61 protein-coding genes (1 of these 61 only partly in view) are annotated in these 54,557 nt (G+C 62.2%); 26 read left to right on the top strand and 35 right to left on the bottom strand.

What is annotated here, in order from left to right; translation table 11 throughout:
• Positions 1-43 precede the first annotated feature (43 nt).
• The 12 genes from lipA to ACZYR5_RS26110 all read right to left on the bottom strand — a co-directional run bounded on the left by lipA (position 44) and on the right by ACZYR5_RS26110 (position 11,489).
• Positions 44-1,066, bottom strand: coding sequence for a lipoyl synthase (gene lipA, locus ACZYR5_RS26165; RefSeq protein ID WP_489092266.1), 1,023 nt, complete (start codon positions 1,064-1,066; stop codon positions 44-46).
• A gap of 1 nt (position 1,067) precedes the next feature.
• A complete protein-coding gene (lipB, locus tag ACZYR5_RS26160; protein ID WP_489092265.1) occupies positions 1,068-1,715 on the bottom strand; it encodes a lipoyl(octanoyl) transferase LipB in 648 nt (215 codons plus the stop codon).
• Positions 1,715-1,990, bottom strand: coding sequence for a DUF493 domain-containing protein (locus ACZYR5_RS26155; protein WP_489092264.1), 276 nt, complete (start codon positions 1,988-1,990; stop codon positions 1,715-1,717). The genes lipB and ACZYR5_RS26155 overlap by 1 nt, the downstream gene beginning before the upstream one ends.
• An 80-nt stretch (positions 1,991-2,070) precedes the next feature.
• Positions 2,071-3,228: a D-alanyl-D-alanine carboxypeptidase family protein gene (locus ACZYR5_RS26150; protein WP_489092263.1), complete on the bottom strand. Its 1,158-nt coding sequence runs from the start codon at positions 3,226-3,228 to the stop codon at positions 2,071-2,073.
• 184 nt (positions 3,229-3,412) lie between these two features.
• On the bottom strand, positions 3,413-4,423 hold the full coding sequence (locus ACZYR5_RS26145; protein ID WP_027617758.1) for a septal ring lytic transglycosylase RlpA family protein: 1,011 nt from the start codon (positions 4,421-4,423) through the stop codon (positions 3,413-3,415).
• A complete protein-coding gene (gene mltB, locus ACZYR5_RS26140) occupies positions 4,423-5,433 on the bottom strand; it encodes a lytic murein transglycosylase B (protein ID WP_489092262.1) in 1,011 nt (336 codons plus the stop codon). The genes ACZYR5_RS26145 and mltB overlap by 1 nt, the downstream gene beginning before the upstream one ends.
• 17 nt (positions 5,434-5,450) lie before the next feature.
• A complete protein-coding gene (gene rodA / locus ACZYR5_RS26135) occupies positions 5,451-6,554 on the bottom strand; it encodes a rod shape-determining protein RodA (protein ID WP_489092408.1) in 1,104 nt (367 codons plus the stop codon).
• A gap of 31 nt (positions 6,555-6,585) precedes the next feature.
• Positions 6,586-8,481, bottom strand: coding sequence for a penicillin-binding protein 2 (mrdA, locus tag ACZYR5_RS26130; protein ID WP_489092261.1), 1,896 nt, complete (start codon positions 8,479-8,481; stop codon positions 6,586-6,588).
• 10 nt (positions 8,482-8,491) lie between these two features.
• Positions 8,492-8,959, bottom strand: coding sequence for a 23S rRNA (pseudouridine(1915)-N(3))-methyltransferase RlmH (gene rlmH / locus ACZYR5_RS26125; protein ID WP_003185785.1), 468 nt, complete (start codon positions 8,957-8,959; stop codon positions 8,492-8,494).
• Between the two features lie 9 nt (positions 8,960-8,968).
• Positions 8,969-9,463 (bottom strand): ribosome silencing factor, encoded by a 495-nt coding sequence (gene rsfS / locus ACZYR5_RS26120; protein WP_489092260.1) that lies wholly within the window; start codon positions 9,461-9,463, stop codon positions 8,969-8,971.
• A gap of 72 nt (positions 9,464-9,535) precedes the next feature.
• Complete coding sequence (nadD, locus tag ACZYR5_RS26115) at positions 9,536-10,216, bottom strand: nicotinate-nucleotide adenylyltransferase (protein ID WP_489092259.1); 681 nt, start codon at positions 10,214-10,216, stop codon at positions 9,536-9,538.
• Between the two features lies 1 nt (position 10,217).
• Positions 10,218-11,489, bottom strand: a complete 1,272-nt coding sequence (locus ACZYR5_RS26110) for a glutamate-5-semialdehyde dehydrogenase (protein ID WP_489092258.1) — start codon at positions 11,487-11,489, stop codon at positions 10,218-10,220.
• 174 nt (positions 11,490-11,663) lie between these two features.
• Here ACZYR5_RS26110 and ACZYR5_RS26105 point away from each other — a divergent pair, with 174 nt between their 5' ends.
• Together ACZYR5_RS26105 and ACZYR5_RS26100 are read left to right on the top strand one after the other, a co-directional pair.
• Positions 11,664-12,347, top strand: coding sequence for a DNA-3-methyladenine glycosylase (locus tag ACZYR5_RS26105; RefSeq protein ID WP_489092257.1), 684 nt, complete (start codon positions 11,664-11,666; stop codon positions 12,345-12,347).
• A 44-nt stretch (positions 12,348-12,391) separates the two neighbouring features.
• The gene (locus tag ACZYR5_RS26100) at positions 12,392-13,708 is read left to right on the top strand and encodes a bifunctional DedA family/phosphatase PAP2 family protein (RefSeq protein ID WP_489092256.1); all 1,317 of its coding nucleotides are present in this window, start codon (positions 12,392-12,394) and stop codon (positions 13,706-13,708) included.
• 82 nt (positions 13,709-13,790) lie between these two features.
• Here the strand turns inward: ACZYR5_RS26100 and ACZYR5_RS26095 are convergent, their stop codons facing one another.
• From ACZYR5_RS26095 to ACZYR5_RS26080, 4 genes are all read right to left on the bottom strand, one after another.
• On the bottom strand, positions 13,791-13,952 hold the full coding sequence (locus ACZYR5_RS26095) for a hypothetical protein (RefSeq protein WP_489092255.1): 162 nt from the start codon (positions 13,950-13,952) through the stop codon (positions 13,791-13,793).
• A gap of 118 nt (positions 13,953-14,070) precedes the next feature.
• Positions 14,071-14,661: an LON peptidase substrate-binding domain-containing protein gene (locus ACZYR5_RS26090; protein ID WP_489092254.1), complete on the bottom strand. Its 591-nt coding sequence runs from the start codon at positions 14,659-14,661 to the stop codon at positions 14,071-14,073.
• A 10-nt stretch (positions 14,662-14,671) separates the two neighbouring features.
• Positions 14,672-15,388, bottom strand: coding sequence for an LrgB family protein (locus ACZYR5_RS26085; RefSeq protein WP_489092253.1), 717 nt, complete (start codon positions 15,386-15,388; stop codon positions 14,672-14,674).
• Positions 15,385-15,747, bottom strand: a complete 363-nt coding sequence (locus tag ACZYR5_RS26080) for a CidA/LrgA family protein (protein WP_489092252.1) — start codon at positions 15,745-15,747, stop codon at positions 15,385-15,387. The genes ACZYR5_RS26085 and ACZYR5_RS26080 overlap by 4 nt, the downstream gene beginning before the upstream one ends.
• Positions 15,748-15,927: 180 nt before the next feature.
• Between ACZYR5_RS26080 and ACZYR5_RS26075 the strand changes: the two genes are divergently transcribed.
• From ACZYR5_RS26075 to ACZYR5_RS26065, 3 genes are all read left to right on the top strand, one after another.
• The gene (locus ACZYR5_RS26075) at positions 15,928-16,383 is read left to right on the top strand and encodes a MaoC family dehydratase (RefSeq protein WP_489092251.1); all 456 of its coding nucleotides are present in this window, start codon (positions 15,928-15,930) and stop codon (positions 16,381-16,383) included.
• Positions 16,384-16,487: 104 nt separating this feature from the next.
• Positions 16,488-18,206: a C13 family peptidase gene (locus tag ACZYR5_RS26070; RefSeq protein ID WP_489092250.1), complete on the top strand. Its 1,719-nt coding sequence runs from the start codon at positions 16,488-16,490 to the stop codon at positions 18,204-18,206.
• Positions 18,207-18,233: 27 nt separating this feature from the next.
• Complete coding sequence (locus ACZYR5_RS26065) at positions 18,234-18,875, top strand: oxidoreductase (RefSeq protein ID WP_489092249.1); 642 nt, start codon at positions 18,234-18,236, stop codon at positions 18,873-18,875.
• Positions 18,876-18,879: 4 nt separating this feature from the next.
• Here the strand turns inward: ACZYR5_RS26065 and ACZYR5_RS26060 are convergent, their stop codons facing one another.
• The 4 genes from ACZYR5_RS26060 to ACZYR5_RS26045 form a co-directional block, all read right to left on the bottom strand.
• Positions 18,880-19,164: a YceK/YidQ family lipoprotein gene (locus tag ACZYR5_RS26060; protein WP_489092248.1), complete on the bottom strand. Its 285-nt coding sequence runs from the start codon at positions 19,162-19,164 to the stop codon at positions 18,880-18,882.
• The gene (ubiX, locus tag ACZYR5_RS26055; protein WP_027617742.1) at positions 19,157-19,789 is read right to left on the bottom strand and encodes a flavin prenyltransferase UbiX; all 633 of its coding nucleotides are present in this window, start codon (positions 19,787-19,789) and stop codon (positions 19,157-19,159) included. Before ubiX ends, ACZYR5_RS26060 begins: the two co-directional genes overlap by 8 nt.
• Entirely contained in the window at positions 19,786-21,135 is a 1,350-nt protein-coding gene (gene mpl / locus ACZYR5_RS26050) for a UDP-N-acetylmuramate:L-alanyl-gamma-D-glutamyl-meso-diaminopimelate ligase (protein WP_489092247.1), read from the bottom strand. Before mpl ends, ubiX begins: the two co-directional genes overlap by 4 nt.
• 88 nt (positions 21,136-21,223) lie before the next feature.
• Complete coding sequence (locus tag ACZYR5_RS26045) at positions 21,224-23,134, bottom strand: sigma-54-dependent Fis family transcriptional regulator (protein ID WP_489092246.1); 1,911 nt, start codon at positions 23,132-23,134, stop codon at positions 21,224-21,226.
• 301 nt (positions 23,135-23,435) lie between these two features.
• Between ACZYR5_RS26045 and exaC the strand changes: the two genes are divergently transcribed.
• From exaC to ACZYR5_RS25980, 13 genes are all read left to right on the top strand, one after another.
• Positions 23,436-24,956, top strand: a complete 1,521-nt coding sequence (gene exaC, locus ACZYR5_RS26040; RefSeq protein ID WP_027617739.1) for an acetaldehyde dehydrogenase ExaC — start codon at positions 23,436-23,438, stop codon at positions 24,954-24,956.
• A gap of 181 nt (positions 24,957-25,137) precedes the next feature.
• Entirely contained in the window at positions 25,138-26,418 is a 1,281-nt protein-coding gene (eutH, locus tag ACZYR5_RS26035; RefSeq protein ID WP_489092245.1) for an ethanolamine utilization protein EutH, read from the top strand.
• A 97-nt stretch (positions 26,419-26,515) separates the two neighbouring features.
• Positions 26,516-27,910, top strand: a complete 1,395-nt coding sequence (locus ACZYR5_RS26030; protein WP_489092244.1) for an ethanolamine ammonia-lyase subunit EutB — start codon at positions 26,516-26,518, stop codon at positions 27,908-27,910.
• A gap of 8 nt (positions 27,911-27,918) precedes the next feature.
• Positions 27,919-28,746, top strand: coding sequence for an ethanolamine ammonia-lyase subunit EutC (eutC, locus tag ACZYR5_RS26025; RefSeq protein ID WP_489092407.1), 828 nt, complete (start codon positions 27,919-27,921; stop codon positions 28,744-28,746).
• A 128-nt stretch (positions 28,747-28,874) separates the two neighbouring features.
• Positions 28,875-29,336: a GNAT family N-acetyltransferase gene (locus tag ACZYR5_RS26020; protein ID WP_489092243.1), complete on the top strand. Its 462-nt coding sequence runs from the start codon at positions 28,875-28,877 to the stop codon at positions 29,334-29,336.
• Between the two features lie 261 nt (positions 29,337-29,597).
• Entirely contained in the window at positions 29,598-30,254 is a 657-nt protein-coding gene (locus ACZYR5_RS26015; RefSeq protein WP_489092242.1) for a DedA family protein, read from the top strand.
• Positions 30,255-30,260: 6 nt separating this feature from the next.
• Positions 30,261-31,073, top strand: a complete 813-nt coding sequence (locus tag ACZYR5_RS26010; RefSeq protein WP_489092241.1) for a M90 family metallopeptidase — start codon at positions 30,261-30,263, stop codon at positions 31,071-31,073.
• A gap of 111 nt (positions 31,074-31,184) precedes the next feature.
• Positions 31,185-31,712 carry an inorganic diphosphatase gene (ppa, locus tag ACZYR5_RS26005; protein WP_489092240.1) on the top strand — a complete coding sequence of 176 codons (528 nt, stop codon included), beginning with the start codon at positions 31,185-31,187 and terminating at the stop codon, positions 31,710-31,712.
• A 226-nt stretch (positions 31,713-31,938) separates the two neighbouring features.
• Complete coding sequence (locus tag ACZYR5_RS26000; protein WP_489092239.1) at positions 31,939-32,679, top strand: XRE family transcriptional regulator; 741 nt, start codon at positions 31,939-31,941, stop codon at positions 32,677-32,679.
• 357 nt (positions 32,680-33,036) lie between these two features.
• Positions 33,037-33,279: an exodeoxyribonuclease VII small subunit gene (locus ACZYR5_RS25995; protein ID WP_027617730.1), complete on the top strand. Its 243-nt coding sequence runs from the start codon at positions 33,037-33,039 to the stop codon at positions 33,277-33,279.
• Entirely contained in the window at positions 33,276-34,163 is an 888-nt protein-coding gene (gene ispA, locus ACZYR5_RS25990; RefSeq protein ID WP_489092238.1) for a (2E,6E)-farnesyl diphosphate synthase, read from the top strand. The genes ACZYR5_RS25995 and ispA overlap by 4 nt, the downstream gene beginning before the upstream one ends.
• Before the next feature lie 99 nt (positions 34,164-34,262).
• Complete coding sequence (gene dxs / locus ACZYR5_RS25985; protein ID WP_489092237.1) at positions 34,263-36,161, top strand: 1-deoxy-D-xylulose-5-phosphate synthase; 1,899 nt, start codon at positions 34,263-34,265, stop codon at positions 36,159-36,161.
• A gap of 126 nt (positions 36,162-36,287) precedes the next feature.
• The gene (locus ACZYR5_RS25980) at positions 36,288-38,168 is read left to right on the top strand and encodes a TonB-dependent receptor domain-containing protein (protein WP_489092236.1); all 1,881 of its coding nucleotides are present in this window, start codon (positions 36,288-36,290) and stop codon (positions 38,166-38,168) included.
• A gap of 39 nt (positions 38,169-38,207) precedes the next feature.
• Here ACZYR5_RS25980 and ACZYR5_RS25975 read toward each other — a convergent pair whose 3' ends face one another.
• From ACZYR5_RS25975 to nrdR, 12 genes are all read right to left on the bottom strand, one after another.
• Positions 38,208-39,005: a cobalamin-binding protein gene (locus tag ACZYR5_RS25975; RefSeq protein ID WP_489092235.1), complete on the bottom strand. Its 798-nt coding sequence runs from the start codon at positions 39,003-39,005 to the stop codon at positions 38,208-38,210.
• Positions 39,005-39,424: an MFS transporter gene (locus tag ACZYR5_RS25970; RefSeq protein ID WP_489092234.1), complete on the bottom strand. Its 420-nt coding sequence runs from the start codon at positions 39,422-39,424 to the stop codon at positions 39,005-39,007. Before ACZYR5_RS25970 ends, ACZYR5_RS25975 begins: the two co-directional genes overlap by 1 nt.
• A complete protein-coding gene (gene ribA, locus ACZYR5_RS25965) occupies positions 39,421-40,038 on the bottom strand; it encodes a GTP cyclohydrolase II (RefSeq protein WP_027617724.1) in 618 nt (205 codons plus the stop codon). Before ribA ends, ACZYR5_RS25970 begins: the two co-directional genes overlap by 4 nt.
• Positions 40,039-40,147: 109 nt before the next feature.
• On the bottom strand, positions 40,148-40,903 hold the full coding sequence (locus ACZYR5_RS25960; RefSeq protein WP_489092233.1) for a substrate-binding periplasmic protein: 756 nt from the start codon (positions 40,901-40,903) through the stop codon (positions 40,148-40,150).
• A gap of 23 nt (positions 40,904-40,926) precedes the next feature.
• Positions 40,927-41,430: a phosphatidylglycerophosphatase A family protein gene (locus tag ACZYR5_RS25955; protein ID WP_489092232.1), complete on the bottom strand. Its 504-nt coding sequence runs from the start codon at positions 41,428-41,430 to the stop codon at positions 40,927-40,929.
• The gene (gene thiL, locus ACZYR5_RS25950) at positions 41,427-42,392 is read right to left on the bottom strand and encodes a thiamine-phosphate kinase (protein WP_489092231.1); all 966 of its coding nucleotides are present in this window, start codon (positions 42,390-42,392) and stop codon (positions 41,427-41,429) included. The genes ACZYR5_RS25955 and thiL overlap by 4 nt, the downstream gene beginning before the upstream one ends.
• Positions 42,393-42,413: 21 nt before the next feature.
• Entirely contained in the window at positions 42,414-42,914 is a 501-nt protein-coding gene (gene nusB, locus ACZYR5_RS25945; RefSeq protein ID WP_027617720.1) for a transcription antitermination factor NusB, read from the bottom strand.
• Positions 42,911-43,387, bottom strand: a complete 477-nt coding sequence (ribH, locus tag ACZYR5_RS25940; RefSeq protein ID WP_003228649.1) for a 6,7-dimethyl-8-ribityllumazine synthase — start codon at positions 43,385-43,387, stop codon at positions 42,911-42,913. The genes nusB and ribH overlap by 4 nt, the downstream gene beginning before the upstream one ends.
• 91 nt (positions 43,388-43,478) lie before the next feature.
• A complete protein-coding gene (gene ribBA, locus ACZYR5_RS25935) occupies positions 43,479-44,570 on the bottom strand; it encodes a bifunctional 3,4-dihydroxy-2-butanone-4-phosphate synthase/GTP cyclohydrolase II (protein WP_489092230.1) in 1,092 nt (363 codons plus the stop codon).
• A 30-nt stretch (positions 44,571-44,600) separates the two neighbouring features.
• Entirely contained in the window at positions 44,601-45,263 is a 663-nt protein-coding gene (locus ACZYR5_RS25930; RefSeq protein WP_489092229.1) for a riboflavin synthase, read from the bottom strand.
• 44 nt (positions 45,264-45,307) lie between these two features.
• On the bottom strand, positions 45,308-46,441 hold the full coding sequence (gene ribD, locus ACZYR5_RS25925; RefSeq protein WP_489092228.1) for a bifunctional diaminohydroxyphosphoribosylaminopyrimidine deaminase/5-amino-6-(5-phosphoribosylamino)uracil reductase RibD: 1,134 nt from the start codon (positions 46,439-46,441) through the stop codon (positions 45,308-45,310).
• Positions 46,438-46,902: a transcriptional regulator NrdR gene (gene nrdR, locus ACZYR5_RS25920; protein WP_027617716.1), complete on the bottom strand. Its 465-nt coding sequence runs from the start codon at positions 46,900-46,902 to the stop codon at positions 46,438-46,440. Before nrdR ends, ribD begins: the two co-directional genes overlap by 4 nt.
• A gap of 128 nt (positions 46,903-47,030) precedes the next feature.
• Between nrdR and ACZYR5_RS25915 the strand changes: the two genes are divergently transcribed.
• The 3 genes from ACZYR5_RS25915 to trxA all read left to right on the top strand — a co-directional run bounded on the left by ACZYR5_RS25915 (position 47,031) and on the right by trxA (position 49,084).
• Entirely contained in the window at positions 47,031-47,495 is a 465-nt protein-coding gene (locus ACZYR5_RS25915) for a hypothetical protein (RefSeq protein WP_489092227.1), read from the top strand.
• Positions 47,492-48,148, top strand: coding sequence for a class I SAM-dependent methyltransferase (locus ACZYR5_RS25910; protein ID WP_489092226.1), 657 nt, complete (start codon positions 47,492-47,494; stop codon positions 48,146-48,148). Before ACZYR5_RS25915 ends, ACZYR5_RS25910 begins: the two co-directional genes overlap by 4 nt.
• 63 nt (positions 48,149-48,211) lie before the next feature.
• Positions 48,212-49,084 (top strand): thioredoxin, encoded by an 873-nt coding sequence (gene trxA / locus ACZYR5_RS25905; protein WP_489092225.1) that lies wholly within the window; start codon positions 48,212-48,214, stop codon positions 49,082-49,084.
• Between the two features lie 5 nt (positions 49,085-49,089).
• On the opposite strand, the gene ACZYR5_RS25900 is transcribed toward trxA, so the two are convergent.
• Positions 49,090-49,449: a hypothetical protein gene (locus ACZYR5_RS25900; RefSeq protein WP_489092224.1), complete on the bottom strand. Its 360-nt coding sequence runs from the start codon at positions 49,447-49,449 to the stop codon at positions 49,090-49,092.
• A gap of 134 nt (positions 49,450-49,583) precedes the next feature.
• Between ACZYR5_RS25900 and ACZYR5_RS25895 the strand changes: the two genes are divergently transcribed.
• The 5 genes from ACZYR5_RS25895 (at position 49,584) to ACZYR5_RS25875 (ending at position 53,516) form a co-directional block, all read left to right on the top strand.
• On the top strand, positions 49,584-50,168 hold the full coding sequence (locus tag ACZYR5_RS25895) for a DUF2796 domain-containing protein (RefSeq protein WP_489092223.1): 585 nt from the start codon (positions 49,584-49,586) through the stop codon (positions 50,166-50,168).
• Positions 50,169-50,197: 29 nt separating this feature from the next.
• Complete coding sequence (locus tag ACZYR5_RS25890) at positions 50,198-50,908, top strand: ABC transporter ATP-binding protein (protein ID WP_489092222.1); 711 nt, start codon at positions 50,198-50,200, stop codon at positions 50,906-50,908.
• Between the two features lies 1 nt (position 50,909).
• Positions 50,910-52,175 carry an ABC transporter permease gene (locus ACZYR5_RS25885; protein WP_489092221.1) on the top strand — a complete coding sequence of 422 codons (1,266 nt, stop codon included), beginning with the start codon at positions 50,910-50,912 and terminating at the stop codon, positions 52,173-52,175.
• A gap of 11 nt (positions 52,176-52,186) precedes the next feature.
• Positions 52,187-52,705: a DUF3299 domain-containing protein gene (locus tag ACZYR5_RS25880; protein ID WP_489092220.1), complete on the top strand. Its 519-nt coding sequence runs from the start codon at positions 52,187-52,189 to the stop codon at positions 52,703-52,705.
• 112 nt (positions 52,706-52,817) lie between these two features.
• Positions 52,818-53,516: an OmpW/AlkL family protein gene (locus ACZYR5_RS25875; protein WP_489092219.1), complete on the top strand. Its 699-nt coding sequence runs from the start codon at positions 52,818-52,820 to the stop codon at positions 53,514-53,516.
• A gap of 60 nt (positions 53,517-53,576) precedes the next feature.
• Here the strand turns inward: ACZYR5_RS25875 and ACZYR5_RS25870 are convergent, their stop codons facing one another.
• On the bottom strand, positions 53,577-54,506 hold the full coding sequence (locus ACZYR5_RS25870; RefSeq protein ID WP_489092218.1) for an NAD-dependent epimerase/dehydratase family protein: 930 nt from the start codon (positions 54,504-54,506) through the stop codon (positions 53,577-53,579).
• Positions 54,499-54,557, bottom strand: the 3' end of a protein-coding gene (locus ACZYR5_RS25865; protein WP_489092217.1) for a sugar nucleotide-binding protein. Its footprint extends 826 nt past the window's final position; only the last 59 of its 885 coding nucleotides appear in the window; its start codon lies off the right edge, out of view; it ends in the stop codon at positions 54,499-54,501. The genes ACZYR5_RS25870 and ACZYR5_RS25865 overlap by 8 nt, the downstream gene beginning before the upstream one ends.

Raw genomic sequence — 54,557 nt, 5'->3', positions numbered from 1 at the left:
CCGGGCAACCAAGCCGCGGCGGGCACTGTTCAGCAAGCGAGAATCAGGAACCGATCAGCTCGGCCTTGACCAGCTTGGCTTGCTCGTCGGCATGGTACGACGAACGCACCAACGGGCCGGAGGCGACGTTCTTGAAGCCCATCTTGTAACCTTCCTCGGCGAACCAGGCGAAGGTGTCCGGGTGAACGAAGCGCTGCACCGGCAAGTGGTTGCGGGACGGCTGCAGGTACTGGCCCAGGGTCAGCATGTCGATGTCATGCTCGCGCATGCGCTTCATGACTTCGATGACTTCTTCGTCGGTTTCGCCCAGGCCCAGCATCAGGCCGGACTTGGTCGGAATGTGCGGCATCATCTGCTTGAACTTCTGCAGCAGGGTCAGCGACCACTGGTAGTCCGAGCCCGGACGCGCAGCTTTGTACAGGCGCGGTACGGTTTCCAGGTTGTGGTTGAACACATCTGGCGGCTCGGCGGCGGTGATGGCCAGGGCCACGTCCATCCGGCCACGATAGTCCGGTACCAGGGTTTCCAGTTGTACGTTCGGCGACAGCTTGCGAATTTCGCGGATGCAGTCGGCAAAGTGCTGGGCGCCGCCGTCACGCAGGTCGTCGCGGTCCACCGAGGTGATCACCACGTACTTCAGGCGCAGGTCGGCAATGGCGATGGCCAGGCTTTCCGGCTCGTTGACGTCCAGTGGTTTCGGACGGCCATGGCCGACGTCGCAGAACGGGCAGCGACGGGTGCAGATATCACCCATGATCATGAACGTCGCGGTGCCACCGGAGAAGCACTCACCGAGGTTCGGGCAGGACGCCTCTTCACAGACACTGTGCAGCTTGTGCTTGCGCAGCAGCGCCTTGATACGGTCGACTTCCGGCGACACCGGGATGCGCACGCGGATCCAGTCCGGTTTCTTCGGCAACTCGGTGGTCGGAATGATCTTTACCGGGATGCGTGCAACCTTCTCGGCACCGCGCAGCTTGACGCCGGCTTCTACCTTGGCACGCGGGGCCGGACGCTCGGTGACATCCTGCGTCGGGATCATGGTTTGCACTGCATCAGTAGTCATATCAGTCGATTCCGCCCGTTAGGGTCGTCTGCTCAGCATAGTCGAGGTGTTTGACGAGCTGCGCACGCAGCCGGGCACTTACCTCGGCAAATTCAATCGGTCCTGCATGGTCACGCAACTGGGTCATTGCCAACCCGGCGTAGCCACAGGGGTTAATCCGTCGGAACGGCTCGAGATCCATATCCACGTTCAGGGCCAGGCCGTGAAAGGAACAACCGTGGCGGATCCGCAGTCCCAGTGAAGCGATTTTCGCACCGTTGACGTACACCCCCGGTGCATCCGGCTTGGCCACGGCGGTCACGCCATAACTGGCCAGCAGTTCGATCAGGCATTGTTCCATGCGGCTGACCAGGTCGCGCACACCAAAACCGAGCTTGCGGACATCCAGCAGCAGGTAGGCCACCAGTTGGCCGGGGCCGTGGTAGGTCACCTGCCCGCCGCGATCGGCCTGCACCACCGGAATATCCCCCGGGAGCAGCAGATGCTCGGCCTTGCCGGCCTGGCCCTGGGTGAACACCGGCAGGTGCTCTACCAGCCAGATTTCATCGGCTCGTGTGTTGCCGCGCTCGTTGGTGAAGCGCTGCATGGCCTGCCAGACCGGCTCGTACGCCAGCTGGCCGAGCTCGCGAAAGCCCAGCGGTTCAGACATCACAGCACCATGTGCACGAAGCCGGTGGCTCGCAGTTCGCTGTTGATGTTGTACAGCTGGTCCTGATCGGTGGCGACGATGTGCAGCTGAATCGTGGTGTACTTGCCGTTGGTGCTTTGGCGCTCGTCGACCCGGCCATCATTGATGGTCGCGTGTTTCTTGACGATCGCGATGATCTTGTCCTTGTTGCCTGCGCCCGTATCGCTGATCACCTTAACCGGATAATCAACCTGGGGAAATTCGATCTTTGGCGCCTTTACTTCGGTATCGCTCATGGCGTAACGGCCTCGTAAGCCGTGCCAACGAGCATGGCCCCGCACCGGGTAGGAGCAGGGCCATGCAGGTCAACACTGAATCAGTTGAACAAACCGTAGAAGAATAGACGGATGCTATCCCACATGCGGCGGAAGATACCACCTTCCTCGACCGCGTCCAGCGCGATCAGGTCGGCGCTGTGCACCACCTTGTCGTCCAGCTTGACCTCAACCTTGCCGATCACGTCGCCCTTGGCGATGGGTGCCATCAGCTGCGGGTTCATGGTCATGCTGGCCGCGAGCTTTTTCAGCTGGCCTTTTGGCAGGGTCATGGTCAGGTCGTCAGCCAGGCCAGCCTTGACCTGGTTGGTGGTGCCTTTCCAGACAGGAGCCTGGGCCAGCTCGGTGCCTTTCTGATAGAACGTCTGGGTTTCGAAGAAGCGGAACCCGTAGGTCAGCAGCTTCTGGGTTTCAGCAGCGCGCGCGGTTTCGCTGTTGGTGCCGAACACCACGGCGATCAGGCGCATGCCATCACGTACCGCCGAAGACACCATGCAGTAGCCGGCTTCGTCGGTGTGACCGGTTTTCAGACCGTCGACGGTCTTGTCACGCCACAGCAGCAGGTTGCGGTTCGGCTGCTTGATGCCGTTCCAGAAGAACTCTTTCTGCGAGTAGATCGCATAGTGAGCCGGGTCTTCGTGGATGATCGCGCGCGCCAGTACCGCCATGTCGTGGGCCGACGAGTAGTGCTCGGGGTTCGGCAGACCGGTCGGGTTCATGAAGTGGCTGTTGGTCATGCCCAGGTCGCCGACGGTTTTGTTCATCATGTCGGCGAAAGCGTCTTCGCTGCCGGCAATGTGCTCGGACAGCGCAACACTGGCGTCGTTGCCGGACTGGATGATGATGCCGTGCAGCAAGTCGCTGACCGTCACCTGCGAACCGACCTTGATGAACATCCGCGAACCACCGGTACGCCAGGCGTTTTCGCTGACGGTCACCGGATCGTTTTCACCGATCTGGCCGCGACGGATTTCCAGGGTCGCGATGTACGCGGTCATCAGCTTGGTCAGGCTGGCGGGCGGCAGGCGCTGGTCACCGTTGTTCTCGACCAGCACGTTGCCGCTGCTGGCGTCCATGAGCACGTAGGCCTTGGCGGCCAGTTGTGGTGGCGACGGCATCATCTCGGCCGCGAACGCGGCGGGTGAGAGAAGCAGCGGGACTAGCAGGCACAGGCGTTTGGCAAAGGTGGTGATGTTCATCCGTCTCTCGAAATCGCTAATGGAAACTTGCCCTTGCGGGCAAAACTAATCAGACAACCTTCTGACGGGTTGTCGCGTGTTCAGTTGTTCACTCACTGACCCTTGCCGGGCTTTTGTTGTACATCGAGCCAACAACTCAGGTCCTCCCCCCAATACCGCGAGCGAACCTTGCTACAGGTACTGCTTACTCGGCCGTCACCAAGCTCGGCGAGCCGAGATTGGCCAGGCGCACGCTGTTTTGCACTTGTGCGATCTCACCCTGCGAGCCGATCGGCCCCAGGCGAACCCGGTGCAGGGTCTGCTGATTGCGCACGATAGAGCTGATGAACACCGGAGCGCTCACCATGCCGCTGAGTTTCGAGCGCAGCAGTTCGGCAGCGTCCGGGTTGGCGAACGCGCCCACCTGCAGATACTGGCCAGAGGCTGCTACAGAAGCGTTTTTTTTTGCATTGACCTGGATCGGCACCACAGCGGCGGCGTGTTGTTGCGGTGGCGGGGTCCACTGCTCGACCTTGCCGGTCGACGCGGTGATCACCGGGCCGCTGTTCTGCGCAACCTGCGGTTCATTGAGCATCAATGGCGCCGGACGCCCCTTGGCCGCCCACCATTCCTGCGGGTCGATGCCCTCGACCTTGACCCGCGCGGTGCCGGTCTCGGCATAACCGAGTTTTTTCGCGGCAGCGTAGGACAAGTCGATGATGCGGTCGGAATAGAACGGACCACGGTCGTTGACCCGCAGGATCACCGTGCGCTTGTTGTCCAGGTTGGTCACGCGGACATAAGCCGGCAGCGGCAGGGTCTTGTGCGCGGCGCTCATGCCGTACAGGTCATAGACCTCGCCATTGGCGGTGTTCTGGCCATGAAACTTGGTGCCGTACCAGGAAGCCGTGCCGGTTTCGACATAGCGCTTGGACTCGGGCATCGGGTAATAGGTCTTGCCCAGTACGGTGTACGGGTTGGCCTTGTAGTTGCCGGTGTGCAGGGTCGGGGTGGCGTCGGGAATCCGCGATACGTCGACATCCCACCACGGCGCGCCGTCCTTGTGGGCCCGGTTGATGTCCAGTCCCGGAGTGGCGCGGACCACGGTCGGTGCCTTGGGTTGCGGCGCGCGGCTGGTCGAGCAACTGACGATCAGCATCGACAACGCGGCAAATGCCACCAGCTTCAGGGGTTTGTGGATTGGCGATGCCAGCATTACTTGACGCCCCGTGCTTGGACCAGCTGTTCAGACAACTGATGTACGGCCATGGCGTACATCACGCTGCGGTTATAACGCGTGATTGCGTAAAAATTCTTCAGGCCCATCCAGTATTCCGGGCCATTGTCACCTTCCAGACGAAACGCGGTCACCGGCATGTCGTCGCGCAGCGCATCATGACTCGACCAGCCCAGCGCTCGCAACTCCCCGACGGTCTTGGTCGGTTCGATCCCGGTGGTCAAACCCTGGTCAACCTGCTCGCCACGCACCTCGGCGCGACTGACCACCGGTTGCCCGGCCTCCCAGCCGTGGCGCTTGAAATAGCTGGCGACGCTGCCAATGGCATCGTCGGCGTTGGTCCAGATATTGATATGGCCATCACCGTCGAAATCCACCGCATAGGCGCGAAAGCTGCTCGGCATGAATTGCGGCAAGCCCATGGCGCCGGCGTAGGAGCCCTTCAGCGTCAACGGATCGACCTGCTCCTCGCGGGCCAGCAACAGGAATTCACGCAGTTCCTTGCGGAAGAACTCGGCCCGTGGAGGGTAGTCGAAACCCAGGGTCGACAACGCATCGATCACCCGATAATTGCCGGTATTGCGGCCGAAAAAGGTTTCAACGCCGATGATCGCGACGATCACCTGGGCCGGCACCCCATATTCCTGCTCGGCACGCGCCAGAACGGCCTCGTGCTGGCGCCAGAAGTCCACACCGCGGGCGATGCGCGCATCGGTGAGGAACATCGGGCGATATTCCTTCCACTGTTTCACGCGTTCGGCGGGCCGCGAAATGGCGTCGAGAATCGACTGCTTGCGCTCGGCCTCACGGAACACGCCCATCAGCTGTTCACCGGCAAAGCCGTAGTCGCGGGTCATTTCGCCGACAAATTCGGCCACCTGCGGCGAACCTTCATACTCGCCGGCAAGCGCCTGCGGCGCACTGCCAAGGATGCTTACCAGGCCGAGCCACGGCGCGTATCGCGTTGCCCAGCCACGCATTGCTTGCATTGAAATCTTCACCTTATTCAAACCTGCGCGATCCACTTGCGGTGGGTATGGATCGACATCAAAACCCCAAACGCTGACAGCAGCGTCACCAGCGAAGTTCCGCCGTAGCTAATGAACGGCAACGGCACCCCCACCACCGGCAACAGGCCACTGACCATACCGATGTTGACGAAAACGTAAACAAAAAACACCATGGTCAGCGCGCCGGCCAGCAATTTGCCGAACAGCGTCTGCGCCTGGGCGGTAATCACCAGCCCGCGACCGATCAACAGCAGATAAATCAACAGCAAGGCGCAAATGCCCACCAGGCCGAACTCCTCGCCCATCACCGCGATGATGAAGTCGGTGTGGCTTTCCGGCAGGAAGTCCAGGTGCGACTGGGTACCCAGCAGCCAGCCCTTGCCGAACACGCCGCCGGAGCCGATGGCCGCCTTGGATTGAATGATGTTCCAGCCAGTGCCCAGCGGATCGCTTTCCGGGTCGAGGAAGGTCAGGATCCGCTGCTTCTGGTAGTCATGCATGATGAAGAACCACATGGCGATCGCCACCGGCACCGTGGCCGCCAGCACGCTGAGGATCCAGCGCCAGCGTAGCCCCCCCATGAACAGCACGAAAGCACCACCGGCGAGAATCAGCAGCGAGGTGCCGAGGTCCGGCTGGCGCACGATCAGGGCGAACGGGATGCCGATCAAAATCAGGCTGACCCCGACGTGCTTGAGCTGCGGCGGCAAGGTGCGCTTGGACAGGTACCAGGCGATGGTCGCCGGCATGATGATCTTCATGAACTCCGAGGGCTGGAAACGAATCACCCCGGGAATGTTGATCCAGCGCGTCGCGCCCATGGCGTTGTGGCCCATGATGTCCACCACCAGCAACAGCAGCACACCGACCACATAGCCCAGCGGCACCCAGCGCGCCATAAAGCGCGGCTCGAACTGGGCGATGATGATCATCGACACCAGGCCGATGCCGAACGACGTCGCCTGTTTGCCCAGCAGGTCCCAGCTCTTGCCGCTGGCCGAATACAGCACGAACAGGCTGCCGGCCGCGAGAATCAACAGCAGGATCAGCAATGGGCCGTCGATGTGCATGCGCTGCAACAACGTCGCCCGGCGACGCATCACATCCTCACTGGAGAGAATGCGATCGAAATTACTCTTCACGGGCCGTAGCCTCCGCGGAATTGGGGCTGGCGAATTCAGGCTTGAGTCGACCATCCTGGTCCAGCAACCAGGCATCCATCACCTGGCGCACCACCGGTGCAGCGACGCCGGAACCGGACTCACCGTTCTCGACCATCACCGAAACGACGATTTTCGGGTTGTCGGCCGGGGCAAAGCCGACGAACAAGGCGTGGTCACGATGCCGTTCCTGGACCTTGGAGCGGTCGTACTTCTCGCCCTGCTTGATCGCCACCACCTGGGCCGTACCCGACTTGCCGGCGATCCGGTACTGCGCGCCAATCGACGCCTTGCGCGCGGTCCCCCGGGCACCGTGCATCACCTGCTGCATGCCGTGGTTGACCCGGGTCCAGTCCGCCGGATCGCGCAGGACAATGTCCGGCATCGGATTTTCATCCACCGGTTTCTCGCCCTCGATCGACTTGGCCAGGTGCGGCCGATTCCACTTGCCCTTGCTGGCGACCAGCGCGGTGGCCTGGGCCAGTTGCAATGGAGTGGACTGCATATAGCCCTGGCCGATCCCGAGGATCAGGGTTTCGCCCGGGAACCAGGCCTGGCGGCGGGTGGCCCGCTTCCATTCGCGCGACGGCATGAGGCCCGGCGATTCTTCGAACATGTCCAGCGAGACCTTCTGGCCGATGCCGAACTTGGTCATGTAGGCCGACAACCGGTCGATCCCCAGCTTGTGCGCCAGGTCATAGAAGTAGGTGTCGTTGGAGCGCATGATCGCCGTGTCGAGGTCGACAAAGCCGTCACCGGTGCGGTTCCAGTTACGGTACTTGTGATCGTAATTGGGCAATTGGTAGTAGCCCGGGTCGAATACCCGCGAGGTCGCCGTGACCACCCCGGAATCAAGGCCGGCGATGGCTACCGCCGGCTTGATGGTCGAGCCTGGCGGATACAACCCGCGCAGGACCCGGTTGAACAGTGGCCGGTCGATGGAGTCGCGCAACTCGGCGTAGGCCTTGAAGCTGATGCCGGTGACGAACAGGTTCGGATCGAAACTCGGCTGGCTGACCATCGCCAGCACTTCGCCGGTGTTCGGATCCAGCGCCACTACCGCGCCACGACGCCCACCGAGGGCCGCTTCGGCGGCTTCCTGCAGCTTGATGTCGAGGCTCAGGATGATGTCCTTGCCGGGAATCGGATCGGTGCGCTTGAGCACCCGCAGCACGCGGCCGCGGGCGTTGGTCTCGACCTCTTCGTAGCCGACCTGACCGTGCAGTTGCGGCTCGTAGAAGCGCTCGATACCGGTCTTGCCGATATGGTGGGTACCGCTGTAATTCACCGGATCGAGGGTTTTCAGCTCTTTCTCGTTGATCCGCCCCATATAGCCCACCGAGTGCGCAAAGTGCGCGCCCTGCGGGTAATGGCGCACCAGTTGCGCGACCACCTCGACGCCCGGCAGGCGGAACTGGTTCACCGCAATCCGGGCAATCTGCTCCTCGGTCAACTCGAACAGGATCGGCACCGGCTCGAACGGCCGGCGCCCCTGGCGCATGCGTTTTTCGAAGATCACCCGGTCCTCGGGCGTCAGCTGCAGCACTTCGACGATCACGTCGAGCACTTGCTGCCAGTCGCCGGAACGTTCGCGGGTCATGCTCAGGCTGAAGCTGGGCCGGTTGTCGGCAATCACGACGCCATTACGGTCGAAGATCAGGCCGCGGGTCGGCGGAATCGGCTGAACATGGACGCGGTTGTTTTCCGACAGGGTCGAGTGATACTCGTACTGGATCACCTGCAGGTAGTACAAACGCGCGATCAGCACGCCAATCAGCAGCACCACTGCAATTGCCCCGAACACGACGCGACCACGCACCAGACGGGCGTCTTTTTCGTGGTCCTTGATGCGAATCGGTTGGGACATGAGCGCAGGGTTACTTGTGGTAAGGGTGACCGGACAGGACTGTCCAGGCACGGTACAGCTGTTCGCCGATGAGGATTCGCACCAGCGGATGGGGCAAGGTCAGCGGCGACAGCGACCAGCGCTGATCAGCCCGCGCACAGACTTCCGGCGCCAACCCCTCGGGGCCGCCGACCATGAAGTTCACAGTACGCGAGTCCAGGCGCCAGCGATCGAGCTCCACCGCCAGTTGCTCAGTGCTCCACGGCTTGCCATGGACCTCCAGCGTGACGATGCGTTCGTTGGGACCAACCTTGGCCAGCATGGCTTCGCCTTCCTGGCGAATGAAACGCGCCACGTCAGCATTCTTGCCACGGGTATTGAGCGGTATTTCCACCAGTTCCAGCGCCAGCTCGGACGGAAGACGCTTGGCATATTCATGCCAGCCTTCTTCCACCCACTTGGGCATGCGTGAACCGACGGCGATCAGACGCAGTCGCACAGCGAACCCTTACAGCTGGTCTTTGTTGAGCTTGTTGAAGTGCTCGTGCGGATTTTCCGGGCTGTGGTGCGCGGCGCTGGCCGAACGGCTCTGCTCGGCACCGGCCCACAGGCGCTCCAGGTCGTAGAACTGGCGGGCCGAGGCGGTCATCATGTGCACGATGACGTCGTCCATGTCCAGCAGGACCCAGTCGCTGTCGCCCTTGCCTTCTTCACCCAGCGGCTTGACGCCCTGGGCTTTGACGGCTTCACGGACCTTGTCGAGCATCGCGCCGATCTGGCGGTTGGAAGTACCGGTGGCGATGATCATGAAGTCGGTGATGCTTTGTTTTTCACGCACGTCGATGACCTGGATGTCCTGGGCCTTGACGTCTTCCAGGGCGGCGACGGCAACCTTGACCAGCGCTTCGCCGGCCAGCACTTCGCCAGCATGTGCTTCTACCGGCAGCGGCGCGCTCTTGAAGGTGCCTTTGCGCTTTACTTTCGATACATCTTTGTTAGTCATATAAAACTCGTTTTGCTCGTATGTTCGGGCGCTTCAATACACGTTGTTGCCACGTGCCTTGAGCACTCCTATTCAGTTCGACGCACGGTACAGACCGTGCGCATCGATGTAGGCCAGGACCGCGTCGGGCACCAGGAAACGTACCGACTTACCGCTGGCCAGCAGTTGACGGATCTGGGTGGCGGATACCGCGAGCGGTGTCTGCCAGACGAATGCAATCTGTCCGCTCGGCCCTTTGAGGGCCAGCGGGTCGCTCACCGAGCGCGCTGCCAGCAAGTTGCGCAAGGCATCTGGCGGTTCGCTGTCGGCATCCGGGCGTTGCAGCACCAGGATGTGGCAATACTGGAGCAACTCTTCCCAGCGGTGCCAAGTGGGCAGGCCGCAAAATGCGTCCCAACCCAACAGTAAAAACAACTGGTCATCCGCGGCGAACTCCGCACGCATCAGTTCCAGGGTATCGATAGTGTAGGACGGCTTGTCGCGTTTGAGTTCGCGGTCGTCCACCACCAGGGGTGCAACCCCTGCTACCGCGCACTCGACCATCGCCAGACGATCGGGTGCCGACACCTGCGGCGTGTCCCGATGCGGCGGCCTGGCGCTGGGCGTCAGGCGCAACTCATCGAGGTTCAACGACTCGGCCACTTCCAGCGCGCCGCGCAAATGGCCGATGTGCACCGGATCGAATGTCCCGCCAAGCACGCCAATACGTCGTGCCGAGGGAGTCACCGAGGCTGTCGGGTCGAGGTCGCCCAAGTCAGACCGGCTCCTGGCCGCGCAACTGGCCGTCACCGACCACGATGTACTTCTCGCAGGTCAGGCCTTCGAGGCCTACCGGGCCGCGGGCGTGCAGCTTATCAGTAGAAATGCCGATCTCGGCACCCAAACCGTACTCGAAGCCATCGGCAAAGCAGGTCGGGGTGTTGATCATCACCGAGGCCGAGTCGACTTCGGCGACAAAACGCCGCGCTTCGCCCTGGTGCTCGCTGACGATCGAGTCGGTGTGGTGCGAGCCATAATGGTTGATGTGCTCGATTGCCTGGTCCAGGCCATCGACCACCAGGATCGAGAGGATCGGCGCCAGGTATTCGGTGCTCCAGTCTTCCTCGGTCGCGGCCACGGCATCGATGATCGCGCGGGTCCGCTCGCAACCACGCAGCTCGACGCCCTTTTCGCGGAACTGGGCAGCCATGGCCGGCAGGAAGTCCTTGGCCACGGCCTGATCGACCAGCAGGGTTTCCATGGCGCCGCAGATGCCATACCGGTAGGTCTTGGCGTTGAAGGCAATGCGTCGCGCCTTGTCGAGTTCAGCGTGGGCGCTGACGTAGACGTGGCAGATACCGTCCAGATGCTTGATCACCGGCACCCGGGCATCGCGACTGACGCGCTCGATCAGGCCCTTGCCACCGCGTGGCACGATCACATCGACGTACTCGGGCATGGTGATCAGGGCGCCGACAGCGGCACGGTCGGTGGTTTCCACCACTTGCACCACGGCCGCCGGCAAGCCAGCCTCGGCCAGGCCGCGCTGGATGCAGGCGGCAATCGCTCGGTTGGAGTGAATCGCCTCGGAGCCACCGCGCAGGATGGTCGCGTTGCCCGACTTCAGGCACAGGCTCGCGGCGTCGATGGTCACGTTCGGACGTGACTCATAGATGATCCCCACCACACCCAGCGGCACGCGCATCTTGCCGACCTGGATACCTGACGGCCGAAAACTCATGTCGCGGATCGCACCTACCGGGTCGGGCAACGCTGCCACCTGACGCAAACCGACGATCATGCCGTCGATGCGTGCCGGGGTCAGGGCCAGGCGTTCGAGCATGGCCGGCTCCAGGCCATTGGCCCGGCCAGCGGCCAGGTCCAGCTCGTTGGCGGCAGAAAGCTCGGCGCGAGCAGCGTCCAGCGCGTTGGCGGCGGCCTGCAGGGCGCGGTTCTTCTGCCCGGTGCTGGCACGGCCGATCACGCGGGAAGCGTCACGGGCGGCGCGACCCAAGCGGGTCATGTAGTCAAGAACGGACTCAGTCATGGTCTGGTGTGGTCTTGGCAAAGAGGAAAGCGGCAGATTATAGCTGTCGCGCTCTCCTACTAACAGCGGTGACAGGCGGATGGTCGAAATGGACTGCAAATAGACAGTCTTCAGCCTCGATTAAGCCAACGATTGTTATCATTACGTCACTTTCGCCCTGACATAACTGCCGCCATGTCCATCCTGACCGCCCACCGGCAGCCCAAAGCCCTGCCAGACAGCTTCTTCAACCGTGACGCCCAGCTCCTGGCCTGTGAACTATTGGGCAAAGTCATTCGCCATCGGGTCGGCGATTTATGGCTTTCGGCACGAATTATCGAAACCGAAGCCTATTACTGCGACGAAAAAGGCAGTCACGCCTCCCTCGGCTACACGGAAAAGCGTAAGGCTTTGTTTCTGGATGGCGGGCACATCTATATGTACTACGCCCGCGGCGGCGACTCGTTGAATTTCAGCGCCCACGGCCCCGGCAACGCGGTGCTGATCAAGTCCGGCTACCCCTGGGTCGACGAAGTGTCAGGGCCGTCGAGCCTGGCGCAGATGCTGCTCAACAATCCGGACGCCAACGGCCGTCCACGCCCCTCGCAACGCCTGTGCGCCGGCCAGACATTGCTGTGCAAGGCGCTGGGTTTGAAGGTACCGGTCTGGGACGCGAAACGCTTCGACCACGACATACTCCTGGTCGAAGACCTCGGCCGGCCGCCGACCCAGGTCATCCAGACCACCCGCCTGGGCATCCCCCACGGACGTGACGAACACCTGCTCTACCGTTTCGTCGACAGCGACTACGCCCCCTACTGCACGCGGAACCCGCTGCGACGCGGGCAGGTCGAAGGACGCGACTACACCCTGCTGTAACCACCAGCCCCTGTGGGCCAATCACCAATGATGGAGTTGTACCTATGGGCCCATGGCTCGACAGCCTGACCGCCTGGTTGACGGCAAACCCGCAGTGGCTGGCCGCCGCGGTCTTTATCGTCGCCTGTATTGAATGCCTGGCGATTGCCGGATTGATCGTGCCCGGCACGGTGCTGCTGTTCGCGGTAGCCGTATTGGCTGGCAGCGGCGCGCTGTCATTGGGAGAAACCCTGCTGCTGGGCTTCCTCGGCGGCGTCCTCGGCGATGTGGTGTCGTACTTCCTTGGCCGCCACTTTCATCAGAACATTCGCCGACTGCCGGGCCTGCGCCACCATCCGGAGTGGATCGGCAGTGCCGAAACCTATTTCCAGCGCTACGGCATTGCCAGCCTGTTGGTCGGACGCTTTATCGGCCCGCTGCGGCCGATGTTGCCGATGGTCGCCGGCATGTTCGACATGCCCTTCCTGCGTTTCTTTGCCGTCAGCCTGCTGGCCGGTGCTGGCTGGTCGGTCGCCTACCTGCTGCCGGGCTGGGCCACCGGGGCCGCCATTCGCCTGCCATTGCCCGAGGGTTTCTGGCCGCAGGCCGGGATTGTCGCAGCCAGTGTTGCAGTCATGGTCGGCCTGAGCGCCAACAGCAGCCTGCGCAGTCATCGCAAAGCCGCGATGCTTATCGCAGGCATGAGCTTTCTGATCCTGGCGGGATTGTTCATTGGCTACCCGCACCTCAGTGCCCTCGATCAAGGGGTCATGACCCTGGTCCAGGAACACCGTAACCCGACATTCGATGAAGTCGCCGTGGTCTTCACGCTGATTGGTGAATTCCGCAACATGTTGCTGTTCAGCGCCTTGCTGGTCGGGATACTGCTGGTCACCCGGCAGTGGCGCCAGGCCATATTCGCCGCCAGCACGCTGCTGTGCACTGCGCTGGCCAACACCCTGACCAAACACTTCTTCGCTCGCGTCCGCCCTGAAGTCCTCAGCGAGCCGTTGACCACCTTCAGCATGCCCAGTGGCCACGCTTCGGGCTCTTTCGCACTGTTTCTGACCCTGGCCGTCCTGGCGGGTCGCGGACAACCGCCCAGAATGCGCCTGACCTGGCTGCTGCTGGGCTGCCTGCCAGCGTTGGCCATTTCAGTTTCGCGGGTGTATCTGGGAGCGCACTGGCCGACGGACGTACTGGCGGGGGCGATGCTGGCAGCGTGTGTCTGCGCCGCAAGCCTGTGGTTCAGTCAACGCCAGACTTCGCTGTCCGCCCTGCCCCCCAAGGTCTGGTGGATCGTCCTGCCGGCACTGGTTGGACTGCTCGGGCTCTTCGTGTTGAGGCACCTGCCGCAAACCATGCTGCGCTACGCCTACTGAGCATCTGGATTTCCGGCACCCAGACAAAAAACCCCGACCTGAGAGGTCGGGGTTCTTTCAACACCAGTTCAACTGAACCGCATCACGCACTTTGACGCTTTCGCATTTCCAGAATCAGCGCGTCGGCCAAGCGTCCTGCGGTGATCGCCGTTTGCTCGAACGACTGTCCGAGACTGGCATTTTTCAGCATGTAGCCCACTGCAGCAGCTTCCCATGCAGCTCGCTCGGATACGAAAATAGTCATGATTTAAATTCCTTTTAGATGATGACATTGGCCACTTCGTGTGACGCCCCGAGAAACTAAATAATTCGTCACCGATTCACAATGCTGGCTAGCTGACTCAAGCCTTACCAATTGTTACTCAGGCAAACAGTTCGCCCTGCAGCTCATCGAGCAAAGCCTGAATCGCATCCAGGCGTTGTTGCGGATCATCGAGTTGCAACAGGTCGATCTTGTCCAGCTCCGAGAACGGCAACAGGTACGCCAACTGGTTGGCCAGGGACTGCTGGCCGTTCGCCTCGGTACCCATGTTCAAGGCCACTACCATCGGATGTTCGGCCAGGGCCTTGAGCAAGGCCACCAGGTCGTCATCCTCCTCTTGCAGCGGTTGCTCGGGTTCGTCCTCCAACCATTCGACCTCGGCGACCAGCAGTTGATCGCGCTGCACTTCAGTACGCAACACCTTGAAGCGCCGCCCGCCCTCGACGCGGATCCCCAGCAGACCATTGTCCTGCTGCTGGAAATCGGTAATCCGCGCTTCACAGCCGATCAGGGCATAGCCCTCGGGAGCGTCCCCGACTTCTTCGCCTTCCAGGATGCACACCACACCAAAGCCTTCGCCCTGTTTCATGCAGCGACTGATCATGTCGAGGTAACGCGCCTCGAAAATCTGCAAATCGAGGATGCACCCGGGAAACAGCACGGTGTTCAGCGGAAACAGCGCCAGGCTCATAGACATGTCCTTAAACCACCATTGATACCGCCAACGGCAACAACACGGCCGTGGCCACACCCATCAGGCTCATCGCCAACGCGGCAAATGCACCGCACTCGTCACTTTCCTGCAGGGCCACCGAAGTGCCCACCGCATGGGCCGTCATGCCCAGGGCCATGCCTCGGGCTTCCGGGCCATGTACGCCGAGGCGCGTCAGCAGCGCCGGGCCGAAAATCGCCCCGAGCACCCCGGTAATCAACACGAACACTGCCGCCAGTGCCGCGACACCACCAATCTGCTCGGCCACCAGCATCGCAATAGGCGACGTCACCGATTTTGGCGCCATGGTCATCAGGATCATGTGCTCGGCGCCGAACCACCAGCCCAGCAGCACACACAGGCCGGTTGCCACCACACCACCTATCACCAGCGTAGTAAAAATCGGCCAGAACAGCTGACGAATCCGCCGCAAGTTGAGGTAAAGCGGAACCGCCAGCGCCACGGTGGCCGGGCCCAGGAGAATGCTGAGGATTTCCGTGCTTTTACGGTACTCGCCGTAGGTGAGACCGCATACCAGCAACACGCCGATCACCAGCAACATCGAGACCAAAACCGGCTGCAGAAAAATCCAGCGAGTCTTCTCGAAGGCCGCCAGTACCAGTTGATAGGCGCCCAGGGTAATGCCGATGCCGAACAATGGATGATGGATCACTGCCGCCAATGCCCCCTGCCAATCGAACATCATGGCTGCTCCTCCTGTCGCGCCTGACGCTTGACCAGCCGCTGCATCAACACCCCGACAAAGGCCATCGACAGCAACAGCGACAGCACCAGCGCACCGACGATCGCCCAGAAGTCCGCCGCGATATCGGCGGCATACACCATCACCCCAACGGCGGGCGGCACCAGCAGCAACGGCAGGTAACGCAACAGGCTGCCAGCGGCCAGGCTCAATGGCTCACCGACTTCGCCACGCACAATCAGGAAGCCCAGCAGAAGCAGCAAACCGATGATGGGCCCCGGCAGTACCGGCAAAAACAGGTGATTGAGCGCCGTGCCCAGCAATTGAAAAAGCACCAGCCAGGTCAGACCGCGAAGCAACATGAGTGATCTCCAGCAAAACCCGCTCCCCACAAGCGGACCGGCCATTATAAGCATGGCATCCGCTATGCATGGGTATTCGCCAAAGGTATGGGAGGTTGACCGGCACACCACGCCATGTTGATCTAAGGTGGTTGGCGATCCCTCAAAAAACTATAAATCGTTGAATCAAGGAGAGTCTCAATGCCCTTTGTTGCCGTTGCACAGATCAAAGATTATGTCGGCAAGGAACTCGGATATTCCGAGTGGCTGACCATCGACCAGGAGCGCATCAACCTCTTCGCCGAAGCCACGGGGGACTTTCAGTTCATCCACGTTGATCCGGTGAAAGCGGCGCAGACCCCGTTTGGCAGCACCATCGCCCACGGTTTTCTGACACTGTCGCTGATTCCCAAGTTGATGGAAGACATTCTGGTGGTACCAGAAGGCTTGAAGATGGTGGTCAACTACGGCCTGGACAGCGTGCGCTTCATCCAGCCGGTCAAGGTCGGCTCCAAGGTCCGGCTCAAAGTCGAACTGACCGACGCCAACGAGAAGAAACCCGGTCAATGGCTGCTCAAGGCCACCACCACCCTGGAAATCGAAGGCGAGGAAAAACCGGCCTACATTGCCGAACCCCTGTCGCTGGCATTCGTGTAACCCCCTGCCGGATGCGAAGCAGTTCTCGCTGTTTCGCACCGCGTCTCTATTTATCAGGCATATAGCTGCGGCATACTCGGTCGCCTAATTGCCCGGATCCCGTTATGCGCTCACTTGCACCCCTTGCCCTGACCCTGTTGCTCACTGCGTGTGGCGACGGCGAATCGCTGTTGCCACCAGACGCACGCCTGCCCGATGGCGGGCGGTATCGCGGTGAACTGGTCGACGGTTTGCTGCAAGGCCAGGGGCGCATCGACTACCCCAATGGCAGTTGGTACGCCGGGCAGTTCGACAAGGGCCAGTGGCACGGTCAGGGTGAATGGCACGGCAGCAACGGCGAACTCTATCGCGGCGGCTTCCAGCAAGGCCTGTTTCACGGCCAGGGCACCCTGAGTACCGGCGACAGCAATTACACCGGCAGCTTCAAACTGGGGCGCCGCGACGGTGAAGGCACGCTCAAGGAACACGGCATGACCTACCGTGGCGAGTTCAAATCCGACCAGTATTCGGGACTGGGCCGCCTTGAACTCGAAGACGGCAGCCAGTACCAGGGACAATTCGCCCACGGCCAGCCCAATGGCGAGGGCCAGCGCAGCGATGCCAGCGGCAATCAATTCAGCGGACATTTCGTCAACGGTCAACTGGACGGCGTCGGCAGCTTCAACAGCGCCGAGGGCGACAGCTACGTCGGCGGTTTCAAGCAAAACCAGTTACACGGCAAGGGCCGCTACGAAAACGCCGACGGTGACGTCTGGATCGGCGCCTTCAAAGAGGGCGCGCTGAGCGGCAAGGGCGAACTGATCGGCGCCGACAACAGTCATTACATCGGTCACTTCAGCGATTGGCGCTTCAGCGGCCAGGGTCGCCTCAACCTGCCGGACGGCAGTTTCTATATCGGCCAGTTCGACAACGACAGCTACCAGGGCCAGGGCACGCTGGTGCTGACCGACGGCACAGTGCAAAGCGGCCACTGGATCAATGGCCAGCGCGTACGTGACGCCGACGGAAAACTACTGCCCGATACCCTCGAACTGGGCTTGCTGGCCCAGGGCCGCTTACTTGAAGAAGCACTGGCCAACGTGCCCGCGTCCACCCCGGCAGTGGAGCTGTACAGCCTGACCCTCGGCGGTGATGGCAAACAGAGCGTATTCCTGCGCGAATCCGATTACGTCAGCAACATGCTGGCCAGCCGCTTTGGCGCTTACGGACAGATTCGCCTGGTCAACCATCGCGATCATTCCGGCGACCGGCCCATGGCCACCCGCGAGAATCTGCGACGCGCCGCCCTGACCCTGGCCGAGCGCAGCGGTCCGGAAGACCTGCTGTTCATCTACCTGACCAGCCACGGCACGGCCGAGCACGAGTTGGTCCTCGACCAACCGCGCATGGAACTCGCCGACCTGCCCGCCGATGAACTGGCGAGCGTGCTGGCGCCGCTGAAGAATCGCGACAAGATCATCGTCATCTCGGCCTGCTACTCCGGCGGCTTCATCCCGGCACTGAAAGACGAACGCACGCTGATCATGACCGCCTCGCGCGGCGACCGCGTGTCGTTCGGCTGCTCCGAGGAAGCCGACTTCACCTACTTCGGCGACGCCCTGTTCGCCCAGGCGCTGAACCAGACCGATGACCTCGAACAGGCCTTCAAGCTGGCCAAGGCCACGGTCGCCGAGCGTGAACTGGCGGACAACTTCGAAGCCTCCGAACCACAGATCTGGGCGCCCAAAGCCGTACTGGCGCGCTGGCAGGCATTGCGCAAGCAACAAGCCAGAAAAGCGCTGCAAAGTGCCGCGCTGGACAGCAAGGAAACAAAGAGCAACTAAGCTGAACAGTATCAAGGGAGAAACACTATGTACTTGACGCCTCAGCACATACTGCTCGCCGGAGCCACCGGCCTGACCGGTGAACATCTGCTCGACCGGCTGCTCAACGAGCCCACCATCAGCCGCGTGCTGGCGCCTTCGCGTCGGCCGCTGGCAGAGCACCCGCACCTGGAAAACCCGGTCGGGGCACCGGCCGAGTTCCTGCCGCAACTCAGTGGCCGGGTGGACATCGCCTACTGCTGCCTGGGCACGACCATCAAGCAGGCTGGCTCGGAACAGGCGTTCCGCGCGGTGGACCTGGACATGGTGGTGGCCTTCTCCAAGCGTGCGCGGGAAATGGGCGCGCGACACTTGATCGTGATCAGCGCCATTGGTGCCGACCCGAAATCCTCGGTGTTCTACAACCGCGTCAAAGGCGAAATGGAACAGGCATTGCGCGCGCAGGACTGGCCACAACTGACCATCTGCCGGCCTTCGCTGTTGCTGGGCGAGCGCCTGGAACCTCGGCTCGGCGAGCAATTCGCCGGCCCGCTGTCGCGATTGATCCCCGGCAAATACCGCGGCATCGAGGCCTGCCAACTGGCCCGCGCCATGTGGCGCCTGGCGCTGGAAGAACAGGATGGGGTACGCATTGTCGAGTCGGACGAACTGCGCAAGCTCGGCAAGTGACTGACTACAAACCGCCCGTCGCCTGAAAGCCGACACCCAGCACCGTCAGCGCCGACAACGGCAACAGCAGGGTGTCGAGCAAGGCGCTGGCGGGCAAGTCAACACCCGGATAGCTCGGCGCTTCGGCGCCGAAGCGGTCCTTGGCGCAACAGCCTCCTTGCATCGCATACAGATCAAGACGCGTGCCCGAATACACCACCGGCGCGCCCGGCTTGGCCGCGTCGAGGGTGCGCACCGTGGCGCAGCCGGCCAGTTGCACGGCCAGCAGCGCAATCAGCAGCTTATTCATCGCTGCTCAAATGATGCTCGCCCCAGCGTGGCAGCATGTCTTGTGGGATGTTCAGCAGGTTGAGAATCCGCGCCACGACAAAGTCCACCAGGTCATCGATGGTCTGCGGCTGATGATAGAACCCGGGCGACGCCGGCAAAATGGTCACGCCCATGTTCGACAGCTTGAGCATGTTTTCCAGGTGAATGCTCGAGTAAGGCGCCTCGCGCGGTACCAGGATCAACTGCCGACGCTCTTTCAAGGTGACGTCGGCAGCGCGCTCGATCAGGTTGTTGCACGCCCCTGCCGCAATGGCCGCCAATGTCCCTGTTGAACACGGCACCACCACCATCGCCGCTGGCGAGCCTGAGCCCGACGCCACCGGCGACATCCAGTCTTCCTTGCCATACACCCGAATCTGCCCGGCCACCGCACCGGTGTACTCGGTGAGGAAGGCCTGCATCATCTGTGGCTTGGGTGGCAGGCTGACATCCGTCTCGGTGGCCATCACCAGTTGCGCGGCCTTGGAGATCAGGAAGTGCACCTCGCGGTCCTCCCGCACCAGGCAATCGAGCAGACGCAAACCGTACTGCGCGCCGGAAGCGCCGGTCATGGCCAGGGTGATGCGATCCGGACCGTTGTTCATTTAAGCGCCTCGGCGAGTTTGCCGTGCAGGCCGCCGAAGCCGCCGTTGCTCATGATCACCACGTGGGTGCCAGGTTGGGCCTGACTCTTGACCCGCTCGATGATGCCTTCCAGCGAATCGCTGACAATCGACGGCACGGTGCACAGGGCAGCGGTCGCCGCCAGGTCCCAGCCAAGGTTGGCCGGCGCGTACCAGATCACCTGATCGGCATCGACCACACTTTCCGGCAGGCCATCACGGTGCGCGCCGAGCTTCATCGAGTTGGAGCGCGGCTCGATGATTGCGATCAGCGGCGCATCTGCGACGCGTTTGCGCAGGCCATCGAGGGTGGTGGCAATCGCCGTTGGGTGGTGGGCAAAGTCGTCATAGATGGTAATCCCGTTGACCTGGGCCACCACTTCCATGCGCCGTTTCACACTCTTGAATGCGCTCAGCGCGGCGATCCCCATGCTCGGGACCACGCCCACGTGCCGCGCAGCCGCCAGGGTTGCCAAGGCGTTGGCGACGTTGTGCTGGCCGGTCATGTCCCACTCCACTACGCCTTGGGCCACGCCTTCGAACATGACCTCGAAGCGCGAGCCGTCTTCGCTGAGCAGCTTGACCTGCCACTGGCCGCCGACGCCGGTGGTTTGCACCGGGGTCCAGCAACCCATTTCGATGACGCGCTGCAGGGCCGGTTCGGTGGTCGGGTGGATCACCAGGCCCTCACTCGCAATGGTGCGCACCAAGTGATGGAACTGTCGCTCGATAGCCGGCAGATCAGGGAAGATGTCTGCATGATCGAACTCAAGATTGTTGAGGATCGCGGTGCGCGGACGGTAATGCACAAACTTCGAACGCTTGTCGAAGAACGCGCTGTCATATTCATCGGCTTCGATGACGAAGAACGGCGTGTCGCCCAATCGGGCCGACACCGAGAAATTCTGCGGCACGCCACCGATCAGGAAACCCGGGCTCATGCCGGCGTGCTCCAGCACCCAGGCCAGCATGCTGCTGGTAGTGGTTTTGCCATGGGTGCCCGCTACCGCCAATACCCAACGGCCTTGCAGCACGTGGTCGGCCAGCCATTGCGGACCGGAGACGTAGGGCAGGCCCTTGTTCAGGACGTATTCGACAGCGGGGTTGCCACGGGACATGGCGTTGCCGATCACCACCAGGTCCGGGGCCGGATCGAGCTGGGCCGGGTCGTAGCCTTGCGTCAGCTCAATGCCCTGCGCTTGCAGTTGAGTGCTCATCGGCGGATAGACGTTGGCGTCGGAACCGGTGACGCGATGGCCCAGTTCTTTGGCCAGAACCGCCATCGAACCCATGAAAGTGCCGCAGATACCCAGGATATGAATGTGCATAGTCAACCTCGTAAAACATCGAGGCAGGTTAGCCTAGGGTGGGAAAAATCGCACCCTTTAGCTGAGCGGACACGGCGTGCCCGAGCGACTAGCGGGCGATTGCGTGTTTGCGCAGCTTGCGATAGAGGGTATTGCGGCTGATGCCCAATTGCTCGGCGGTATGGGTCATGTGCCAGCGCTGCTGCTCCAGGGCGTTGAGCAGGGCCAGGCGCTCGGCGTCATCCAGTGGAAATTCGGCCAGCGGTGGCGCACTGGGCACCAACGGCCGCGCCTGGCGGATCATCGCCGGCAGATCGTCCAGGCCGATGCAGCCGTCGTCACACAGGGCAGCCAGGGTGCGCAGGACATTGCGCAATTGCCGCACGTTGCCCGGCCAGGCAAACGCCAGCAAGGCGTGGCGCGCCGGCTCGGCAATCTGCACCGTTTCGCCGCCGGCCTCTTCGGCCAGCAGAAAATCCAGCAACTGCGATTTGTCGCTGCGTTCGCGCAGCGCCGGCAAGGCCACTTCCAGGCCGTTGAGCCGGTAGTACAAGTCCTCGCGGAAACTGCCATCCTGCACACGATCGAGCAGATTACGGTGGGTGGCGCTGATGATTCGAACGTTGACCGCCTGCGGTTCGCCACCAATGGGCACCACCAGCCGATCCTCGAGCACCCGCAGCAGACGGGTTTGCAAGGCCAGCGGCATGTCGCCGATCTCGTCGAGGAACAAGGTACCGCCATCGGCCTGTTGCAACTTGCCGCGCATGCCCTCCTTGCGCGCGCCGGTAAAACTGCCGCCGCGATAGCCAAACAGCTCGCTCTCGATCAGGCTTTCCGGAATCGCCGCGCAATTGAGCGCGACGAACGCCTTGTCCGCGCGCTGACTGGCCTGGTGCACCGCCTTGGCGAACGCTTCCTTGCCGGAGCCGGTTTCGCCGTTGATCAGCAGCGGCACATCCCGTTCGAACACGCGCAAGGCTTTGCGGAAATCCGCCTGCAGCCCTTCGTCTCCCAGGCAAATGCCCGGCAACCGAGCGTGTTCTTCGATTTTGCGCGCGGGCATGACCGGCGCTGGCACGCTGCGCGCCTGACCACGCAGCACGGCAAACAATCCGCGCCCATCGCGGGTACGCAGCGGCCAACTGGCGCTGGCATTCACGCTGGCTCGGGACAGCAACTCGTCCAGCGAGCAGTCGAAAAAGTTATCCACCGGCTTGCCGACCAGGCCGCCACGTATGTGCCCCAGCAGGTTCAACGCACTCTGATTGACCGCACAGATTCGCCCTTCGCCGTCGAACGCCAGCAGACCTTCACTGAACAGCCCTACCGACTCCGCCTGCAGATGGAAGCGCAGCAACCATTGGTTCTCGAAATGGCGCAGGAAGTAGCAGCTTTCGATCATTTTCGCCGAGAGGTTGACCAGCGCCATGGTATGGAATTGGCTCTGACGCGAAACCTCGTGCCGCGCCGACGACACGTCGAGCACCGCCAGCAATTCGCCATGGGGATCGAACACCGGACTGGCGGAGCAGGTCAGGCCAGTGTGGCGACCGCGAAAGTGCTCATCCTGATGAATGGTCAGCGCCTGGCGCTCCACCAGGCAGGTGCCGATGCCGTTGGTGCCTTCGCAGGCCTCGCTCCAGTCGGCGCCCAGCCACAGCCCGGCACGCTCGAAAATGCGCCGCTCGGTGGGCGCGGTGACACAGTTGAGAATCACCCCACGGGCGTCGGTCAGCAACACCGCGTGGCCGGCACCGGAAAGCTGCTGATGCAGGCTGGTCATCTCGCCGCCGGCAATGTGCAGCACCTGTTGCAGACGCTCCCGGCTCTCCAGCACGCGGCCGTGTTCCAGCACCGTCGGCGCCATGCTCTGCGCGGGATCGAGGTGATAGTCCTCAAGGCAACGCAGCCAGGAGCGAGCAATCGACGGATCGCTACCGGGCCCCTGCAACTGGTGCTTGCCCTGGGTAACGGTCAACACCTGCTGGGCATGGCGGCTCAAATGGTTGTTGTGCATTTCTTGTTGTGCTCCACGGGGTGCGGCGAACCTGGCGTGTGGACGCCCAGCATCCCCCAGCCACCGGCGCATTGCAATGCCGACGAGACCGGCCGGTCACACTGTGTGCCATAAGCGGTACAAAGTGTCACAACCCCTGTACCGCATCTGTCACACGCCTGCCGGATCGCACCGCGCAAAACCCGCCAACCCCTTGATTTACAAGACCTGCAACGCACTGGCCCGACCTTTGCTCTAGGCTTGTACAAGCGCTTACCGCGCGTACTCCCTTATAAACACAAAAGCCAAGGAGACACTCATCATGCGTTACGCTCACCCCGGTACCGAAGGTGCAATCGTTTCGTTCAAGAGCAAATACGGTAACTACATCGGCGGCGAATTCGTCGCACCTGTCAAAGGCCAATACTTCACCAACACCTCGCCGGTGAATGGCCAACCGATTGCCGAGTTCCCCCGCTCCACGGCTGAAGACATCGAAAAAGCCCTGGACGCTGCCCACGCAGCCGCCGACGCCTGGGGCAGCACTTCTGTCCAGGCGCGCTCGCTGATCCTGCTGAAAATCGCCGATCGTATCGAACAAAATCTGGAAACCCTGGCAATCACCGAAAGCTGGGACAACGGCAAGGCCGTGCGCGAAACCCTGAACGCCGACATTCCGCTGGCCGCCGACCACTTCCGCTACTTCGCCGGCTGCCTGCGTGCGCAGGAAGGCAGCGCCGCGGAAATCGACGGCAACACCGTGGCCTATCACATTCACGAACCATTGGGCGTGGTCGGGCAGATCATCCCGTGGAACTTCCCGATCCTGATGGCCGCCTGGAAGCTCGCACCAGCCCTGGCCGCCGGTAACTGCGTGGTGCTCAAGCCGGCCGAGCAGACCCCGCTGGGCATCACCGTGCTGATGGAACTGATCGGCGACCTGCTGCCGCCAGGCGTGCTCAACGTGGTGCAAGGTTTCGGCCGCGAAGCTGGCGAAGCCCTGGCCACCAGCAAGCGCATTGCCAAGATCGCCTTCACCGGCTCGACTCCGGTCGGCTCGCACATCATGAAATGCGCCGCGGAAAACATCATTCCGTCCACTGTGGAACTGGGCGGCAAGTCGCCGAACATCTTCTTCGAAGACATCATGAAGGCCGAGCCGAGCTTCATCGAAAAAGCCGCTGAAGGCCTGGTGCTGGCGTTCTTCAACCAGGGCGAAGTCTGCACCTGCCCGTCCCGGGCACTGGTCCAGGAATCGATCTACGACGAATTCATGCAGGTGGTGATGAAGAAAGTCCTGCAGATCAAGCGCGGCGACCCGCTGGACACCGACACCATGGTCGGCGCCCAGGCCTCGGAGCAGCAATTCGACAAGATTCTCTCGTACCTGGAAATCGCCAAGGGCGAGGGCGCGGAACTGCTGACCGGCGGCAAGGTGGAAAAACTCGAAGGCAACCTGGCCAGCGGATACTACATCCAGCCAACGCTGCTCAAGGGCACCAACAAAATGCGCGTATTCCAGGAAGAAATCTTCGGCCCGGTGGTCAGCATCACCACCTTCAAGGACGAAGCCGAAGCCCTGGCCATCGCCAACGACACCGAGTTCGGCCTTGGCGCCGGTCTCTGGACCCGTGACATCAACCGCGCCTACCGCATGGGCCGCGCGATCAAGGCCGGTCGCGTCTGGACCAACTGCTACCACCTGTACCCGGCGCACGCCGCGTTCGGTGGCTACAAGAAGTCCGGCGTCGGCCGCGAAACCCACAAGATGATGCTCGACCACTACCAGCAAACCAAAAACCTGCTGGTGAGCTACGACATCAATCCACTGGGCTTCTTCTGATTGCCCCTCCCGGCGACTTCGGTCGCCGGGAGGCGCTTCGCTGTCAGCGTCACCGCTTATTTTTGCATCGACTTCGCCGTTCACCCGCGGCGGATGCCTTGTTGCAACTGCAATTCCCCAATTCGCACAACGCACGGCCCCGCAGGCCGTGCGCAAAAAAACAATAAGAAGGGACCACGCAATGGATCAGATCGGCAACTACGTGCTCTATCTCATCATGTTCTGCGCCGTACTCGGCGCCTTCGCCGCGATCTACAACAGCGACGAAGGCCTGGGCAAGGAATTCATGGAGGGCATCCACGCCACAGGCCACATCTTTGTCCCGGCGGCCGGCATCATGGCCTCCATCCCCTATCTGACCGTGGTCATCGAAAAAGCCTTCGGCCCGTTCTTCAGCTCCCTGGGCGCCGACCCGGCGCTGGCGGCGACCATGATCATCGCCTCGGACATGGGCGGCTACCACCTGGCCTCGGCCCTGGCTGCGAGCAAGGAAGCGCTGGTGATGGCGCTGATTACCGGCTTCATGGGCGGTGCGACCATCGTCTTTTCGATCCCCATGGGCCTGGCGATGCTCGACAAGCGCGACCATAAATACATGGCGCTGGGCATCATGTCGGGGATCCTGACCATCCCGCTGGGCGTGCTGATCGCCAGCGTGATCCTCGCGTTCAGCAACCCACTGGTGCGCGAACTGGTCTCGACCAACGGCGAGGCCACCTATCAACTGGCCCTCGGCCTGGGCAGCATCTTCGCCAACCTGCTGCCGATCCTGATCTTCGTGGTCGCCCTGGCCCTCGGCCTGCGCTTCCTGCCGGACCTGATGATCAAGGGTTTCATCGTCTTCGGTCGCACCCTGGACGCCGCGATCAAGCTGGTGCTGGTGTTCTCCATCGTCGAATACTTCACGGGCGTGTTCACCCTGGTGTTTGGCGCCTGGGGTTTCCACCCGATCATCGCTGATGCCGAGGACCAGACCCGCGCCCTGGAAACGGCGGGCTACATCGGCATCATGCTGGCCGGTGCATTCCCGATGGTCTACCTGCTGCGCAAATACCTGGGTAAACCGCTGGAAAGCCTGGGTGGCAAGATTGGCCTGAGCGCGGTCGGCAGCGCCGGCATGCTGGCAACCATCGCCAACATCCTCGCGATGTTCCGCCTGGTGCGCTTCATGCCACCCAAGGACAAGGTGATCAACATCGCCTTTGGCGTGTGCGCGGCGTTCCTGCTCGGCGACCACCTGTCGTTTACCGCCAACTTCCAGCCGACCATCATCCTGCCGGTACTGATTGGCAAGATAAGTGCAGGTTTCATCGCCGTCGCACTGGCGTATTGGCTGTCGGTGCCCAAGGCTCTGCAACTGGAAGCTGAAGACCGTGCCGCCGGCATCATTGCCGAAGGCGAGTACCTGGGCCTGCCGGTGCCGGAAACCATCGCCCCGAACGGGGTCAAGGCCACGGCTTGAGCGCGCTGCATTGAAGTGCGCGGGCTACACCGGGCGTGGCATGCTGGATCAATCGCAGCCGCGCCCAGCGCACTTTCCTATTTGAACGGAGACTGAGATGGCAAGTTTTTCCCATAGCGTCGGCGCCCAGACGTACCGCTTCGACGACCTCAAGGACGTCATGGCCAAGGCCAGCCCGGCGCGCTCCGGAGACTTCCTGGCCGGTGTCGCCGCCCACAACGATGGCGAGCGGGTCGCGGCGCAAATGGCCCTGGCCGACATCCCGCTCAAGCACTTCCTGCAGGAAGCGCTGATTCCCTATGAAAGCGATGAAGTCACCCGGCTGATCATCGACACCCACGATGCCCAGGCCTTCAGCGCCGTCAGCCACCTGACCGTCGGTGGCTTTCGTGACTGGCTGCTCAGCGACGCCGCCGACGAACACAGCCTGCGCGCGCTGGCGCCGGGCCTGACCCCGGAAATGGCCGCCGCCGTGTCGAAGATCATGCGCGTGCAGGACCTGGTGCTGGTCGCGCAGAAGATCCGCGTGGTCACCCGCTTCCGTGGCACCCTGGGCCTTCGCGGCCGCCTGTCGACCCGCCTGCAGCCCAACCACCCTACCGACGAACCGGCGGGCATCGCTGCGAGCATCCTCGACGGCCTGCTCTACGGTAACGGCGACGCGATGATCGGCATCAACCCGGCCACCGACAGCATTGCCTCGATCTGCGCCATGCTGGAGATGCTCGATGCCGTGATCCAGCGCTACGAAATTCCGACCCAGGCCTGCGTACTGACCCACGTCACCACCTCGATCGAAGCGATCAACCGCGGCGTGCCGCTGGACCTGGTGTTCCAGTCGATCGCCGGCACTGAAGCGGCCAACGCCAGTTTCGGCATCAGCCTCAGCGTGTTGCAGGAAGGCTACGAGGCCGGCTTGAGCCTCCAGCGCGGCACCCTCGGGCAGAACCTGATGTATTTCGAAACCGGCCAGGGCAGTGCCCTGTCGGCCAACGCCCACTTCGGCCTCGACCAGCAGACCTGCGAAACCCGCGCCTATGCGGTGGCGCGCCACTTCAAGCCGTTCCTGGTGAACACCGTGGTCGGTTTCATCGGCCCCGAGTACCTGTACAACGGCAAACAGATCATTCGCGCCGGCCTCGAGGATCACTTCTGTGGCAAGTTGCTCGGTGTGCCGATGGGCTGTGACATCTGCTACACCAACCACGCCGAAGCCGACCAGGACGACATGGACACCCTGCTGACCCTGCTGGGCGTGGCCGGGATCAACTTCATCATGGGCATCCCCGGCTCCGACGACATCATGCTCAACTACCAGACCACCTCGTTCCACGATGCCCTTTATGCGCGCCAGACCCTGGGCCTGAAACCGGCCCCCGAGTTCGAAACATGGCTGGCGAACATGGGCATTTTCACCCAGGGCGACGGCAAGGTGCGTTTCGGCGACAACCTGCCACCGGCCTTCCGCCATGCCCTGGCGCAACTGCGATGAGCGACCTGATGATGGAAAAATCGGTAATCGATACGCAAAACCCCTGGCTGGATCTGCGCCGCCTGACGCCGGCACGAATCGCCCTTGGCCGCAGCGGCACCAGTATGCCGACCAGCGCCCAACTGGATTTCCAGTACGCCCACGCCCAGGCACGGGACGCCGTGCACCTGCCGTTCGATCATGCCGGCCTGAGCCGCCAGTTGACCGAAGCCGGGCGCGACAGCCTGTTGCTGCACAGCGCGGCCGCGGACCGCGACAGCTACCTGCAACGCCCGGACCTTGGTCGCAAGTTGAGCGACGACTCGGCGCAGAAGCTGCGTGACTACGCAGTGGCCCACCCAGGTGGCGTCGATTTGGCGGTGGTGGTGGCCGATGGTCTGTCGGCGCTGGCGGTGCATCGCCACACCTTGCCGTTCCTCGCGCGCATGGAAGAACAGACCCAGGCCGAAGGCTGGTCGCTGTCGCCGGTGGTCCTGGTGGAACAGGGCCGTGTCGCGGTCGCCGATGAAATCGGTCAGTTGCTGGGGGCAAAAATGGTGGTGATCCTGATCGGCGAGCGTCCCGGCCTGAGTTCGCCTGACAGCCTCGGCCTGTACTTCACCTACAACCCCAAGGTTGGCCTGACAGACGCCTACCGCAATTGCATTTCCAATGTGCGCCTGGAGGGTTTGAGCTATGGCATGGCGGCACATCGCTTGCTGTACCTGATGCGCGAAGCCTGTCGCCGCCAGCTGTCCGGGGTGAACCTCAAAGATGAGGCGCAGGTTCAGACCATCGAGTCAGAAAACGACCCAGGATTGCACACCAATTTCCTGCTCAATCATCCACAAATCTGAGCCAGAACCGCATTGCGTTTGCCCGCAACTTTGAGGCAGAGTCGACGAACGGCTGCCCGTGCGATGACACGATTGTCGTCAAATCCAATGGAAACTGCCGTCATAACTACTTGAAGTTGAGGCCTCGCATGCGGATTATTCAAGCAACTCTCGAGCACCTGGACCTGCTGACGCCTCTGTTCGTCAAGTACCGCGAGTTTTACGGCTCGCTGCCCTACCCCGACTCCTCCCGCGCCTTCCTGGAAAAGCGCCTGCGACGCAAGGAATCGGTGATCTACCTGGCCTTGCCGGATGATGACGATGGTCGCTTGCTGGGCTTTTGCCAGCTCTACCCGAGCTTCTCCTCGCTGTCGCTCAAACGCGTATGGATCCTCAACGACATCTACGTCGCCGAAGACGCACGCCGCCAGCTGGTGGCCGACAACCTGATGCGCACTGCGAAAAAAATGGCCAAGGAAACCCAGGCCGTGCGTATGCGTGTCTCCACCAGCAGCGACAATCTGGTGGCGCAGAAAACCTACGAATCCATCGGTTTTCGCGAGGACAGCGAGTTCAAGAACTACATCCTGCCCATCAGCGACGAACTGTAATCGTCGCCACGGGTTCAACTGGGGCGCACCGCGCCCCAGCAACCTGAACAAAAGCTGTCTCAGCTGCATTGAGCCGCCTGAGCCAAGCACCATTGCGTCGTCTTCGAAATCCCTCGCTACAAAACCCACACGCTTTTCACTTTCGTGTCCGTATAATTCCGAGTTTTATGGGCCGTAAGAAATAATCCACAGTCCTGTAGCCTTACTCTTCACTTCTTCCGCACAGGCTTGCCGAGTCGAGCCGTCACACAGGTGCCATCCATGGATTTCAACCCGCTCGACCTTATCCTGCATCTCGACGTCTACCTCGACTTGCTGGTAACCAACTACGGGCCATGGATCTACGCCATTCTGTTCCTGGTGATCTTTTGCGAAACCGGCCTGGTGGTTATGCCTTTCCTGCCGGGTGATTCCCTGCTGTTCATTGCCGGCGCCGTCGCCGCCGGTGGCGGCATGGATCCGGTGCTGCTGGCCGGTCTGCTGATGTTGGCGGCGATACTCGGTGACAGCACCAACTATGTGGTGGGGCGAACGGCCGGGGAAAAACTGTTCAGCAACCCGAACTCGAAAATATTCCGCCGCGACTACCTGCAACAAACCCACGACTTTTATGAGAAACACGGCGGCAAGACAGTCACGCTGGCGCGCTTCCTGCCGATCATCCGCACCTTCGCCCCGTTCGTCGCCGGTGTCGCGAAGATGCCTTACCCGCGCTTCTTCGGCTTCAGCGTGTTCGGCACCATCCTCTGGGTCGGCGGCCTGGTGACCCTGGGCTATTTCTTCGGCAACGTACCTTTCATCAAGAAGAACCTGTCGCTGCTGGTAGTCGGGATCATCCTGCTGTCGCTGGTGCCGATGATCATCGGCGTGGTTCGCAGTCGCCTCGGCGGTTCCAGCTCCAAAGCCCAGCCGCGCTGATCCGCCATGGGATTGCTGTCCACCTGGCGGCGCCAGCGCACCCTGGCCAAACACCCGGTTACCGATGAAACCTGGCAGCGAGTGCGCCAGCACTTGAGCTTCCTCGATGGCCTGGATGACGCACAAGACCGCTGGTTGCGCGAGTCGGCGGTACTGTTTCTACAAGACAAGTACCTGACCTGCCTGCCCGGCGTCGAACTGCATCAGGAACAGCGCCTGCTGCTGGCCGCGCAGGCCCAGTTGCCGCTGCTGAACCTGGGAGACCTCAACTGGTACCAGGGCTTCCACGAAATTGTGCTCTACCCCGACGACTTCCTCAGCCCGCAGCGTCATCGCGACGCCAGCGGTGTCGAGCACGAATGGGAGGGCGAGCACAGCGGTGAAGCCTGGCAGCAAGGCCCGGTGATCCTGGCCTGGCCCGGGGTCATGGCCAGTGGTGGCTGGGAAGGCTACAACCTGGTGATCCACGAACTGGCGCACAAACTCGACATGCTCAACGGCGACGCCAATGGCCTGCCGCCGCTGCACAGTGACATGCGAGTCAGCGAGTGGGCGCAGGTCATGCAACACGCCTACGACGACCTCAACCGCCAACTCGACCACAACCCCGACGCCGAGACGCCGATCGATCCCTACGCGGCAGAAAACCCGGCGGAGTTCTTCGCCGTCACCAGCGAATACTTCTTCAGCGCCCCGGACCTGCTGCACGGCGCCTATCCACAGGTCTACCAGCAACTGCAACTGTTCTACCGCCAGGACCCGCTTGCCAGGCTCGAGCGCCTGCTGGCCGAACATCCGGCGTACCGCACCCACGACTAAGGTCTACACGACTTCTGGTACGTGGCACTGGCGCGTGAATATGCCTATAATCGCCGCCACTTTTTGGTCAATCCGGCCAAGTCATTTGGCCACTTACGGGGGCAACGCCCAATGAGCTACAGCAAGATTCCGGCTGGCAAAGACCTGCCGAACGACATCTACGTCGCGATCGAGATTCCGGCCAACCACGCGCCGATCAAATACGAAATCGACAAAGACAGCGATTGCCTGTTCGTTGACCGTTTCATGGCCACCCCAATGTTCTACCCGGCCAACTACGGTTTCATCCCGAACACCCTGGCCGACGACGGTGACCCCCTCGACGTGCTGGTCGTGACCCCATACCCGGTCGCCCCAGGTTCGGTGATCCGCGCACGTCCGGTCGGCATCCTGAACATGACCGACGACGGCGGCGGCGATGCCAAAGTTATCGCAGTACCCCACGACAAACTGTCGCAGTTGTATGTCGACGTGAAGGAATACACCGATCTGCCAGCCCTGCTGCTGGAACAGATCAAACACTTCTTCGAGAACTACAAAGACCTCGAAAAAGGCAAGTGGGTGAAGATCGATGGTTGGGGTGACGCAGAAGCTGCTCGCGCCGAAATCCTGAAGTCGGTTGCAGCCTACAAAGGCTGAAGCAACACTGGCCGCGCGCCACTGACTGCTTGAAAAACCCCGGTTGCCCGGGGTTTTTTTATGTCCGCAGAAAACCACGGCACATATCGTTTAACACAATCAAACAACTTGTTTAGCAGTGCTTAATTACAGCGCACTGTATCGCGCAATGGAAAAGAATATTCCTGCATAAATTACTCAAGTTGTTTATTCAAACTTGCAAGTGCACTCCGTAAAATCCGCACTCATGAAAAAATACAAATGTGGCCCACGCTTCAAAGCACTCCTCAAGGAGGTGAAAATCACCCCGTCGGAGTTCGCGACCTTCTGCAACGTCGAGCCCCAGCACGTCAATAACTGGTACATCCGCGGCGTGCCCTACCCACGCCTGGAAGAAATCGCCCGTCTGCTGAGCGTCAACAGCCAGTGGCTGCTCAACGGCGAGGGGCCCAAGTACCCCGTCACCGGACACCCCAGCGAACCCAGCACAGCGCCTTCGCCGACACCGCCGGTGCCTGCAACAAATGTCGACGCGCTCGACCTGGAAATCCCCTTGTACAAGGAGCTGCCGAAAGCACCAGGTGCCAGCGCCACCCATGTGGTCAAAATCCCCGGCGAAGTGGTGCGCCTGCCGCGGCGCTATCTGGAGAGCCTGGACGTCGAGCCCGCGAAGGCCATCTGCGTGCCCATGGTGGGCGACAGCATGTCGGAAAGAATCGAAGACGGCTCGACCCTGGCCATTGACTGCGGCCTGACCCAGGTCATAGACGGGCATATCTACGCCATCAAGCACGACGGCATGCTGCGCATCAAATACCTGCATCCCCTCCCGGGCGGCGCGCTGCGTCTGCGCAGTCACAACAGCCACGCCTATCCGGACGAAATATTCAGCGCCGCCCAGATCGAAAACCAGAACATCAAAGTCCTGGGCTGGGTGTTCTGGTGGTCAACCCTCAATAAACAGAGGCCACCAGTGCCTTTCGGCTGACCCGGCAACGCCCTGCAATACACATCGCACTGGGAATTTCCCAAAAAAATCAGTATGCTGCGCCGCACATTTGCATCGCCCCGCCCAGCGCCGGTCGATCGCACCGACAAGGCAGATGACTTTCTGGCCAAGTCCCACAGCCGGACGCAAGATCCGGATGTACGTTTTGAAGGCTGGTACGGTTTACCAAAAATAAACCAAGCCAGTCCCCGAGAAGCCGGCCACAAGCCGGCTTTTTAATGCCTGCAGCAAAGCCCCACCTCACTGCCAAACGTCACCCGCCCAAGTACCGACGTTTGCCCCACACCCCCCTATCTGCTAGTGTCGCGCCGGTTTAACGTCACCGGGATAGCCGCCATGGCCCGCAAAAAAGCTGCACTGGATTTCGAACAATCCCTCGCCGACCTGCAAACGCTGGTTGAACGTCTGGAGAACGGCGAGCTGTCGCTGGAAGACTCGCTGACGGCCTTCGAGCAAGGCATCGGCCTGACCCGTGACTGCCAGGCGGCGTTGGCCCAGGCAGAACAGAAGGTGCAGGTGCTGCTGGAGCGCGATGGCGAGCTGTCCGAGGCGCCGTTCGACGCGGAACAGCCAGAATGATTGCAGTGTATTCGGCCAACAGCCAGGCGCGGGTCAATGCCGCGCTGGAAACCCTGTTCATCGCTCCCAGCCCTGAACTCGCGCGCCTCTACGAAGCCATGCGCTACAGCGTGATGAACGGCGGCAAGCGTGTGCGTCCGTTGCTCGCCTATGCCGCCTGCGAAGCGCTGGGCGGCCAGGCCAAGCAGGCCAATGGCGCGGCCTGCGCGGTGGAGCTGATTCACGCCTACTCGCTGGTTCACGATGACTTGCCGGCAATGGACGATGACGACCTGCGCCGCGGTCAGCCGACCACCCACAAGCAATTCGACGAAGCCTGCGCGATCCTCGCCGGTGACGGCCTGCAGAGCCTGGCCTTCAGCGCCCTGCTCGATCCGCAGTTGAACAACGCCGAGGCTGAAGTGCGTCTGCAGATGGTCAGCGCCCTCGCGCTGGCGGCGGGCCCTGCCGGGATGGTCGGTGGCCAGGCGATCGACCTCGGTTCGGTCGGCCTCAAGCTGGATCAGCAAGCCCTCGAATACATGCACCGGCACAAGACCGGCGCGCTGATCGAGGCCAGCGTCAAGCTCGGCGCCCTGGCCAGCGGTCGCGCGGAAAAGGCCGAACTGAGGGCGCTGCAGACCTACGCCCAGGCCATCGGCCTGGCGTTCCAGGTGCAGGACGACATTCTCGACGTTGAAAGTGATACCCAGACCCTGGGCAAACGCCAGGGCGCCGATATTGCCCGGGACAAACCGACCTACCCAGCCCTGCTCGGCCTTGAAGCCGCCAAGGCCTACGCCCTGGAACTGCGTGATCAGGCCCTGCACGCGCTGCGACCGTTTGACGCGTCGGCCGAGCCGCTGCGTGATCTGGCGCGCTATATCGTCGAACGGCGTAACTGATCAGCCGCCCGCTGCCCGGCAACTTCCGCGCTCTGCGTGGGCAGCGTGCGCTGCATCAGGTAAACTGCCGCATCTTTTATACCTATAACGATTCGCCTGATGCCCACGACGTTTCATGAGATTCCCCGCAAGCGCCCGACCACGCCCCTGCTCGACCGCGCCAACACGCCGGACGGCCTGCGCCGGTTAGGCGAAGCCGAGCTGGAAACCCTGGCTGATGAGTTGCGCCTGGAATTGCTCTATACGGTCGGCCAGACCGGCGGGCACTTCGGTGCCGGCCTGGGCGTCATCGAGCTGACCATCGCGCTGCATTACGTCTTCGACACGCCGGACGACCGTCTGGTGTGGGACGTTGGTCATCAGGCCTATCCACACAAGATCCTCACCGGTCGACGCGAGCGCATGGGCACCCTGCGCCAGAAGGACGGCATTGCCGCTTTCCCGCGGCGCTCCGAGAGCGAGTACGACACCTTTGGCGTCGGCCACTCCAGCACCTCGATCAGTGCCGCGCTGGGCATGGCCATTGCCGCCCGCCTGCAGCACAGTGATCGCAAGGCGATTGCGGTGATCGGTGATGGCGCACTGACGGCGGGCATGGCCTTCGAGGCGCTGAACCATGCGCCGGAAGTCGATGCCAACATGCTGGTGATCCTCAACGACAACGACATGTCGATCTCGCGCAATGTCGGTGGTCTGTCGAACTATCTGGCCAAAATCCTCTCCAGCCGCACTTATGCAAGCATGCGCGAGGGCAGCAAGAAGGTCCTGTCGCGCCTGCCGGGCGCCTGGGAAATTGCCCGCCGCACCGAAGAGTACGCCAAGGGCATGCTGGTCCCCGGCACCCTGTTCGAAGAACTGGGCTGGAACTACATCGGGCCAATCGACGGCCATGACCTGCCGACGCTGATCGCCACCTTGCGCAACATGCGTGACCTCAAGGGCCCGCAGTTCCTGCATGTGGTGACCAAGAAAGGCAAAGGTTTCGCCCCGGCCGAAGTCGACCCGATCGGCTATCACGCCATCACCAAGCTCGAACCACTGGACGCCCCGGCCGCCGCGCCGAAAAAAGCCGGCGGGCCGAAGTATTCCGGCGTGTTTGGTCAATGGCTCTGCGACATGGCGGCCGCCGACCCTCGCCTGGTGGGCATTACCCCGGCGATGAAGGAAGGCTCCGACCTGGTGGCCTTCAGCGAACGTTATCCACAGCGCTACTTCGATGTGGCGATTGCCGAGCAGCACGCGGTGACCCTTGCCGCCGGTATGGCCTGCGAAGGCGCCAAGCCGGTCGTGGCGATCTACTCGACGTTCCTGCAGCGCGGCTACGACCAGTTGGTGCATGACGTCGCAGTGCAAAATCTCGATGTGCTGTTCGCCATCGACCGTGCCGGCCTGGTGGGCGAAGACGGCCCGACCCACGCCGGAAGTTTCGACTTGTCGTTCCTGCGCTGCATCCCGGGCATGCTGGTGATGACCCCGAGCGACGAGAACGAACTGCGCAAGATGCTCACTACTGGCCACCTGTACAACGGCCCGGCGGCGGTGCGCTACCCACGTGGCAACGGCCCGAATGCAACCATCGAACAGGACCTGGAACCGATCGAAATCGGCAAGGGTGTGGTCCGTCGCCAGGGCAGCAAGGTCGCCCTGCTGGTGTTTGGCGTACAACTGGCTGAAGCGTTGAAAGTGGCGCAAACCCTGGACGCCACCGTGGTCGACATGCGCTTCGTCAAACCCCTGGATGAAGCGTTGGTACGCGAGATTGCCGGCAGCCACGAGCTGCTGGTGAGCATCGAGGAAAACGCAATCATGGGCGGCGCCGGCGGTGCGGTCAGCGAATTCCTGGCGCGGGAAAACATTCTCAAGTCGATGCTCCACCTCGGCCTGCCGGACAGCTACGTCGAACACGCCAAGCCGGCGCAAATGCTCGCCGAATGCGGGCTGGACGAAGCCGGGATCGAAGCGGTGGTGCGCCAGCGCCTGCAACTGCTGAACATCTAAATCCGATCCTGATCTGTAGGAGCCGGCTTGCCGGCGAAGCTTTTAGCGTTCTCAGGAACGCCTTCGCCGGCAAGCCGGCTCCTACAGGGTCTGCACGGCACGCCCCTCTGTTTTTGCGAACTCATTATGAAGCTCTCCCCGCTCGCCCTGACGCTGACGCTGTTGCCATCCGCGCCTCTGCTGGCCGACACCCTCGACCGCGACCAGGCCCTGAAACTGCCGGACGTGCTGATCAGCGCCAACCGCCAGGTCGAAGCGCGCAACGACAGCAGCGCCGCCAACACCGTGTTCACCCGCGATGACATCGACCGCCTGCAGCCCACCAGCGTGGTTGATCTGCTGAGCCGCGTGCCGGGCGTACAAGTGGCGCAAGCCGGTGGCCGTGGCAGTTTGCCGGGGGTGTACATTCGCGGTACCAAGGCAGCGCAAAGCCTGGTGCTGGTGGACGGCCAGCGCATCGGCAACTCGACCTCGGGCGACAGCAATCTGCAGCACCTGAACATCCAGCAGATCGAGCGCGTGGAAGTGTTGCGCGGCTCGCGCTCGGTGATCTATGGCAGCGATGCGATTGGCGGGGTGATTCAGATCTTCACCCGGCGCAGCGCCGAACCGGGCCTGCAGCCGCGCCTGCAAATGGGCTTTGGCAGTAACCAGACCTGGGAGCGCAGCCTGGGATTATCGGGCGGCGACCAGGACACCCGCTTCAACCTCGGGGCCAGCCTCGATGAGACCGCAGGGATCAACCGCACCCGCGAGTCGTACCCCAGCGATGGTGATCATGACGCCTATCGCAATCAGGCCCTGAGTCTGAGCCTGAGCCACAGCTTCAATGACGACCTCGAAGCCGGCCTGAATATTCTGGATAACCGCGGCAAGAGTGAGTTCGACAATCCGTTTGGTCGCTATATATCCAACGACGAAAGTGTCCAGCAAAAGCCCTACAGCGATTTCACCGTGAGCAGTGTCAGCAGCTACGTCGACGCGCGCCTGAACGATGCCTGGCAGTCCCGGGTGGAAATCGGCCACAGCGAGAACCGCGAGGAAACCTTCGACAAGCTCAGCGACGAAGACTCGGTGTTCAACACTTACCGAGATTCGCTGAACTGGCAGAATGATTTGCAACTCAACGAGCAGCACAGCCTGATTCTCGGCGGTGACTGGTATGAGGACCGGGTCAACAGCAGCACGACGTTCGACGAACACAGCCGCTGGAACCGCGCCGCTTTTGTTCAACATCGTTTCCGCGCCGAACACTTTTCCACCGAGTTGGGCCTGCGCCACGACGACAACCAGCAGTTCGGCAGCCAGAACAGCTGGAGCGGCACCCTGACCTTGCCGGTGAATGCCGACAACGACCTGTTACTGACCTACAGCGAAGGCTTCCGCGCACCGACCTTCAACGACCTGTATTACCCGGATTTCAGCAATCCGAACCTCAAACCCGAGACTTCGAAGAGCTACGAACTGCAGTGGCGCAGCCAGTTGAGCGAAACCAGCCGCCTGGAAGCTTCCCTGTATCGGACCGACCTAGAAGACGCAATTATCTCGCGCAACTATTCGCCTCCAGAAAATATCGCCTCGGCACGAATCTACGGCTTCGAAGCAGCGCTGAAGCAGGAGCTGTTCGGCTGGCAGAGCAGCCTTGGGCTATCGATCATCGACCCACGGGATCGCGACACCGGCCACACCCTGGCGCGCCGCGCCCGGCGCACCCTCAATCTGGACCTGGACCGACAGTTTGATCGCCTCGGCCTGGGTGCAACCTGGCAAGCAGTCAGCAGCAGCTATGACGATGAGAAAAATCAGCAGCCGCTGGGTGGATATGGCCTGTTGGGGCTGCGCAGCAGTTGGGCGGTGAGCCGCGAAGTCAGCCTGCAGATGAAGGTCGACAACCTGCTGGACAAGTCCTACAGCCGGGCGCTGTACAGCTATCAGGGCAATCAGTATGGCTATCGCGAGGAAGGACGGGCGTTGATGTTTGGGGTGACGTGGACGCCGGAGCTTTGATCAGGAATTGATGCTGTCCGGGTTGGCCTCTTCGTCGGGTCACCGGCCGGGCGCGAGCAATCGGCACAGTGTGGCGGTTGCTTCGATCATCTGTCCGCTCGGGCGCTCCAGGCCTTTGTCAGTGACCAGCAGCAATTGGCCATTTGTCACCGCCGTCACCTGCGGCCAGGCTTTCCAGGCATCAAGCTGCGCGTGCGTGCTGGCCAGAATCACTTCGGGATTTATCGCCAGCACGGCTTCGACGCTGACCTGGGGTGCTGGTAACTTTAGGTCGGCGAAGATATTGCGCGCGCCACAGACCTGCAATGCGTCACTGATGATCTGCTCGCCGCCCACGGTGTACAGCGGCTGGTCCCAGACCTGATAGAACACCCGTAGCGGCTCGGTTCGCCGATAGCGGTGGCGCAAGTCAGCGAGACGCTGGCGCAGGTTCGCCACTAAAACCTGGCCACGCTCAGGCCGACCCAACTGCTCGGCAATGGCTTCAATTTGGCTGATCAGTTGTTCGAGGCTATGGGGTTCGGCAACCACGGTGGGAATCCCCAGTCGGCTCAGTTGCTCACGCTGCGCCGGGCCGACGCTGCCCGGCCAGAGCAGCAACAGGTCGGGCCTCAAGCTGAGCAGGCGCTCCATGTCCAGTTGCCCGTAACGACCCACCGATGGCACGTCCTTCAAGGGCGCCGGCCGTTCGCCAGCGTCGAGCACGCCGACCAGCAAGTCAGCCGAATTCAGTTCAACGACGATTTCCGAGAGTGACGGCGCCAGGCTGACCACCCGCTCCACCGCAGCCGCAGCGCCACTGGCGAGCAGCAGCGCAAGCGCCAGCCAGCGGCCCATCAGCCGAGTTGACGCGGGATACGGTAGAGGTAGAACAACACCGCAGTGGACAACCCGAGCAGGGTCAGCGGCACGCCCTCGAGGCCGACGAACACCGCCAGGGCGGCGATCCAGGCCGGCAGCGATGCCGCCAACAGCGCCTTGCGCCGTGTCGCCGTGAGGGCAATCCAGGCGGCCGGCTCTTCAGGGGTATCGAGGGCTTTATGGGTGCTGATCAGGCCATGCTTGTAGCCGCCGAAGAATTTCAGGCTGACAAACATCGAGGCCATGCCGGCGATGAAAAACGGCATCGCCAGCACCGGTGCAAGCGCCTCGCCATCGCCGAACAGCGCATTGATCACCAGCAGCGGCAGCAAGGCCAGTGCCAGGTATTGCCACCAATTGACGGACAGACGCCGCCGAACCTGACCCCGGGTCACGCCCGGTCAGCCTCGCCCTGATGTTCATTGCCCATCATGTGGTCGAGCTTGCTGGCTTTGGTCGCCAGGTACAGTTTGTTGTGCGGGTTATGGCCGGTGTGCAGCGGCACGCGCTCGGCGACCACGATGCCCATGTCGGTCAAGGCTTTGACCTTGCGCGGGTTGTTGGTCATCAGGCGCAGGGATTTCACCCCCAGGTGCTCGAGCATCGGCAGGCACATGGCGTAGTCGCGCTGGTCAGCGGCGAAACCCAGGCGCTCGTTGGCCTCAACGGTATCGGCACCACCATCCTGCAGCTCATAGGCGCGGATCTTGTTCAGCAGGCCAATGCCACGGCCTTCCTGACGCAGGTAGAGCAACACGCCGCGACCTTCGCGAGCAATGGCCTGCAAGGCGGCTTCCAGTTGCGAACCGCAGTCGCAGCGCTGGCTGAACAAGGCATCGCCGGTCAGGCATTCGGAGTGCAACCGGCCAAGCACCGGCGCACCATCGGCCACATCACCCAAGCTCAATACAACGTGCTCGCGGCCAGTGGACTCATCGAGAAAGCCATGCATGGTGAATTGCGCAAATGGCGTTGGCAGCTTGGAAGCGGCAACAAAAACGACAGGCACCGGTGTGCTCCTGATCTAGATTCTGGTAATTCGCAGAGGCGGCATTGTAACAGCAGGTCGCAATAGACGCTTAGGCTGAATTATTTGTCATAACTATCAAATAGTTTGATTACTCGACCGCGGGCTTGGCACTTCCCTCGAACGGATAAGGCTCCTGCCAGCGTTCGAAAATCGGCTTCAGCTTGCCGCTGCTGACCAGCAATGCCATGCGCCGGTCGTACAACGCCATCAGCGAGCGGGCCTGCGGCGTGTCGGCGAAGCCCAGGTACAACGGCAGTTCCGCAACGTGAGTAGAACGATACGGCTTCACGTCCTTGGCGTCCCGAACCACCGCGTCGACCTCGGTCTGTGCATCGATGTAGAAGTCCGCGCGCCCCTGCTTGAGCATCCCCAGAATCCCCTGGCGCCGCTCGATCTGGGTGAAGTTTTTTATGTCCGGCAGGTATTTGTCGTATCGATAGCCGCGCACCCAGGCCAATCGGTACTTGCCCAGCGTTGCCAGGGTGGGCGTTGGCATGCTGGCCAGGCCGAGGGCATAGATATGATCGGAATCGAAGTTCCACTTGGGATACAGCACGCCTTCGACTTCGTCCCGGTAGGAGCCCACCATGGCGTCCACTTCCTTGAGCTGCGCCAGGCCGATGGAGCGGGTATAAGGCACCGTGCGAATATCCAGCTTGACCCCGGCGGGCTCGAACACTTCGCGCAAGATGTCCCAGGCCATGCCGTGCCCGTCAGCGGCGGTGTAATCTTCCCAGTCTTCGCTCGCCAGCTGGATGACCGCAGGCACGGCGGGCACTTCCGCCGCCCGGACGACCGAGCAGAACAGCGCCAACAGAACAATCCAGCACCCGCGCCTCACCATTCCCTAGCCCCTCGAATCATCCTTTAGGTGAAATACCAGACCAGCCCCTGCATGCCCATCCAGGCGAACACCCCTGCCAGTACGTCGTCGAGCATGATCCCGACGCCGCCGTGTACATGCCGGTCGATCCAGCGGATCGGCCAGGGCTTGAGGATGTCAAAAAAGCGGAACATCAGGAACCCCGCCAGCAACCAGTACCAGCCCTCCGGTACCAGCCACAGGGTGATCCACATCCCGACCATTTCGTCCCAGACGATGCCTTCGTGGTCGTGCACACGCAAATCGTCGGCCACCTTGCCGCACAGCCAGAAGCCGAACAGCATGGTGATGCCGAGCATCAGCCAGTAACCCCAGTCGGGCAACATCTGCCACAAAGGGATGAAGGGTAGCGCAACCAGCGAACCCCAGGTGCCAGGCGCCTTGGGCAAAGTGCCCGAGCCGAAGCCGAAGGCCAGGAAATGCCACGGATTGCGCCACACCGACGGCGGCACGAACTCGGCCGGGACCTGTTTGGGATGATCTGTCACGGTGTCTCCTGAAAATGTTGGTAGCCGCGAACCTGCGGGGTGATGTCCTGCCCGCTCGCGTCAACCAGGGTCACGCCCTGCCCGGCCACGACCCGACCGACCACATGGATCGGCCAGCCCTCGGCCAGCAGTGCCGACAGATATTCCTCTGGCAAGGTGAATGCCAGCACGTAGTCGTCACCACCACTGACGGCGGCAACGCGGGCCGCATTCTCGCCGAGAAAACCAACCAGTGCCTCGGACAACGGCAGTTTCTGGTTTTCGATCAGCAAGCCGACAGCCGAGGCCTTGGCGATATGTCCGCAATCGGCCAGCAAGCCGTCGGAAATATCCAACGCCGAACTGGCTTTGCCGCGCAGCGCCTGGCCCAAGGCCAATTGCGGCTGGGGCGACCAGTAATGTGCCAGCAACGGCTCGGCAATGGCTGTCGGCGCCGCACGCTGCCCGAGCACCAACGGCAAGGCACCGGCGGCGTTACCCAGATCGCCGCCGACGCACAACAGATCGCCGACCTGCGCACCGCTGCGGGTCAGCGCCTGGCCGGCCGGCACCCGGCCGAACACGGTCATGGTCAGGCTCAGCGGGCCACGCGTGGTGTCGCCGCCCACCAGCCGCACACCACAGCCCTGGGCCATGCTGTTCAAACCACGGGCATAGGCTTGCAGCCAGTCGGCGGTCACCGTTGGCAGGGTCAGGGCAAGGGTAAAGGCAATAGGGGTGGCGCCCATGGCAGCCAGGTCGCTGACCGCCACAGCCAGCGAGCGCTGGCCGAGCAGGTACGGGTCGCAGGGGTCGGCAAAATGCACACCCGCCACCAGGGTGTCGGTGGAGATCGCCAGCTGCTCCCCGGCAGGCAGTGCGAGCAAGGCGCAGTCGTCGCCAATCCCCAGTGCAACGCCATCGCCCGCCTGCGCACAGGGCGCAGCGGCGAAGTAGTTGCGGATCAGCTCAAACTCGCCCATAGGCACATGTTCAAGCGCCGATCAGCGCTTGAACGCCTTCACTTCAGCTTCACGCAGGCGCGGTGCCAGCTTGTCGAGAACACCGTTGACGAACTTGTGGCCGTCGGTGGAGCCGAACACTTTTGCCAGCTCGATCCCTTCGTTGATCACCACGCGATACGGTACGTCGACGCGCTTGAGCAGTTCCCAGGTGGACAGGCGCAGTACGGCCAGTTCAACCGGGTCCAGCTCTTCGATGGTCAAGTCCAGGCAAGGCTTGAGCGCGGTGTCGATTTCGGTCTTGCTCGCCGGAACCCCGTGAAGGATTTCGCGGAAGTAAGCGCCATCGACATCGCTGAAATCGTTATCGACCCGGAATTGCGCTTCGATTTCGTTCAACGAAGCCTTGGCCATGTGCCATTGATACAGGGCCTGGGTCGCGAGCTGACGGGCTTCGCGACGCTTGGCGCTTTTCGATGGCTTGCCGGCATCCGCAGGTTTCGGATCGCGCGGGTTGAAACGATCGCTTTCGTCGCTAATCACTTGGCCTCCAACTGCGCCAGCAGGCTGACCATTTCCAGAGCGGACAGGGCAGCTTCAGCACCTTTGTTGCCGGCCTTGGTGCCGGAACGCTCGATGGCTTGCTCGATGGAATCAACGGTCAGGACGCCAAAGGCAACCGGTACGCCGAACTCCATGGACACCTGGGCCAGGCCCTTGGTGCACTCGCCCGCCACGTATTCGAAGTGCGGAGTACCGCCACGAATGACCGCGCCCAGGGCGATGATTGCCGCGAACTCGCCTTTCTGGGCGACTTTCTGCGCAACCAGCGGGATTTCGAAGGCGCCAGGCGCGCGGATGATGGTGATGTCGCTTTCGCTCACGCCATGGCGAACCAGGGCATCAACAGCACCGCTGACCAGGCTTTCAACCACGAAGCTGTTGAAACGGCCCACTACCAGAGCGTAGCGGCCTTTAGGGGCGATGAAGGTACCTTCGATGGTCTTCAGGGTCATTCGATAGATCTCTTAAAGAGCCGGGACGCGTCTTCTACGCGCCCCTCAGTGATATTTGAACCGCGAACAAGGGGGTAAAAACTACCGGCCTTTATTCGGAGGGCACGTATTCTACAACTTCCAGATCGAAACCGGATATCGCATTAAATTTCATTGGTGCCGACATCAGGCGCATTTTGCGCACGCCGAGGTCGCGCAGGATCTGCGAACCGGCGCCGACAATGCTGTAGGTGGTCGGTTTTTTCGCCACTGCCTGGTCGGCGGTTTCGCGAATATGCGCCAGCAGCACGTCGCCATCGAGCGGGTGACCGAGCAACAGCACCACACCGCTGCCGGCCTCGGCGACCGCAGCCATCGCGGCGCGCAGGCTCCAGCGCCCCGGTTGCTTGACCATCAGCAGGTCGCGCAGCGGGTCCATGTTGTGCACCCGGACCAGGGTCGGTTCTTCGGCGCAGACAGTGCCCAGGGTCAGTGCCATGTGCACGTCGCCTTCCACCGAATCACGATAGGTCACCAGGTTGAATTGGCCCAGTTCGCTGTCCAGCGGCTGCTCGGCAATCCGCTGAACGGTACGTTCGTGGATCATCCGGTAGTGAATCAGGTCAGCAATGGTACCGATCTTGATGTTGTGTTCAGCGGCGAAGGCTTCGAGTTCGGCGCGACGGGACATGGTGCCGTCGTCGTTCATCACTTCGCAGATCACCCCGCTCGGCTCGAACCCGGCCATGCGCGCCAGGTCGCAAGCGGCTTCGGTGTGCCCGGCGCGTGCCAGGGTACCGCCAGCCTGGGCCATCAGCGGGAAGATGTGGCCCGGGCTGACGATGTCGTCGGCCTTGGCATCACGGGCGGCAGCGGCTTGTACGGTGCGCGCACGGTCGGCGGCGGAGATGCCGGTGGTGACGCCGGTCGCCGCTTCGATCGACACGGTGAACTTGGTGCCGAAGCCCGAGCCATTGCGTGGCGCCATCAACGGCAGCTTGAGCAATTCGCAGCGCTCGCAGCTCATCGGCATGCAGATCAGGCCACGGGCGTGCTTGGCCATGAAGTTGATGTGTTCTGGCTGGCAGCACTCGGCGGCCATGATCAGGTCGCCTTCGTTCTCGCGGTCTTCGTCATCCATGAGGATGACCATCTTGCCTTGGCGGATGTCTTCAACCAGTTCTTCGATGCTATTGAGCGCCACAAGGCACCCCCTTTAATTCGAAATTTGAGCTCAGGATTTGAGGTAGCCGTTGGCGGCCAGAAAGCTTTCGGTGATGTTGCCGGCTGCCGGTTCTGCGGCCTTGTCGCCCAGCAGCAGGCGCTCCAGATAACGGGCCAGCAGGTCCACTTCGAGGTTCACCCGGCGACCTGGCTGGTACGAAGCCATGATGGTTTCGCTCAGCGTGTGCGGAATGATCGTCAGCAGAAACTCGGCGCCATCCACGGCGTTCACGGTCAGGCTGGTGCCGTCGACGGTGATCGAACCCTTGTGGGCGATGTACTTGGCCAGGTCCTTCGGCGCACGAATGCGGAATTCCACGGCGCGGGCGTTTTCGGTGCGCGCAACCACTTCGCCGACACCGTCGACGTGACCGCTGACCAGGTGACCACCCAGGCGGGTGGTCGGGGTCAGGGCTTTTTCCAGGTTGACCGGGCTGCCGCTTTTCAGATCATTCATCGCGGTGCAGTCCAGGGTCTCGCGGCTGACATCCGCCGCGAAACCGTTGCCAGGCAGTTCAACCGCGGTCAGGCAGACGCCGTTCACCGCGATGCTGTCGCCCAGCTTGACGTCGCTCAGGTCGAGCTTGCCGGTTTCTACGTGTACCCGTACATCTCCGCCTTTGGGGGTCAATGCACGAATACTGCCGATGGATTCGATGATACCGGTAAACATGGAGTCCTCCTCGAGAACAAAACCTTCTTGGCCGCAGCCGGGAATTATACGCTGGCTGATGGCACAGGAATGGCAGTGACCCGCCAGTCATCGCCAACCGCACGAATTTCAGTGATTTTCAGCGCCGGGGCATCCTTCATTTGCGCCAGGGGCCAGTCCAGCAGCGGGCGCGCCGAAGAGCCGAGGAACTTGCCGGCCATGAAGATCTGGTACTCGTCCACCAGGCCTTGCTGGGCAAACGCGCCGGCCAGGCGTGGACCGGCTTCCACCAGTACTTCGTTGACCCCGCGAGCGGCCAACTCGACCAGCAGTTGTCGCAGGTCTACCTGCCCCTCGGCGCCGGGCACGATCAGGCACTCGGGGCCGTTGGCGTACTGTTCTTCGACGGCGACGCAGGTCGCGACCAAGGCCGGGCCGGCCTTGAAGAAGGCGGCCTCCAGCGGCACCCGCAGGCGACCGTCGATCAACACCCGCAGCGGCGGTCGGCTCAGCGCCAGGGCGGTCTGCTCGGCGTCCAGTCCCAGCTCGGCGGCGCGCACGGTCAGGCGCGCGTCATCCGCCAGCACCGTGTCGGCACCGGTCAGCACTACGCTGGCCTGGGCGCGCAGGCGCTGTACCGCAGAGCGGGCGTCGGGGCCGGTGATCCACTGACTCTCGCCGCTGGCCATCGCCGTACGGCCATCCAGGCTCATCGCCAGCTTGACCCGCACGAACGGCAGGCCGTGCTCCATGCGCTTGAGGAACCCTTGATTGAGCAGACGCGCCTCGTTTTCCAGCACGCCACTGTCAGTGGCAATCCCGGCCTGCTGCAGACGCTGCAAACCGCGCCCGGCGACTTCCGGGTTGGGGTCCTGCATCGCCGCGACCACTCGCGCCAGCCCGGCATTCACCAGAGCATCGGCACAGGGCGGCGTGCGCCCGTGATGGCTGCAGGGTTCCAGCGTCACATAGGCCGTGGCGCCCCGTGCCAGCTCGCCGGCCGCGCGCAAGGCGTGGACTTCGGCATGCGGCTCACCGGCGCGCTCGTGCCAGCCTTCGCCGACAATTTGCCCGTCGCGCACGATTACGCAACCGACGCGCGGATTGGGATGGGTGCTGTAGTGGCCCTTGCGCGCCAACTCCAGCGCGCGCGCCATGTAATGGGCGTCGAGGATGGCCTGCTCTGGGGAAGTGGTCATGGCTTGATCGGCTCACGGGCCAGGCGATCGATCTCTTCGCGGAACTCGTTGAGGTCCTGGAAGCGGCGATACACCGAGGCGAAACGAATGTAGGCGACTTCATCGAGCTTCTGCAGCTCGGCCATCACCAGTTCACCGACCACCAGTGACTTGACCTCACGCTCACCGGTCGCGCGCAGCTTGTGCTTGATCTGCGCCAGCGAGGATTCCAGGCGCTCGACACTCACCGGACGTTTTTCCAGGGCGCGCTGCATCCCGGCGCGGAGTTTTTCTTCGTCGAACGGCTGACGGCTGCCGTCGGTTTTGATCAGGCGCGGCAACACCAGTTCGGCCGTCTCGAACGTCGTGAAACGTTCGCCGCAGGCCAGGCATTCACGCCGGCGGCGCACTTGATCGCCCTCGGCGACCAGTCGCGAGTCGATGACCTTGGTGTCGTTGGCACCGCAGAAGGGACAGTGCATGGTGGCAGGCAACAAAAAAAGGGAGGGCCATGGTAGCGCATCCCGGTGGCAAGACAAGCCATAGGCTTTGCGGTATACAGACGGGCTATAGTGCCTGAACCATGGATTTGATCTCGCTGGAGCCGTAAATGCCGCTACGACCGCTCGTTTTACTCAGTTTCGCCGGCCTGTTGGTCGCCTGCAGCAGCGATACGCCCAAGCCCGCCGAACCGACGCCCGGCCCGGCCCCGCAGATGGCCCAGAAAAAAGCCCAGGAATCCGCCGCCCTCGGTCCACTCCCCGCCTACCAACGTGAATTGACCGGCACCCTGCAGGGCGTGCCACAAGGCGCCGAAGTGGAACTGGCCTTGCTGGTGATCGACGAGCGTTCGCGTCCGCAACAACTGTTGGCCAGCGCCAACCTGATCGGCAACAACCAGGCCCTGCCGTTTCACCTGCGCTTCAACCCCGAAGCCTTTCCCGCCGGCGCCCGCGTTGAATTGCGCGGCCGCGCCAGCCAGTCCGGGCAATTGATTTTGCACCTGCCGGCGCAGCGAATTTTCCAGCCGACCACTCAGGCACTGGGTCAATTGCAATTCGTCAAAGCACCATGACTGCACCGCTAGACCTGCAGCAGGCCCTTGGCGACCTGCTCGGCGACGCGCAACTGGTGCCTTGCCCGTTGCCGGGCACCGAGCTGAAGTTGTGGCTGATCGATGGCGACAACATGGACCGCGCCTTCAGCCCGGAAGAAACCCGGCGCATCCTCCACGAGCCGCCGTACTGGAGTTTCTGCTGGGCCAGCGGCCTGGCGCTGGCCCGTTACCTGGCGGAGCAGCCGCAGTGGGTCGCCGGTAAACGAGTGCTGGATTTCGGCGCCGGGTCCGGCGTCGCCGCGATTGCCGCGGTGAAAGCCGGCGCGCTCGAAGTGGTGGCTTGCGATCTGGATCCGCTGGCGATTGCCGCCTGCCGAGCCAACGCCGAATTGAATGGCGTCGAGCTGAACTACTCGACGGATTTCTTCGCCGAGGCCGACCGCTTCGACCTGATCCTGGTGGCCGACGTGCTCTACGACCGCGCCAACCTGCCGCTGCTCGATCAATTTCTCAGCCGTGGCCGCGAGGCGCTGGTGGCAGACTCACGCGTGCGCGACTTCCGTCACCCGTTGTATCAGCGCCTGCAGATGCTCGAAGCCATGACCTTGCCGGACCTGGCCGAACCCCACGAATTTCGCCATGTCAGTCTGTACCACGCCCGCCGGACATGAGGCTTTCAGCCATACCCCGGCACGCCGTATAGTTGCCCCATTCCCGTTTTTTCGAGATGCCCCATGAGTCAGGACACGCCGTATATCTTCGATGCCACTACCGCTGATTTCGACCAGTCGGTGATCGAGAACTCATTTCACAAGCCGGTGCTGGTGGACTTCTGGGCCGAGTGGTGTGCGCCGTGCAAGGCGCTGATGCCGATGCTGCAAGGCATCGCCGAGAGCTATCAGGGCGAGCTGCTGCTGGCCAAGGTCAACTGCGATATCGAGCAGGACATTGTCGCTCGCTTCGGCATTCGTAGCCTGCCAACCGTGGTGCTGTTCAAGGACGGACAACCGGTCGACGGCTTCGCCGGTGCCCAGCCCGAGTCCGCCGTGCGCGCGCTGCTTGAGCCCCATGTGCAGATGCCACCACCGCCGGCCGCCGATCCCTTCACCCAGGCCCAGGTGCTGTTTGACGAGAGCCGCTTTGCCGAGGCCGAAGCCGCGCTCAAGGTCCTGCTGGGCGAAGACAACACCCATGCCGGTGCGCTGATTCTGTACGCCCGCTGCCTGATCGAGCGCGGTGAGCTGAGCGAAGCCCAGGCTGTGCTGAATGCGGTCAAGAGTGATGAACACAAGGCGGCGCTGGCCGCTGCCAAGGCGCAGATCCAGTTCCTCGGCCAGGCCGCCAATCTGCCGGATGTCGCCGAACTGAAATCGCGCCTGGCGCAGAATCCGCAGGACGACGAAGCGGTCTATCAACTGGCGATCCAGCAGTTGGCCCGCCAGCAATACGATCCGGCGCTGGACTCGCTGCTCAAGCTGTTCATCCGCAACCGCAGTTACAGCGAAGGCCTGCCGCACAAGACCTTGCTGCAGGTGTTCGAACTGCTGGGCAACGATCACCCGCTGGTCACCACTTACCGCCGCAAGCTGTTCGCCGCGTTGTACTGAGCCGCCTACTCGGGCGTGATCCAGCGATAGAGCGGCGTATCGGCGCCGCTCAGCACCTTGACGTCGGCACAGTGGCGCAAGCGCACCAGCAAGCGCTTGCCGGCCGACGGGCTGCCGGTCACGCCTTCCAATTGCTCCAGCAGGTCCGGCCCGCTCAGCTCGCCGGCCTTGCGCAACAACTCCCGGGCAAGCTGCCATTGCCGATCATCCTGATTCGCCGGTTTGGCCATCGTGCCAGTGGCAGGCGCTTCGCCGTCGACGCGGCTGACCTGTAGCTGCGCGCCGAGTTTTGCCCAATCGCCATCATCGAGTTCCAGGGTCAAATCCACCGGCCAGTCGCCGATGCTTCCACGTATGCGCAACATTGGGGTTTCCCTCGGGTGTGTGCCGAACATGCTCCCATGCGTCTTGCGCAACGCCAAGCTTGAGTTCAAACTGCCGGTGGAATTGTTATAAGATTACATAACAAAATGTTTAATTGACCACCCGGAGTGTTGCCATGCGCCGCCTGCTTCTCGCTTTGCCGTTTGCCCTGCTGCCACTGGCGATTGCCCAGGCGGCTGAAACCCACGACCACGAACACGGCAGTCTCGCTGCTCACGAGCATGGCGTCGGGCGCCTGAACGCTGCACTCGACGGCCAGACCCTGGAACTGGAACTGGAAAGCCCGGCGATGAACCTGGTGGGCTTCGAACACGCCGCCAGCACCCCGGCCGACAAGGCCAAGGTCGCCGCGGTCCGCGCGCAGCTGGAACAACCCTTGACCCTGTTCGCCTTGCCCAAGGCGGCCAATTGCGTGATCAGCGAGCAGGAGCTGGAGAGCCCGTTGTTCGGTGAAAAACCCGAAGACCATGTGGCCCACGATCACGACACCAAGGACGCTGACGAACATCACCATGACCACAGCGAAATTCACGCCCACTACCAGTTCACCTGCACCCAACCGGATGCGCTGAAAACCCTCGACCTGGCGCCACTGTTCAAGGCCTTCCCTGCCACACAAAAAATTCAGCTACAACTCATTGGCCCGAACGGCCAGAAAGGCCTTGAGGTCACACCACAGTCAGGCACTCTGAGCTTCTGAATCATCCTTCTCCAGCCGACCGGTTTCCCATGACCCAAGCACTTATCGAACTGACTGACCTGGGCTTCAACTGGCCCGGTCACCCGACCCTGCTGGATATTCCGGCGTTTCGCCTGGAGCCCGGCGAAACCCTGTTCCTCAAAGGCCCCAGTGGCAGTGGCAAGACCACTCTGCTGGGCCTGCTCGGCGGGGTGCAGAAAGCCAATCGTGGCAGCATCCGCCTGCTGGGTCAGGAGCTGAGTGACCTTTCAGCAGGCGCCCGCGATCGCTTTCGGGTCGATCACACCGGCTACATTTTCCAGCAATTCAACCTGCTGCCGTTTCTCTCGGTGCGTGAGAACGTCGAACTGCCCTGCCATTTCTCGGCGCTGCGTGCCCGCCGGGCGATCCAGCGCCACGGCAGTGTCGATGCCGCCGCCGCGACCCTGCTCGCGCACCTCGGGCTCAAGGATCCCGGCATCCTCGCTCGACGCGCCGACTCACTGTCGATTGGCCAGCAACAACGGGTCGCCGCCGCCCGCGCCCTGATCGGTCAACCGGAACTGGTGATCGCTGACGAGCCGACCTCGGCTCTCGATTACGACGCTCGCGAAGCGTTTATTCGCCTGCTGTTCGCCGAATGCCGCGAGGCCGGCTCCAGTCTGCTGTTTGTCAGCCACGACCAGAGCCTGGCGCCGCTGTTCGACCGTCACCTGTCGCTGGCCGAGCTCAATCGCGCCGCCACACCTGCAGAGGTCTGAGATGTATTTGCTCCGTCTAGCCATGGCCAGCCTGGCTAATCGCCGTTTCACCGCCCTGCTCACTGCCCTCGCCATCGCCTTGTCGGTGTGCCTGTTGCTCGCTGTGGAACGAGTGCGCACCGAAGCCCGGGCCAGTTTCGCCAGCACCATCAGCGGCACCGACCTGATCGTCGGCGCGCGCTCGGGCTCAGTGAACCTGCTGCTGTACTCGGTGTTTCGTATCGGCAATGCCACCAACAACATTCGCTGGGACAGCTTCGAGCACTTCGCCAACAATCCGAAAGTGAAATGGGCGATTCCGATTTCCCTCGGCGACTCCCATCGCGGCTACCGAGTGATGGGCACCACCGACGCTTATTTCCAGCACTACCAGTACGGTCGCCAACAGAACCTGCAATTGGCCAGCGGCCGCGCCTTCGCCAGCGATCCGTTCGAGGTGGTGCTCGGCGCCGAAGTGGCCGATGCCCTGCATTACAAACTTGGCGACAAGCTGGTGCTGGCCCACGGCGTGGCAGTGATCAGCCTGGTCAAGCACGACGACAAACCCTTCACCGTGGTCGGTGTCCTCAAGCGCACCGGCACGCCGGTGGACCGCACGCTGCATATCAGCCTCGGCGGCATGGAGGCGATCCATATCGACTGGCACAACGGTGCTCCTGCCCGGGGTGACGGCCGGGTCAGTGCCGACCAGGCACGCAATATGGACCTCACGCCGCAAGCCATTACCGCGTTCATGCTCGGTCTCAACAGCAAGATCGCGACCTTCTCATTGCAGCGCGAGATCAACGAATTCCGCGGCGAACCGATGCTGGCAATTCTCCCGGGCGTGGCCCTGCAGGAACTCTGGAGCCTGATGGGCACCGCTGAAAAAGCCCTGTTCGTGGTCTCGCTGTTTGTGGTCCTGACCGGCTTGATCGGCATGCTTACGGCGATCCTCACCAGCCTCAACGAACGGCGGCGGGAAATGGCGATCCTGCGTTCGGTCGGCGCCAGGCCCTGGCATATCGCCACGCTGCTGGTGCTGGAAGCCTTTGCCCTGGCGTTGGCCGGGGTGATCGCCGGCCTCGCCCTGCTGTACCTGGGCATTGCCCTGGCGCAGGGTTACGTGCAGTCGAACTACGGCTTGTTTCTGCCGCTGTCGTGGCCCAGCCAGTATGAATGGACGCTGCTCGGTGGCATCCTGCTGGCCGCGCTGCTGATGGGCAGCGTGCCCGCCTGGCGCGCCTATCGGCAATCGCTGGCCGATGGTCTGTCGATCCGTTTATGAGGATGTTGAAAATGCCCCGCGCACTCCTGGCGCTGTTGATGCTGGTCGCCCTGCCGCTGTGGGCGGCCGAACCCCGCGACCTGGCCTGGTCGGAAATGATTCCACCGGATGCCCCCGCCGAAGTGCCGAACATGAAGCCGCTGCACGACCTGTCGCAGATGAGTGACGCGCTGGCGGCCGAGTCGGCACCGGCGGCCAAGCAGGACTTGCCCAATGCGCCGGTGGTACAGAGCCTCGACGGCCAGGCCATCCGCCTGCCCGGCTACATCGTGCCGCTGGAGGTCAACGAAGAGGGGCGCACCACCGAGTTTTTGCTGGTGCCGTATTTCGGCGCCTGCATCCACGTGCCGCCACCGCCGTCGAACCAGATCGTCCATGTGCGCAGCGAACTCGGGGTCAAGCTCGAGGAGTTGTATCAGCCGTACTGGATCGAAGGCGCACTGCAGGTCAAGGCCTCCACCAGCGAACTGGCAGACGCTGGCTACCAGATGGATGCGCAGAAGATCTATGTGTATGAGTTGCCGCAATAGCGCAATAGACGATCTTGATCGCCATCAAGGTTTTCGTTGAGCTGTGTCAATTCGCCATCGGCGGGGCTTCATAAAATGGGACATAAATTTTGAATTGTTCCCTGGAGCCCCCATGCACAAGTCTTTGCTCAGCGCCTCCCTCATTGCACTCGCGCTTGCAGTCCCGTCCGTCCAGGCCCACGAAGCCGGTGACATCATCGTTCGGGCCGGTGCCATCACCGTTAACCCGGATGCCGACAGCTCCAGCGTCAAGGTCGATCGCGGCCCGCTGGCAGGGGCCGACCTGGGCGGCAAGGCAACCTTGAGCAGCGACACTCAGCTGGGTCTGAACTTTGCGTACATGATCACCAACAACCTGGCGATCGAATTGCTCGCGGCGACGCCGTTCGAGCATGACGTGAAACTCAAGAACACCGCGCTGGCCCCAGCCAACGGCAAGCTCGGCACCATCAAGCAACTGCCGCCGACGCTGAGCCTGGTGTACTACCCACTCGATAGCAAGTCGGTATTCCAGCCCTATGTTGGCGCCGGCATCAACTACACCTACATCTACGACGAAGACGTCGGCAGCCGGGCCAGCGCCGCCGGTTTCGACAACTTCAGCGCGAAGAACTCCTGGGGCATGGCCTGGCAGGTCGGTGCCGACTACATGCTGACCGACAACATCATGGTCAACGGCCAGATTCGCTACATCGACATCGACACCACCGCCTATGTCGACAACAATGCCGTGGCACCCGGCACTCGGGCCAAGGTCGACGTCGATGTCGATCCGTGGGTCTACATGATCGGCCTGGGCTACAAGTTCTAAGCAGCACCCGCAAAAAACAAAGGCGCCTCGAAAGGCGCCTTTTTCATGCCCGGGAACGGCTCAACGCCCCAACAACCGGGCGAGCCCGTCGCGCAGCGGGGTTTGCTCAGGCAGGGTAAAACGCTGCAGCAGCCGCTGGTTGTTGGCCCGCGAATGACGGATGTCACCGGAGCGCGCCGGACCGTAAGTTATCGGCGGCAACTCGCCAACCACTTCCTTCAAGGCCTCGAGCATTTGCTTGAGGCTGGTAGCCTGGTTCCAGCCGACATTGACTGCGCCGACTTCCAGCGCCGGCGCTTCGATGGCCTGCACCAGCAGGTCGACCAGATCTTCAACGTAGAGAAAATCCCGGGTCTGTTCGCCATCGCCAAACACCGTGATCGGCAAGCCCTTGACCGCGCGCTCGCTGAAAATACTGATCACCCCGGAATACGGCGATGACGGGTCCTGGCGTGGGCCAAAGATGTTGAAGAAGCGGAAAATCGCCGGCTCCAGGCCATGCTGGCGGCGGTAGAAATCCAGGTAGTACTCACCCGCCAACTTGTCCGAGGCGTAGGGTGTCAGCGGCGCCTTGGCGGTGTCTTCGTCGATCGACTCGCCTTCGCCATTGTTGCCGTAGATCGCCGCGCTGGAGGCGAACAGTACGCGCTTGACCCCGGCCTGACGCATCGCTTCGCAGACATTCAGGGTGCCGATGAAGTTGCTCTGGTGGGTGCGCACCGGATCTTCCACCGATGCCTGCACCGAGGCTACGGCCGCCAGATGCGCCACCGCACTGCAGCCTTGCATCACCTGCGCCACCAGCGCGGCATCGGCGACGTCGCCTTCGATCAATTCGATCAGCGGGTTGTCGAGGGGCAGGTTGCTCGGTTTGCCGGTCGACAGGTCGTCGAGAATGCGAACCGAGTGTCCTTTGGCCAACAAGCCATCAGCGAGGTGCGAGCCGATGAAACCAGCACCGCCGGTGATTAAAACAGGGCCTTTAGCCATGACGATAAAACCTATCCAGTAAGCCCGGGAGCGCGGCACGCCAGGCGCGCG

The organism is Pseudomonas sp. F007 (assembly GCF_057814275.1).
Note: the sequence above shows the minus strand (reverse complement) of the source record. Positions and strands in the feature narration are given on the sequence as shown.

Excerpts from the sequence above, each read along its gene's own strand:
- eutC (WP_489092407.1), top strand. The coding sequence starts at position 27,919 with ATGATGGAAAAATCGGTAATCGATACGCAAAACCCCTGGCTGGATCTG.
- exaC (WP_027617739.1), top strand. The coding sequence starts at position 23,436 with ATGCGTTACGCTCACCCCGGTACCGAAGGTGCAATCGTTTCGTTCAAG.
- ACZYR5_RS25895 (WP_489092223.1), top strand. The coding sequence starts at position 49,584 with ATGCGCCGCCTGCTTCTCGCTTTGCCGTTTGCCCTGCTGCCACTGGCG.
- ACZYR5_RS26010 (WP_489092241.1), top strand. The coding sequence starts at position 30,261 with ATGGGATTGCTGTCCACCTGGCGGCGCCAGCGCACCCTGGCCAAACAC.
- thiL (WP_489092231.1), bottom strand. The coding sequence starts at position 42,392 with ATGGGCGAGTTTGAGCTGATCCGCAACTACTTCGCCGCTGCGCCCTGT.
- rodA (WP_489092408.1), bottom strand. The coding sequence starts at position 6,554 with ATGCGTCGCCGGGCGACGTTGTTGCAGCGCATGCACATCGACGGCCCA.
- ACZYR5_RS26105 (WP_489092257.1), top strand. The coding sequence starts at position 11,664 with ATGTCCATCCTGACCGCCCACCGGCAGCCCAAAGCCCTGCCAGACAGC.
- ACZYR5_RS25975 (WP_489092235.1), bottom strand. The coding sequence starts at position 39,005 with ATGGGCCGCTGGCTGGCGCTTGCGCTGCTGCTCGCCAGTGGCGCTGCG.
- ACZYR5_RS25885 (WP_489092221.1), top strand. The coding sequence starts at position 50,910 with ATGTATTTGCTCCGTCTAGCCATGGCCAGCCTGGCTAATCGCCGTTTC.
- ACZYR5_RS25880 (WP_489092220.1), top strand. The coding sequence starts at position 52,187 with ATGCCCCGCGCACTCCTGGCGCTGTTGATGCTGGTCGCCCTGCCGCTG.
- ACZYR5_RS26145 (WP_027617758.1), bottom strand. The coding sequence starts at position 4,423 with ATGCTGGCATCGCCAATCCACAAACCCCTGAAGCTGGTGGCATTTGCC.
- ACZYR5_RS26085 (WP_489092253.1), bottom strand. The coding sequence starts at position 15,388 with ATGATGTTCGATTGGCAGGGGGCATTGGCGGCAGTGATCCATCATCCA.
- ACZYR5_RS26030 (WP_489092244.1), top strand. The coding sequence starts at position 26,516 with ATGGCAAGTTTTTCCCATAGCGTCGGCGCCCAGACGTACCGCTTCGAC.
- ACZYR5_RS25870 (WP_489092218.1), bottom strand. The coding sequence starts at position 54,506 with ATGGCTAAAGGCCCTGTTTTAATCACCGGCGGTGCTGGTTTCATCGGC.
- ACZYR5_RS26155 (WP_489092264.1), bottom strand. The coding sequence starts at position 1,990 with ATGAGCGATACCGAAGTAAAGGCGCCAAAGATCGAATTTCCCCAGGTT.
- rsfS (WP_489092260.1), bottom strand. The coding sequence starts at position 9,463 with ATGACTAACAAAGATGTATCGAAAGTAAAGCGCAAAGGCACCTTCAAG.
- ACZYR5_RS26095 (WP_489092255.1), bottom strand. The coding sequence starts at position 13,952 with ATGACTATTTTCGTATCCGAGCGAGCTGCATGGGAAGCTGCTGCAGTG.
- mpl (WP_489092247.1), bottom strand. The coding sequence starts at position 21,135 with ATGCACATTCATATCCTGGGTATCTGCGGCACTTTCATGGGTTCGATG.
- mltB (WP_489092262.1), bottom strand. The coding sequence starts at position 5,433 with ATGCAAGCAATGCGTGGCTGGGCAACGCGATACGCGCCGTGGCTCGGC.
- ppa (WP_489092240.1), top strand. The coding sequence starts at position 31,185 with ATGAGCTACAGCAAGATTCCGGCTGGCAAAGACCTGCCGAACGACATC.
- trxA (WP_489092225.1), top strand. The coding sequence starts at position 48,212 with ATGAGTCAGGACACGCCGTATATCTTCGATGCCACTACCGCTGATTTC.
- nrdR (WP_027617716.1), bottom strand. The coding sequence starts at position 46,902 with ATGCACTGTCCCTTCTGCGGTGCCAACGACACCAAGGTCATCGACTCG.
- mrdA (WP_489092261.1), bottom strand. The coding sequence starts at position 8,481 with ATGTCCCAACCGATTCGCATCAAGGACCACGAAAAAGACGCCCGTCTG.
- ACZYR5_RS25915 (WP_489092227.1), top strand. The coding sequence starts at position 47,031 with ATGCCGCTACGACCGCTCGTTTTACTCAGTTTCGCCGGCCTGTTGGTC.
- ACZYR5_RS26075 (WP_489092251.1), top strand. The coding sequence starts at position 15,928 with ATGCCCTTTGTTGCCGTTGCACAGATCAAAGATTATGTCGGCAAGGAA.
- ACZYR5_RS25930 (WP_489092229.1), bottom strand. The coding sequence starts at position 45,263 with ATGTTTACCGGTATCATCGAATCCATCGGCAGTATTCGTGCATTGACC.
- ACZYR5_RS26000 (WP_489092239.1), top strand. The coding sequence starts at position 31,939 with ATGAAAAAATACAAATGTGGCCCACGCTTCAAAGCACTCCTCAAGGAG.
- ACZYR5_RS25875 (WP_489092219.1), top strand. The coding sequence starts at position 52,818 with ATGCACAAGTCTTTGCTCAGCGCCTCCCTCATTGCACTCGCGCTTGCA.
- ACZYR5_RS25980 (WP_489092236.1), top strand. The coding sequence starts at position 36,288 with ATGAAGCTCTCCCCGCTCGCCCTGACGCTGACGCTGTTGCCATCCGCG.
- ACZYR5_RS25910 (WP_489092226.1), top strand. The coding sequence starts at position 47,492 with ATGACTGCACCGCTAGACCTGCAGCAGGCCCTTGGCGACCTGCTCGGC.
- lipA (WP_489092266.1), bottom strand. The coding sequence starts at position 1,066 with ATGACTACTGATGCAGTGCAAACCATGATCCCGACGCAGGATGTCACC.
- dxs (WP_489092237.1), top strand. The coding sequence starts at position 34,263 with ATGCCCACGACGTTTCATGAGATTCCCCGCAAGCGCCCGACCACGCCC.
- ACZYR5_RS26060 (WP_489092248.1), bottom strand. The coding sequence starts at position 19,164 with ATGAATAAGCTGCTGATTGCGCTGCTGGCCGTGCAACTGGCCGGCTGC.
- lipB (WP_489092265.1), bottom strand. The coding sequence starts at position 1,715 with ATGTCTGAACCGCTGGGCTTTCGCGAGCTCGGCCAGCTGGCGTACGAG.
- ACZYR5_RS26015 (WP_489092242.1), top strand. The coding sequence starts at position 29,598 with ATGGATTTCAACCCGCTCGACCTTATCCTGCATCTCGACGTCTACCTC.
- ACZYR5_RS26020 (WP_489092243.1), top strand. The coding sequence starts at position 28,875 with ATGCGGATTATTCAAGCAACTCTCGAGCACCTGGACCTGCTGACGCCT.
- ACZYR5_RS26045 (WP_489092246.1), bottom strand. The coding sequence starts at position 23,134 with ATGCACAACAACCATTTGAGCCGCCATGCCCAGCAGGTGTTGACCGTT.
- ACZYR5_RS26150 (WP_489092263.1), bottom strand. The coding sequence starts at position 3,228 with ATGAACATCACCACCTTTGCCAAACGCCTGTGCCTGCTAGTCCCGCTG.
- ACZYR5_RS26065 (WP_489092249.1), top strand. The coding sequence starts at position 18,234 with ATGTACTTGACGCCTCAGCACATACTGCTCGCCGGAGCCACCGGCCTG.
- ACZYR5_RS26070 (WP_489092250.1), top strand. The coding sequence starts at position 16,488 with ATGCGCTCACTTGCACCCCTTGCCCTGACCCTGTTGCTCACTGCGTGT.
- eutH (WP_489092245.1), top strand. The coding sequence starts at position 25,138 with ATGGATCAGATCGGCAACTACGTGCTCTATCTCATCATGTTCTGCGCC.
- ACZYR5_RS26110 (WP_489092258.1), bottom strand. The coding sequence starts at position 11,489 with ATGACTGAGTCCGTTCTTGACTACATGACCCGCTTGGGTCGCGCCGCC.
- ACZYR5_RS25890 (WP_489092222.1), top strand. The coding sequence starts at position 50,198 with ATGACCCAAGCACTTATCGAACTGACTGACCTGGGCTTCAACTGGCCC.
- ispA (WP_489092238.1), top strand. The coding sequence starts at position 33,276 with ATGATTGCAGTGTATTCGGCCAACAGCCAGGCGCGGGTCAATGCCGCG.
- ACZYR5_RS25995 (WP_027617730.1), top strand. The coding sequence starts at position 33,037 with ATGGCCCGCAAAAAAGCTGCACTGGATTTCGAACAATCCCTCGCCGAC.
- ACZYR5_RS26080 (WP_489092252.1), bottom strand. The coding sequence starts at position 15,747 with ATGTTGCTTCGCGGTCTGACCTGGCTGGTGCTTTTTCAATTGCTGGGC.
- ACZYR5_RS26090 (WP_489092254.1), bottom strand. The coding sequence starts at position 14,661 with ATGAGCCTGGCGCTGTTTCCGCTGAACACCGTGCTGTTTCCCGGGTGC.
- ribD (WP_489092228.1), bottom strand. The coding sequence starts at position 46,441 with ATGACCACTTCCCCAGAGCAGGCCATCCTCGACGCCCATTACATGGCG.
- ACZYR5_RS25900 (WP_489092224.1), bottom strand. The coding sequence starts at position 49,449 with ATGTTGCGCATACGTGGAAGCATCGGCGACTGGCCGGTGGATTTGACC.
- ribH (WP_003228649.1), bottom strand. The coding sequence starts at position 43,387 with ATGACCCTGAAGACCATCGAAGGTACCTTCATCGCCCCTAAAGGCCGC.
- ACZYR5_RS25960 (WP_489092233.1), bottom strand. The coding sequence starts at position 40,903 with ATGGTGAGGCGCGGGTGCTGGATTGTTCTGTTGGCGCTGTTCTGCTCG.
- ACZYR5_RS26100 (WP_489092256.1), top strand. The coding sequence starts at position 12,392 with ATGGGCCCATGGCTCGACAGCCTGACCGCCTGGTTGACGGCAAACCCG.
- ubiX (WP_027617742.1), bottom strand. The coding sequence starts at position 19,789 with ATGAACAACGGTCCGGATCGCATCACCCTGGCCATGACCGGCGCTTCC.